The sequence below is a fragment of the Enterococcus sp. AAFC-DPL-5182 genome, assembly GCF_058216605.1.
This window is the reverse complement of the sequence record NZ_CM177101.1, coordinates 2,537,542-2,595,212: the sequence shown is the minus strand read 5'-3', so window position 1 is coordinate 2,595,212 and position 57,671 is coordinate 2,537,542. Positions and strand designations below refer to the sequence as shown.

The 57,671-nt window shown below is 34.9% G+C and carries 55 protein-coding genes (2 of these 55 only partly in view); 49 read left to right on the top strand and 6 right to left on the bottom strand.

Going from position 1 to position 57,671, the window contains the following annotated elements:
- The 24 genes from fdhF to AC4BB7_RS11970 all read left to right on the top strand — a co-directional run.
- Positions 1-670, top strand: the end of a protein-coding gene (gene fdhF / locus AC4BB7_RS12085) for a formate dehydrogenase subunit alpha (RefSeq protein ID WP_490483192.1). The gene continues 2,051 nt to the left of window position 1, outside the view; only the last 670 of its 2,721 coding nucleotides appear in the window; its start codon lies off the left edge, out of view; the stop codon is at positions 668-670.
- A 15-nt stretch (positions 671-685) separates the two neighbouring features.
- Positions 686-1,888 (top strand): molybdopterin molybdotransferase MoeA, encoded by a 1,203-nt coding sequence (locus AC4BB7_RS12080; protein ID WP_490483191.1) that lies wholly within the window; start codon positions 686-688, stop codon positions 1,886-1,888.
- 220 nt (positions 1,889-2,108) lie between these two features.
- Positions 2,109-2,609: a cyclic pyranopterin monophosphate synthase MoaC gene (gene moaC, locus AC4BB7_RS12075; protein WP_086313757.1), complete on the top strand. Its 501-nt coding sequence runs from the start codon at positions 2,109-2,111 to the stop codon at positions 2,607-2,609.
- 24 nt (positions 2,610-2,633) lie between these two features.
- Positions 2,634-3,599, top strand: a complete 966-nt coding sequence (gene moaA / locus AC4BB7_RS12070) for a GTP 3',8-cyclase MoaA (protein ID WP_490483190.1) — start codon at positions 2,634-2,636, stop codon at positions 3,597-3,599.
- 6 nt (positions 3,600-3,605) lie between these two features.
- Positions 3,606-4,040, top strand: coding sequence for an MOSC domain-containing protein (locus AC4BB7_RS12065; RefSeq protein WP_086313755.1), 435 nt, complete (start codon positions 3,606-3,608; stop codon positions 4,038-4,040).
- A complete protein-coding gene (locus AC4BB7_RS12060) occupies positions 4,033-4,506 on the top strand; it encodes a MogA/MoaB family molybdenum cofactor biosynthesis protein (protein WP_086314321.1) in 474 nt (157 codons plus the stop codon). Before AC4BB7_RS12065 ends, AC4BB7_RS12060 begins: the two co-directional genes overlap by 8 nt.
- 15 nt (positions 4,507-4,521) lie before the next feature.
- On the top strand, positions 4,522-5,496 hold the full coding sequence (locus AC4BB7_RS12055; protein WP_490483189.1) for a molybdopterin-binding protein: 975 nt from the start codon (positions 4,522-4,524) through the stop codon (positions 5,494-5,496).
- 21 nt (positions 5,497-5,517) lie between these two features.
- Positions 5,518-6,339: a molybdate ABC transporter substrate-binding protein gene (gene modA / locus AC4BB7_RS12050; protein WP_490485148.1), complete on the top strand. Its 822-nt coding sequence runs from the start codon at positions 5,518-5,520 to the stop codon at positions 6,337-6,339.
- 9 nt (positions 6,340-6,348) lie between these two features.
- Complete coding sequence (gene modB / locus AC4BB7_RS12045) at positions 6,349-7,020, top strand: molybdate ABC transporter permease subunit (RefSeq protein WP_490485147.1); 672 nt, start codon at positions 6,349-6,351, stop codon at positions 7,018-7,020.
- Positions 7,017-8,018, top strand: coding sequence for a sulfate/molybdate ABC transporter ATP-binding protein (locus AC4BB7_RS12040; RefSeq protein WP_490483188.1), 1,002 nt, complete (start codon positions 7,017-7,019; stop codon positions 8,016-8,018). The genes modB and AC4BB7_RS12040 overlap by 4 nt, the downstream gene beginning before the upstream one ends.
- 224 nt (positions 8,019-8,242) lie before the next feature.
- Positions 8,243-9,139 carry an ABC transporter ATP-binding protein gene (locus tag AC4BB7_RS12035; RefSeq protein ID WP_490483187.1) on the top strand — a complete coding sequence of 299 codons (897 nt, stop codon included), beginning with the start codon at positions 8,243-8,245 and terminating at the stop codon, positions 9,137-9,139.
- Positions 9,136-10,284 (top strand): ABC transporter permease, encoded by a 1,149-nt coding sequence (locus AC4BB7_RS12030; RefSeq protein WP_490483186.1) that lies wholly within the window; start codon positions 9,136-9,138, stop codon positions 10,282-10,284. The genes AC4BB7_RS12035 and AC4BB7_RS12030 overlap by 4 nt, the downstream gene beginning before the upstream one ends.
- Positions 10,281-11,405 (top strand): ABC transporter permease, encoded by a 1,125-nt coding sequence (locus AC4BB7_RS12025; protein WP_490483185.1) that lies wholly within the window; start codon positions 10,281-10,283, stop codon positions 11,403-11,405. Before AC4BB7_RS12030 ends, AC4BB7_RS12025 begins: the two co-directional genes overlap by 4 nt.
- 18 nt (positions 11,406-11,423) lie before the next feature.
- Positions 11,424-11,579: a hypothetical protein gene (locus AC4BB7_RS12020; protein WP_490483184.1), complete on the top strand. Its 156-nt coding sequence runs from the start codon at positions 11,424-11,426 to the stop codon at positions 11,577-11,579.
- Between the two features lie 414 nt (positions 11,580-11,993).
- Positions 11,994-13,088, top strand: coding sequence for a tyrosine-type recombinase/integrase (locus tag AC4BB7_RS12015; protein WP_490483183.1), 1,095 nt, complete (start codon positions 11,994-11,996; stop codon positions 13,086-13,088).
- 194 nt (positions 13,089-13,282) lie between these two features.
- Positions 13,283-13,963, top strand: coding sequence for a winged helix-turn-helix domain-containing protein (locus AC4BB7_RS12010; protein ID WP_490483182.1), 681 nt, complete (start codon positions 13,283-13,285; stop codon positions 13,961-13,963).
- A gap of 110 nt (positions 13,964-14,073) precedes the next feature.
- Positions 14,074-16,545: a WxL domain-containing protein gene (locus AC4BB7_RS12005; RefSeq protein ID WP_490483181.1), complete on the top strand. Its 2,472-nt coding sequence runs from the start codon at positions 14,074-14,076 to the stop codon at positions 16,543-16,545.
- Positions 16,546-16,557: 12 nt separating this feature from the next.
- Positions 16,558-16,917 carry an EF2685/EF0750 family sortase-dependent surface protein gene (locus tag AC4BB7_RS12000; RefSeq protein ID WP_490483180.1) on the top strand — a complete coding sequence of 120 codons (360 nt, stop codon included), beginning with the start codon at positions 16,558-16,560 and terminating at the stop codon, positions 16,915-16,917.
- A complete protein-coding gene (locus AC4BB7_RS11995; protein ID WP_490483179.1) occupies positions 16,914-17,723 on the top strand; it encodes a WxL domain-containing protein in 810 nt (269 codons plus the stop codon). The genes AC4BB7_RS12000 and AC4BB7_RS11995 overlap by 4 nt, the downstream gene beginning before the upstream one ends.
- A 31-nt stretch (positions 17,724-17,754) precedes the next feature.
- Positions 17,755-18,558, top strand: coding sequence for a WxL domain-containing protein (locus AC4BB7_RS11990; RefSeq protein ID WP_490483178.1), 804 nt, complete (start codon positions 17,755-17,757; stop codon positions 18,556-18,558).
- A 255-nt stretch (positions 18,559-18,813) separates the two neighbouring features.
- Positions 18,814-19,944 (top strand): WxLIP family cell surface protein, encoded by a 1,131-nt coding sequence (locus AC4BB7_RS11985; RefSeq protein ID WP_490483177.1) that lies wholly within the window; start codon positions 18,814-18,816, stop codon positions 19,942-19,944.
- A gap of 11 nt (positions 19,945-19,955) precedes the next feature.
- Positions 19,956-20,624 carry a hypothetical protein gene (locus AC4BB7_RS11980; protein ID WP_490483176.1) on the top strand — a complete coding sequence of 223 codons (669 nt, stop codon included), beginning with the start codon at positions 19,956-19,958 and terminating at the stop codon, positions 20,622-20,624.
- 12 nt (positions 20,625-20,636) lie between these two features.
- Positions 20,637-21,188 carry a signal peptidase I gene (lepB, locus tag AC4BB7_RS11975; protein WP_490483175.1) on the top strand — a complete coding sequence of 184 codons (552 nt, stop codon included), beginning with the start codon at positions 20,637-20,639 and terminating at the stop codon, positions 21,186-21,188.
- A 93-nt stretch (positions 21,189-21,281) separates the two neighbouring features.
- Entirely contained in the window at positions 21,282-22,151 is an 870-nt protein-coding gene (locus AC4BB7_RS11970) for an AraC family transcriptional regulator (protein WP_490483174.1), read from the top strand.
- 61 nt (positions 22,152-22,212) lie between these two features.
- Here the strand turns inward: AC4BB7_RS11970 and AC4BB7_RS11965 are convergent, their stop codons facing one another.
- From AC4BB7_RS11965 to AC4BB7_RS11955, 3 genes are all read right to left on the bottom strand, one after another.
- The gene (locus AC4BB7_RS11965; protein ID WP_490483173.1) at positions 22,213-23,496 is read right to left on the bottom strand and encodes a hypothetical protein; all 1,284 of its coding nucleotides are present in this window, start codon (positions 23,494-23,496) and stop codon (positions 22,213-22,215) included.
- 220 nt (positions 23,497-23,716) lie between these two features.
- Positions 23,717-25,072, bottom strand: a complete 1,356-nt coding sequence (locus tag AC4BB7_RS11960; protein WP_490483172.1) for a sensor histidine kinase — start codon at positions 25,070-25,072, stop codon at positions 23,717-23,719.
- The gene (locus AC4BB7_RS11955) at positions 25,062-25,835 is read right to left on the bottom strand and encodes a LytR/AlgR family response regulator transcription factor (RefSeq protein ID WP_490483171.1); all 774 of its coding nucleotides are present in this window, start codon (positions 25,833-25,835) and stop codon (positions 25,062-25,064) included. The genes AC4BB7_RS11960 and AC4BB7_RS11955 overlap by 11 nt, the downstream gene beginning before the upstream one ends.
- Before the next feature lie 437 nt (positions 25,836-26,272).
- Between AC4BB7_RS11955 and AC4BB7_RS11950 the strand changes: the two genes are divergently transcribed.
- From AC4BB7_RS11950 to AC4BB7_RS11905, 10 genes are all read left to right on the top strand, one after another.
- Positions 26,273-27,409 (top strand): WxLIP family cell surface protein, encoded by a 1,137-nt coding sequence (locus AC4BB7_RS11950; protein ID WP_490483170.1) that lies wholly within the window; start codon positions 26,273-26,275, stop codon positions 27,407-27,409.
- A gap of 5 nt (positions 27,410-27,414) precedes the next feature.
- The gene (locus AC4BB7_RS11945; RefSeq protein WP_490483169.1) at positions 27,415-27,756 is read left to right on the top strand and encodes an EF2685/EF0750 family sortase-dependent surface protein; all 342 of its coding nucleotides are present in this window, start codon (positions 27,415-27,417) and stop codon (positions 27,754-27,756) included.
- A 352-nt stretch (positions 27,757-28,108) separates the two neighbouring features.
- On the top strand, positions 28,109-28,810 hold the full coding sequence (locus tag AC4BB7_RS11940) for a hypothetical protein (protein WP_490483168.1): 702 nt from the start codon (positions 28,109-28,111) through the stop codon (positions 28,808-28,810).
- Between the two features lie 102 nt (positions 28,811-28,912).
- Positions 28,913-29,578, top strand: a complete 666-nt coding sequence (locus tag AC4BB7_RS11935; protein WP_490483167.1) for a WxL domain-containing protein — start codon at positions 28,913-28,915, stop codon at positions 29,576-29,578.
- A 52-nt stretch (positions 29,579-29,630) separates the two neighbouring features.
- On the top strand, positions 29,631-30,323 hold the full coding sequence (locus AC4BB7_RS11930; protein ID WP_490483166.1) for a WxL domain-containing protein: 693 nt from the start codon (positions 29,631-29,633) through the stop codon (positions 30,321-30,323).
- Positions 30,324-30,337: 14 nt separating this feature from the next.
- Entirely contained in the window at positions 30,338-31,366 is a 1,029-nt protein-coding gene (locus AC4BB7_RS11925; protein WP_490483165.1) for a WxLIP family cell surface protein, read from the top strand.
- 29 nt (positions 31,367-31,395) lie between these two features.
- Entirely contained in the window at positions 31,396-34,218 is a 2,823-nt protein-coding gene (locus tag AC4BB7_RS11920; protein WP_490483164.1) for a hypothetical protein, read from the top strand.
- Positions 34,219-34,221: 3 nt separating this feature from the next.
- Positions 34,222-36,360, top strand: a complete 2,139-nt coding sequence (locus AC4BB7_RS11915) for an RICIN domain-containing protein (RefSeq protein WP_490483163.1) — start codon at positions 34,222-34,224, stop codon at positions 36,358-36,360.
- Positions 36,361-36,399: 39 nt separating this feature from the next.
- The gene (locus AC4BB7_RS11910; RefSeq protein WP_490483162.1) at positions 36,400-37,110 is read left to right on the top strand and encodes a hypothetical protein; all 711 of its coding nucleotides are present in this window, start codon (positions 36,400-36,402) and stop codon (positions 37,108-37,110) included.
- A gap of 271 nt (positions 37,111-37,381) precedes the next feature.
- Positions 37,382-38,074: a winged helix family transcriptional regulator gene (locus AC4BB7_RS11905; RefSeq protein WP_490483161.1), complete on the top strand. Its 693-nt coding sequence runs from the start codon at positions 37,382-37,384 to the stop codon at positions 38,072-38,074.
- 238 nt (positions 38,075-38,312) lie between these two features.
- On the opposite strand, the gene AC4BB7_RS11900 is transcribed toward AC4BB7_RS11905, so the two are convergent.
- From AC4BB7_RS11900 to AC4BB7_RS11890, 3 genes are read right to left on the bottom strand one after another with little or no spacing between them, the layout of a single operon-like run.
- Entirely contained in the window at positions 38,313-39,629 is a 1,317-nt protein-coding gene (locus AC4BB7_RS11900) for a hypothetical protein (RefSeq protein ID WP_490483160.1), read from the bottom strand.
- A 2-nt stretch (positions 39,630-39,631) separates the two neighbouring features.
- Positions 39,632-40,939, bottom strand: a complete 1,308-nt coding sequence (locus AC4BB7_RS11895) for a GHKL domain-containing protein (RefSeq protein ID WP_490483159.1) — start codon at positions 40,937-40,939, stop codon at positions 39,632-39,634.
- Between the two features lie 12 nt (positions 40,940-40,951).
- On the bottom strand, positions 40,952-41,707 hold the full coding sequence (locus AC4BB7_RS11890; protein WP_490483158.1) for a LytR/AlgR family response regulator transcription factor: 756 nt from the start codon (positions 41,705-41,707) through the stop codon (positions 40,952-40,954).
- Positions 41,708-42,003: 296 nt separating this feature from the next.
- Here AC4BB7_RS11890 and AC4BB7_RS11885 point away from each other — a divergent pair, with 296 nt between their 5' ends.
- The 15 genes from AC4BB7_RS11885 to AC4BB7_RS11815 all read left to right on the top strand — a co-directional run.
- Positions 42,004-43,014 carry a WxL domain-containing protein gene (locus AC4BB7_RS11885; protein ID WP_490483157.1) on the top strand — a complete coding sequence of 337 codons (1,011 nt, stop codon included), beginning with the start codon at positions 42,004-42,006 and terminating at the stop codon, positions 43,012-43,014.
- An 18-nt stretch (positions 43,015-43,032) separates the two neighbouring features.
- Positions 43,033-43,710, top strand: coding sequence for a WxL domain-containing protein (locus AC4BB7_RS11880; protein WP_490483156.1), 678 nt, complete (start codon positions 43,033-43,035; stop codon positions 43,708-43,710).
- 25 nt (positions 43,711-43,735) lie between these two features.
- A complete protein-coding gene (locus tag AC4BB7_RS11875; RefSeq protein ID WP_490483155.1) occupies positions 43,736-44,404 on the top strand; it encodes a WxL domain-containing protein in 669 nt (222 codons plus the stop codon).
- Between the two features lie 23 nt (positions 44,405-44,427).
- Positions 44,428-45,108 (top strand): WxL domain-containing protein, encoded by a 681-nt coding sequence (locus tag AC4BB7_RS11870; protein WP_490483154.1) that lies wholly within the window; start codon positions 44,428-44,430, stop codon positions 45,106-45,108.
- Between the two features lie 214 nt (positions 45,109-45,322).
- Positions 45,323-46,435, top strand: coding sequence for a WxLIP family cell surface protein (locus AC4BB7_RS11865; protein WP_490483153.1), 1,113 nt, complete (start codon positions 45,323-45,325; stop codon positions 46,433-46,435).
- Between the two features lie 23 nt (positions 46,436-46,458).
- Positions 46,459-49,290, top strand: coding sequence for a leucine-rich repeat domain-containing protein (locus AC4BB7_RS11860; protein WP_490483152.1), 2,832 nt, complete (start codon positions 46,459-46,461; stop codon positions 49,288-49,290).
- Positions 49,291-49,467: 177 nt separating this feature from the next.
- Positions 49,468-50,169, top strand: coding sequence for a DNA-binding response regulator (locus AC4BB7_RS11855; RefSeq protein WP_490483151.1), 702 nt, complete (start codon positions 49,468-49,470; stop codon positions 50,167-50,169).
- 89 nt (positions 50,170-50,258) lie between these two features.
- On the top strand, positions 50,259-50,528 hold the full coding sequence (rpsN, locus tag AC4BB7_RS11850; protein ID WP_490483150.1) for a 30S ribosomal protein S14: 270 nt from the start codon (positions 50,259-50,261) through the stop codon (positions 50,526-50,528).
- A gap of 34 nt (positions 50,529-50,562) precedes the next feature.
- Positions 50,563-50,703, top strand: a complete 141-nt coding sequence (locus AC4BB7_RS11845) for a putative metal homeostasis protein (protein ID WP_179190492.1) — start codon at positions 50,563-50,565, stop codon at positions 50,701-50,703.
- Between the two features lie 500 nt (positions 50,704-51,203).
- Positions 51,204-52,280: a Gfo/Idh/MocA family protein gene (locus AC4BB7_RS11840; protein ID WP_490483149.1), complete on the top strand. Its 1,077-nt coding sequence runs from the start codon at positions 51,204-51,206 to the stop codon at positions 52,278-52,280.
- Between the two features lie 18 nt (positions 52,281-52,298).
- On the top strand, positions 52,299-53,036 hold the full coding sequence (locus tag AC4BB7_RS11835) for a ThuA domain-containing protein (protein ID WP_490483148.1): 738 nt from the start codon (positions 52,299-52,301) through the stop codon (positions 53,034-53,036).
- Positions 53,033-54,001, top strand: a complete 969-nt coding sequence (locus tag AC4BB7_RS11830) for a sugar phosphate isomerase/epimerase family protein (protein ID WP_490483147.1) — start codon at positions 53,033-53,035, stop codon at positions 53,999-54,001. Before AC4BB7_RS11835 ends, AC4BB7_RS11830 begins: the two co-directional genes overlap by 4 nt.
- 109 nt (positions 54,002-54,110) lie before the next feature.
- The gene (locus tag AC4BB7_RS11825) at positions 54,111-55,145 is read left to right on the top strand and encodes a Gfo/Idh/MocA family protein (RefSeq protein WP_490483146.1); all 1,035 of its coding nucleotides are present in this window, start codon (positions 54,111-54,113) and stop codon (positions 55,143-55,145) included.
- Positions 55,146-55,248: 103 nt separating this feature from the next.
- Entirely contained in the window at positions 55,249-57,084 is a 1,836-nt protein-coding gene (locus tag AC4BB7_RS11820; protein ID WP_490483145.1) for an LTA synthase family protein, read from the top strand.
- 17 nt (positions 57,085-57,101) lie between these two features.
- Positions 57,102-57,671 carry the 5' portion of a tRNA 2-thiocytidine biosynthesis TtcA family protein gene (locus AC4BB7_RS11815; RefSeq protein ID WP_490483144.1) on the top strand. The gene runs 192 nt beyond the window's last position, so only the first 570 of its 762 coding nucleotides appear in the window; the start codon lies at positions 57,102-57,104; the stop codon falls past the right edge of the window.

Genomic DNA, 57,671 nt, shown 5'->3' with positions numbered 1-57,671 from the left:
CCAAAGAGTACGTAAAGCTGTTGAACCAAAAGGAGCTGCAAGAGAAGACTTTGACATTTTCTGTGACGTGATGACTCGTTTAGGTTATCCTTGTCATTATGATTCAGCCAAGGAGATCATGGATGAAATTGCCGCAGTGACACCTACATTTGGTGGAATCAACTATGAGCGTTTAGAAGAAACCGGTGGTCTGCAATGGCCTTGTAGAACCATAGATGATCCTGGTACACCGATTATGCATGTTGGCGAATTCACTCGCGGCAAAGGCTTGTTTATGGCAATTCCGTATAAGAAATCTAGAGAATTACCTGATGAAAGTTATCCGTATTTAATGTCTACAGGGAGAATGCTGTATCACTACAATACGCGAGCAATGACTGGGCGGACAGAGGGAATCAATCAAATTGCCAATCGTTCTTATATTGAAATCAACACGGTAGATGCTGACCGTTTAGGCATTGAAGAAGGGGATAAAGTAAAAGTTAAATCTAGAAGAGGAACAATTGAAACGTATGCTGCTGTAGGCAATCGAGTTTTTCCTCAAGAAGTATTTATGACGTTTCATTTTCCAGATGGGAATGTCAATGAACTGACCAATGCTGAATTTGATGATATTGCGATTATTCCTGAATACAAGGTGTGTGCAGTTGATATTTCACCAATCAAGTAAAAGGGAGTTGAGCCAATGATTGAAGTCGAAGAAGCTAAGGCAAAAATCCAACAAGTATCCACTCAGCAAAAAAAAGTAGAGACTGTTTCTATTTTAGAGGCTTTAGGTCGAGTCTGTGCCGAAGATATTCGAGCAAAAATAGCTGTTCCTCATTTTCCAAGAGCTGGGATGGATGGTTATGCAGTCGTAGCATCGGAAACACAAGGAGCTAGTATGGAGCAACCAGTTTGCTTAACTGTCATTGATTCGATTTTTGCGGGTGATTCAGAACATGATTTTGTAAAAAGGCAAAGGACTGCAGTTAAAATCATGACAGGTGCGCCGATCCCAACTGGCTATGATGCAGTTATCAAACAAGAATGGACAGACTACGGTGATACACAAGTCAAGATCTATCAAACAAGCAAAGCTGGTGATAATTATGGCGCAGTGGGTGAAGATGTTCAGCTTGATCAAAAAGTTATTTCTCAATATCAATTGATCAACAGTCGAGCTGTTGGCATATTAGCTGCACAGGGAATAAAGGAAATTCGTGTTCTAGCTCCAATGAAAATCGGGATTTTAGCTACAGGTAGTGAGTTGGTTTCTTTAGGAACACCACTAACTTCTGGAAAAATTTATGACAGTAATTTGTATACATTAGCGGCTTTTATCCAATCAAGTGGTAGTCAAATTATTTTCAAAGAGCATTGTTCAGATACTATTGCTGAGCTTTCTCGCTTGATCCATGAAAAAATAGAAGAAGTCGATTTGTTGATCACAACAGGCGGTGTATCTGTCGGAGAAAAAGATTATGTTCCCCAAGTGATCCAGCAACTGGGAGGAGAGCAGTTGTTCCACTTTGTGAATATGAAACCAGGAACGCCTGTGATGGCAAGCTTGTATAAGAAACGAGTTATTTTAAGTTTGTCAGGAAATCCGTTTGCTTCGGTGGTCAATCTTCATTTATTTTATTGGTCAACATTGGCTCATTTTATGAAGTGTACAGAGTTAAACTTGGAGAAACGTGAAGTCCAATTGATGGAGGCATTAAAGCCGTCAAGGATTCGTCGTTTTATTCGAGCATATGAAAAAGACGGTGTTGTTTCTTTAGTCTCGAAATTACATTATTCATCTGTTTTTCATAATACACTTGAAACGAACTGCTTGATTGATCAACCTGCTAAAAAGGAATTCAAAAAGGGCGATTACGTGATGGTTTATTATTGGAAATTTTAGAGAAGTACTAGGTATTGTTGTTTACACTAGTTAGTCAGGATTAAAGCTGTGAAACAAAAGGGAATGTCATTTTTGTTTCACAGCTCTTTTAATTTTTTTGTTTCTAAAAAAAATTATTTATATCAGATTGTTTTTTTTTAGCTATAGTGATAAACTTAAGCTAAAGAGAATGTTACGTAGTTAACAATCTGTAAATGAAAGCGTTTTAAGGAGTGTTTAAATGAATAAGCCTTTGCAATTTACTCACATAAACGAACAAGGAAACGCACGTATGGTAGATGTTTCTGAAAAGAAAACGAGTACACGGATAGCGACCGCTTATGGAGAAATCCATATGAACAAAGAAGTGGCTGATAGTATCAAAAATCAAACAATAAAAAAAGGTGAAGTCCTTCAGGTAGCAAGAGTAGCTGGAATCATGGCAGCAAAGAAGACGTTTGAATTGATTCCGCTTTGTCATGTCTTAGCTTTAAGCAAGTGTGAAGTAGTATTCAACTGGAAAACGGATCAAATTTTAACGGTTCACTGTGTAACGAAGACAGTTGCTCAAACAGGGGTGGAAATGGAAGCGCTGATGGGAGCAAATATTGCGTTATTAACGGTTTATGACATGTGTAAAGCTCTTGATCGTGAAATGAAGATCACAAATGTTTGTTTAGTCGAAAAATCCGGTGGAAAAAGTGGACACTTTATTTCTAAAAGCCATGTGACCGATGAATAAAAAGGCAAAAGGAGCACAACTAAAATGAAGGATTCTTTTAATCGTGAAATTGACTATGTTCGATTATCTGTAACGGATCGTTGCGATCTTCGTTGTACTTATTGTATGCCGGCTACAGGTATGTGTTTTCTCAAAAAATCAGAAATGTTAAGCTTTGATGAAATTCTTTTTTTACTCACGAATCTTGCTGATCTAGGAATCAAAAAAGTGAAAATCACCGGTGGCGAACCACTGACTAGACCAGATACCGTTGCGTTGATCAAAGCAATCAAAACAATCAAAGGGATTGAAAAAGTAACTTTAACCACGAATGGTATTCAACTCGCAAGATATGCTAGTGCCTTAAAAGAGGCTAAATTAGATGGAATTAACATCAGTATCGATACGCTTGATCCAGATGAATTTCATGAGATTACCAGAGTAGGTGAGTTGAAAAGGGTGCTGGCGGGTTTGAAAAAAGCAATAGAGGTGGATTTGCCTAATATTAAAGTCAATACTGTTGCTAGAGGAGAACTGACTGATGAAGAAATTTGTGAAATCGCTTCTCTTGCTAAATCTGATGCAATCCATGTTCGTTTTATCGAATTGATGCCGATTGGACTGGGGAAAGGTTGCCCAGGCAAAACGCAAGAAGAGATTATGTCGATATTACAGACAACTTATGGTGAATTGCACCCTTTTGACCAACAATTAGGTAATGGGCCTGCAAGCTATTTTTCTTTAACAGGCTTTAAAGGGAAAATTGGATTTATCAGTGCCTTAGGACATTGCTTTTGCGCAGAGTGTGATCGAATTCGTGTCACCGCTGATGGTTGTTTGAAAACCTGTCTACATATGGATGATGGATGTGAACTGAAAGAAGCCTTACAGACGAAAAACAAAGAATTATTATTCGAACAAGTGCTTTCAGCGATTCAAAAAAAACCTGAGAAACATCATTTTCTTGAGAGTCAAGGCGATTCTCGGTTAATGTCACAAATTGGAGGGTAAAGGATTATGGCAGTCGGAGAAATTATCGGAATCAATATTAGTGAACGACGAGGTACACAGAAAAAAGAGATTCCAGAAGTAGACTTAGTAAAAGGGTTTGGATTAGAAAATGACGCTCATGGCGGCAACTGGCATCGCCAAGTCAGTTTATTGTCCTTTGAGAAAATCACAGAATTTAATGAACGAGGAGCACGTGTTGGTAATGGTGCTTTTGGTGAAAATATTATTGTATCAGGTATTGATTTACGTTTATTACCTGTAGGTAGCCAGATTCGGATCGGTGAAGCAGCTTTAGTGGTGACTCAAATTGGGAAGGAATGCCATAAACATTGTCAGATATACGCGCGTGTAGGTGATTGTATCATGCCTAGAGAAGGCATTTTTGCAGTTGTTGTTGAAGCAGGTCATATTAAAAAAGGAGATAGACTTGAAGTTGTATAAAATAGGGATCATTACACTAAGTGATAAAGGCTATCAAGGTCTTCGGGAAGATGAATCAGGTAAAATCATAAAACAGTTGGTCGCTGATAAATTTGAGGTGGTTAGACAAACTATTTTGCCAGATGAAGCAGCAGATCTAAAAGCTTTATTAATGGAGTGGTGTAATATGTGTGATTTGATTTTAACGACTGGAGGGACCGGATTAGGCGTTCGTGATATTACACCAGAAGCAACCTTAAGTGTAGCAGAAAAAACGATTCCGGGTATTAGTGAAGGAATGCGCATGTCCAGTATTCAAAAAACACCATTTGCTATGCTGAGCCGAGGGGTTGCTGTGCAGCGAGGGAAAACCTTGATTATCAATTTGCCTGGAAACCCTAAAGGTGTAAGTGAAAATTTGACCTATGTATTGCCTATTTTACCTCATGCTTTGGATATTTTAACTGATCGAAAAACAGAGCATTAAGCGGAGGAAACACAAATGAAAGTTGTAAAAACGATTGATGCACAAGGCTTGATTTTATGTCAAGATATTACCAAAATCGTTAGAGGAGAGTATAAGGGGGCTATCTTTTCTAAGGGACATCAAGTGACCTCAGAGGATATTCCTGTATTACTTTCACTAGGAAAAGAACATTTATTTTTAGAATCTGAGGAGTCAAATTTGATCCACGAAAATGAAGCTGCTGATTTTTTATATCAGTTAATCTCAGGGGAATTTATGCAACCGACACCTGTTACAGAAGGCAAAATTGAAGTGGTCGCTGAATTAGATGGATTGTTAAAAGTAAATAAAGAGCTTTTATTTAAGCTGAATTCAATCGACAAAATCGCTATTGCGACGTTGAAAAACAATCAAAAAGTAACTGCTGGCCAAAAACTGGCTGGGACACGGATTATTCCTTTAAAAATTGAGTCAGAGAAATTAATGAATGCAGAACACTTGGTTGGCAAAAAAAAGATTTTATCGTTAATTCCGTTTAAACCTGTAACGGTTGGGATCGTTACAACAGGGAGTGAAGTGTTTAATGGATTGATTGAAGATTCTTTTACACCAGTAGTGAAAGAAAAACTGTCTCATTATCCGAGTGCTACAATCAAATTTCATGAAATTGTAAGTGACGATCCTGCACTGATCACAAAAGCAATTGAAGAAATGATAGATAAAGGAGCGGATGTTATTCTTTGTACAGGTGGCATGAGTGTCGATCCAGATGATCGCACGCCGCTAGCAATCAAGCAAACAGGGGCTGATATTATTTCCCACGGTACACCTGTTTTACCTGGGTCAATGCTATTGATTGCCTACTTAGGTGAAAAAACAATTGTGGGCTTACCTGGGGGAGTTATGTTTTCCAAGCGGACCGTTTTTGATTTACTCCTGCCGAAAATAATCGCTCAAGACAAAATAACCAAAGAAGAAATCGCTCATTTGGGTTACGGTGGCTTTTTATAAAAAAGCATTGTAGGAGGAGAAATAATGAAACAACATCGGAAAGTAAGTGTTCTGGCGTTATTATTACTGGTATTTTTAGTTGTATCGGGTTGTACATCAAATGAGAAAAAAACAACTGTTTCAACTAATTCCAGTAACTCAGCTGAGGAGCATCATTTATTGATCGCAGCTGCAGCAAGTCTTGAGTCGGTCATGGAAAAACAAATTATTCCCGCATTCATTAAAGAAAATCCAGGGACAATAATTGAAGGGAATTACGACAGTTCTGGAAAATTACAGTCACAAATTGAGAAAGGCTTGGAAGCAGATATTTTCTTTTCAGCTGCTACAAAGCAAATGGATGCGTTAGTCTCACAAGAAATGATCGATAAAGATAGCGTCACACCTTTACTACAAAATCAATTAGTGATGATCATACCAAGCTCTTCAGATGCTGATTGGAAGGATTTTAGTGATTTGAAGAAAGCAGAAATGATTGCAGTAGGTGATCCTGCTAGTGTTCCTGCCGGTCAATACGCTGAAAAAGGGTTAAAAGCGTTAGGCGATTGGGAGTATGTCAAGGAGCATGCTAGTTTTGGGACAAATGTAACAGAGGTTTTAAATTGGGTTGCACAAGGTAGTGCGCAAGCTGGTCTAGTTTATACTACAGATGCCGCATCAAATGATAAAGTAAAAGTCGTAGCAGGTTTACCAGAAGATGCCTTAAATGAACCAATTATTTATCCAGTTGGTATAGTTGAAAAGTCAAAAGAAAAAGCAATGGCAGAAAAATTCCTCACCTTTTTGGAAAGTAAAGAAGTGACTAAATACTTTGAAGATATTGGGTTTATTATAAATAAGTAGGTGGGTATGATGGATTTGAGTCCGATCATTATTTCGTTTCAAACAGCAATCATGGCGATAATCTTTACTTTTCTTAGTGGAACGGTAATTGCTTATCTGGTTTTTCGTATCAAGCATCATGGATTGAAAATCTTGTTCAACAGTTTATTCACCTTACCGCTGGTGTTGCCACCAACGGTTTTTGGTTTCTTTTTATTGGATATTTTTGGCGTTCAGCAGCCGATTGGTCGATTTCTATTGGATTTTTTTGCGGTAAAAGTTGTTTTTTCCTGGACTGCTACAGTGATTGCAGCAGTTGCAGTGTCATTTCCTTTGATGTACCGCTCGGCCATTGCGGCTTTTGAACAAATCGATCCTGAAATCATTGCTGCAGCTCAAACATTAGGTTTTTCAGAACGAAAAATATTTTTGAAAATTGCCTTGCCTCTAGCGATCAATGGGCTTTTAGCAGGGGGTGTGTTGGCTTTTGCTCGCGGATTAGGAGAATTTGGTGCTACAACCATGTTAGCAGGAAATATTGCTGGAAAAACACGAACACTTCCTTTAGCAATTTATTCAGCGGTTGCAGCAGGTGATTGGGCTTTGGCGCAAAAATACGTTGCAATCATCGTGATCATTTGTTTGTTGATTCTATGTTTAACGGAGCTGTTTAGCAGAAAAGCTAGGAGGACACAAGCATGAAACTGTTTGTTGATATTCAAAAAAAATTACGAGATCATCTGTTGACTGCAAGCTTTGAAATAGAGGCAACAACACTTGGTATTTTAGGGGCATCCGGTTGTGGGAAAAGCATGCTGCTTAAATGTATTGCTGGTATTGAAACCCCAGATTTAGGCCGTATTCAGCTAGGCGATCGTGTGTTGTTTGATCAGGAAAATAAGATCGATTTACCACCGCAACAACGTAAAGTTGGTTTACTTTTTCAACAATATGCACTATTTCCTCACTTAACAGTCTATAAAAATTTAACGAGTGTGACCAAAGATTCGCAATTGATCGTAGAGCTGTTGCACATGTTTCATTTAGAAAATGTAAAAAACAGTTATCCTAGACAGCTTTCAGGTGGACAAAAGCAAAGAGTAGCTTTAGCGCGTATGTTGGCATCAGAACCTGAGTTGTTATTATTGGACGAACCATTTTCAGCGTTAGATACATCGTTAAAAGAAGAACTTCAGCTTGAATTACAAAGGCATCTGAAGGATTTCAAAGGTAACGTGTTGATCGTTAGTCATAGTTTGGATGAACTTTACCGACTTTGTCCATCACTTGTGGTCATGACTGAAACTGGTTTGATCAAAGGCGAAACAATGGATGTATTTAAACAACCTCGAACGATTGAAGCGGCTCGACTAACTGGCTGTAAAAATATATTCCCTGTTAAACGAATTGACTCTCATACCGTTCAAGTTAGTGGGTGGGAAACGCCATTAACAGTTGCTAAAAAAGTGCCGATAGATTGTCGTTATATTGGTATTCGAGCACATGATCTGCTGCTTGATGAGATTGAAGTCAATCAGGTAGAAGTAAAATATGTCACTAGCCAGCAAACACCGTTTGAACAAAACGCTTGGTTTACTTGTAAAGAAATCGATCTTTGGTGGAAAGGCAGTAAGCAGATTGACGCCAGTAAAGTCAACAGATTTAGTCTTGCACCGGAGGCAATCATGGTTTTAAAATAAGGGAGAAATTGGTTCGGTAAAGATTCAGTTGATTTGCACCCAAATGTTTGCCATTACAGCAGACAATTTGGGTGCTTATTCTATTTGGCCGAAAATAGCCTTCTAACTTTATTCACATATTGTTCATTGAAATGACAAGTCTGTATCTATTGCTTAATGCTAAAATAGTAATTGGAAGATTGTAGAGAGAAAAAGCAATCAAGAATAATAGGAGAAAGATAAAAATGGGGAAGATTTTAGAAATCAAAGGAGTAACCAAATATTTTGGTGAACAGCAAATTTTAGATGAACTTGATTTTTCGTTGGATGAGCCCAAAATCATTGCTTTAGTAGCACCAAATGGCACAGGGAAAACAACGTTATTAAATAGCATTGCAAACATTGATCCAATCAATTCAGGGACGATTCAGATATTTGAACAACCGAATACAGATTATCGCTTATTTTATAAAATGTCTTATTTACAAGATGCTTCTATTTTATATGGAAATTTAACTGGCTGGGATCATTTGGAATTTGTTCGTAAAGAACAAGGAAAATCAAAAGAAGAACTTCAGCAATTAGTCATAAAGCTGGGAATTGCTGATTACTTAAAAAAGAAAGTCAAACATTATTCTTTAGGAATGAAGCAACACATACTGTTAGCGTTATCTTTGATCAACCAACCTGAGTTACTTTTGATGGATGAACCGTTAAATGGCTTAGACCCAGATAGTATTATCAAAGTACGAAATATTATTCGAACATTAGCTAATCAAGGTGTATCGATGATTATTTCTTCTCATAATCTTGAGGAGATTGAAAAAGTGACAGACCATGTGCTCTTTCTCTATAAAGGGAAATTAATTAGCAAAGAAGAGGTTATGATCGATACCATAGAGTATATGATCGTTTTAAAAGATCTCGAAAAAGCACTCTCTTTTTTATCACGAATCGAAGTCGTATGCACCAAACTCTCTGAGTATAAGCTAGTCGGAACATTTTCTAAACAGCAATTTAATGTGTTTCAATCTTTTTGCAAAGAGCAGGAAATAGAATTATTTGATTGTCAGGCGACAAATGGTCAGTTAGAATCTGTGTATTTTAATTTATATGGTAAAAATCAGTGGAGTTCATTATGAATTTTGAATGGAAAAAATGGATCAAAAATCCTAAAAATATTATTTTAATCGGTTTAGCTACACTGTCGATTTTTGTCTCCTTAATGAATCTTTATTATAAGAATCTAGGAGAAGATCAAGCTGTTTTTAACCACTTAAAAGAACTTAATGATGAAATCGATCCACCGCAAGGATACACTGGACCAAAGGAAAATTACAAATTATTACTGCTTTTAGATGAGAACGGGGAGTTTCCTTCTAACAAAGAGCAGGCGCTTCAAAAAATCTTGATCGATATTATTTATTTGTTAGAAGATGAACACACTGCTCAGTTGGAGAAAAAGTGGATTGAAAAAACCAAGATTCAAACGGAGCGCTTAACATTACAGCAGAAATATCTGGATCTTGGTGGAGAACCTTGGCGCAATGAAACCAATATTGCTGAACAGCTGGCTCGTAATCGATGGCTTCTTGATCGAAAAATTCCTATTTCAAACTTAGAGATAGGACAACAAGGTTTTTATTTTGTCTATTATTTGCTGAATCATTGGATGAATTTTTTTATAGTGATCATGATCGGTTTATGCTTTTTTGACTTTTTAACAAGCGAATATGAACGGAAAAATTATTTATTCATGGTAGCACAACCAATCAATACTAAAAGATTTTTCCAGCGCAAATATGTTATGGCAGTCAGTATTTTTGTTGGTGGTTTGTTAGTGTTACTAGCTTTAGGTTTTATCGTAGCAAGTTTGATACATGGAACAGGTTCATTGATGTATCCGATAGCTGTCTATCAAGGAACAACTTTTAAGCTGATCCCGCTGTGGAACTTTTTGATTAAAACGATCAGCTTACAATTACTCTTTATCACATGTGCAATCAGTTTCTTATTATTGTTGTCTAAATGGTTGAAAAATGCTTTAGAAGTACTTGGATTATTTCTGGTTATTCTGTTTATTCCAATCATTTTAGAAAAGCTGATTCCCAAAATACATGCAATCAGTCTTATTCTGCCTTTTTTCTATATGGATACGAATACTAAAATAGTCGAAATAACTGGTAGCTTTTCATCTTCTTACGCTATTCAATTGGTCGTTTTAATCAGCTGGAATCTTATTTTAACTCTGATTTGGCAACTAAATTGGAGGGAGAAAAAAAGATGAATCTAATTTTGTTTGAAGGAAAGAAAACATGGCAAACGCGAAAAACCTATTTATTTTTGCTATTAGGACTTTTGATGATCGTTATTTTATTTGTATTTAATGGCTATCTGGGACAAAAAGAAAACGATGATATAGCTTCAGTGATAGGGAATAAAACAGACGTTATGGGGCAAAGTAGTTATAGTGCTGAAATCGATCAATTTCTGAAAGAGACGAATCAAAATATAGAAGCACAAGAAGATGGCTTTCGTACCGCTGCCGATCAGGGGAAATCATTAGATGGGAAATTAACTCTACCAACGTATCCGTTTTATCGGACGGTGTTAAACGACGAGTTAGTAAAACATAAAATACCTCCTCAATCGATGCGTTACGGAGTAAGAAATACGATTTTTACAGCAATCTTATTGTCTTATTTGGCGAGTGGTTTTGGTATAGTCTGGTTGTTATTGCTGTTTGGTGACAGCTTAACTAAGGAGATCGAAGAGCAAAGTATGTACTTCTATTTTTCTCAACCTGTAAAGAGAGATCACTTCTATTTTACTAAGTACGTTTTGGCATGGCTACAGTCAGTGTTGGTGATGGGGATTGTATTAGTTTTTGGCTTTGTGGTGGCAACTCTGTTCTCAGGCGGAAGTTCGTTTGATTATCCAGTGATTGTTTTTACAGAAAAGTCGATGACAATGATTCCAATCATTCAATACATCGGGCAAGTATTTTTGATGTTTATGTTTGTTTTAGCATTTTGTTTTGCCCTTCACTTTTTGGTCAGTCTTTTGTTGAAGAAAACAAGTTTTAGCTTAGTTGTTACACTGCTAATTTTATTTGAAGGCTATACTTTAAGTACGTTGAACAATGAATTTATGAGAAAAATCGCCCAGTTTAATCCTTTTACATATTTGAACGTGAGTCGATTATTTGTGGGGTACGATTTTCGCTCATTTGAGTTATTTGCAATTGAAAATCAAGAGTATTACGCTAACTGGTGTTTGCCACGAACATTGCATAATGATCAGATCAATAGTGTAAATGGTCTTTTTGTTTTAAGTGTTGGGACTATGATGTTATTATCTCTAGGCTATTTTAGCTTTAAGAAAAATGTTCATCGGTGGAAAATTTAAAAACGGGAGTGAATCGTGTTGAAAGAAGAAAAATTTATTCAATATGTTACTGTAGCACTTAAAAATTTAGGGTACACTAAAGCTAGTATCTTTAATGTTGAAGGAGAAATAAAAAGATTGCTAAAACGCTATTCTACTGAAGAAATCAAGACTAAAATAGAAAAAATGAAATAGTTTTTTTCTATTATATTATGGAAAAAGAAGCTATACAAAACAAGATAAAAATTATAGATAAATAAAATTTTGAAATCTAATTGCTTTTTTTGAAAGATAGTCAGGATGAAAAAAGAAGGAATTTGTTTTAAATAACTAAAAATAGGACAAAAAAACGAATAAAAGCTTCCGATTATCTGTTATAATCGGAAGCTTTATTTGTCATTTTTAGGATAACGAAGCTTTCTAAAACACATACTACTATTTAAATAGTAAGGTGTCAATAGATTTTTTTTGAATAAAAAAAAGATTTTTCATCTTTTTTTAAAATAAACGTGTTTTTGGAGTGGTTTATTTAATAGAATAACAAGTAATAGGGGTTTTTAGCCGTCAGTTTAGCCGTCAAATTATTGAAATAGGAAGGATTGAAATTAAATGACTAGAAGAGGAGAAAATATTTATAAAAGAAAGGATGGACGTTGGGAAGGAAGGTACGCAAAAGGCAGAAAAAAAAATGGCACTATTCATTATGGTTACATTTATGGGCATAAATATAAAGAAGTCAAACAACGCTTAATTCATTTAAAGTCGACACAACAAAATGTTGATGAGCTTTTTATCAAAAAATATGAAGGAACGTTAAGTGAATGGTCGGCTTATTGGCTAAAAGAAATTAAAGCTGATGTTAAGCCTAGTACGTATAGTAGTTATTCTACCAAGATGACACACCATATTTTACCTGTTCTTGGTGATCAACCGATTGATAAGATCAAAAAAAATCAAGTGGAGTTTTGGTTAAACTCATTGCGGGATAAATTGTCAATCAGCTCAATTCACGCAACGTATAGAGTTTTAAGAAGTTGCCTAAACTATGCAGTCAAACGATCTTTGCTTGTGAAAAATCCTTGTACAGAGATTCAGCTGCCTAGACAAAAATCAAGTACAGTACAAAGTTTGACAAAACAAGAACAAAAAAGACTTGAAAAAGAAGCCAAACAACATAAAGCTGGCCTACCGATTTTGATTGCTTTAGAAACGGGAATGAGAATTGGAGAGATTGCTGGCTTAAAATGGCAAGACATCGATTTTTTTGAGCAAGTAATCAGAGTGAAACGAACGTTACAACGAGTGGCTACCGAAGGAGCAAAACAAAAAACAAAGTTAGTTGAGCTTTCGCCAAAAAGCAGTAGTTCTGTTCGCATTATTCCCTTGTCTCAGAACATGTGTTATTTGCTTCAAAAAATACAAACCGAAGCACAAAGTGATTATGTAGTTGGGAAAAGAAAAGCCTTAGAACCTCGAGTGATCAATTATCATTTTAAACAAATCAGTCAAAAAGCCCAGCTTCCGCCTGTTCATTTTCATGCCTTGAGACATACTTTTGCTACTCGCTGCTTAGAAAATGGTGCGACTGTCGCAACAATCAGTGATTTATTAGGGCATAGTTCAATAAAAATGACGTTGGATACATATATTAGTTCTTTTTTGACTGAGAAGAGAAAAGCGATAGATTCTGTCAGCTCGCTCTAACATATCATGCTGCTGATATGTTAGAGCCGTCATCTCGCCGTCAAATGAGATAGACGAAGTGATTGTATCAAGGTTTTAATCGGCATTGTCTTGTTATAACAGATAATAAGATAAAAATGTACAAAAAATATTAATATAAGCTATTGGAATTATCTTTGATAGTATACTGCAAAAACAAAAGGATGTGAAAAGATATGTACGCAATTGGGGTACTTTCAGATAAACAAATGATACGAGAAAAGCAACAAGAACGATTCCTTACTGATTTTGATATTACCGTCCATGATTTAGAAAAGGCAGAACTAACCTCTCTTCAAGGGATCATTCTTCCAAAAAATGAACATGTTCAAATAGAAAAATTATTTCAGTGGTTGATTAAAGTGAGAGAAAGTACATTAAAACCAATTTGGATTTTAGCAAGTGAGCCCTTAGGGACTGAAAAGATCCTCTATTTAAAATTAGGTGTGACAGGTTTTCTATTGGAAACAGATTCCTTTGAAGAAATCGCTTGGACGATAAAAAATGGACTGCTTTCTATGTGTAAAGAAGAGGCTGAAGTAGATAAAAACCGTATTTTTTACCTAGATTCGTCAAGTTTTACCGTTTTGATTGATGGTAAAAAGATAATACTGACAAAATTAGAGTTCATGTTGCTAGATTACTTATATACATCTGTAAATACGGTGCGAACCTATGAGGAAATTGCCAACTATTTATGGGAAAAAAAAGAATCAGCACCGAAATACCGAGTAGCCAATTTAATTTTCCACGTTCGTCAAAAAATAGAAACGATTGACAAAAAATACGCAGATATGATTAAAACAGTTCGATCAAAAGGATATATTTTAACATTTCCAAAAGAGCTTATTGATTAACAAAAATATAAAAAAACATCCAATTCCTTTATCTTCCCCAATAGTTGTTTCATTGAAAGGAGGGATGCAAAAATTTTTGAGTAATTATTAAAATAGAAAGGAGGAAAAAAATGAGAAGAAAAAGAAAGGTTCAAATTGGAATAGCGACGGTGATTACTGGACTTGCTATTGGCCTGTTTTATTTTACTATGAATAGAAATGATAAATTAATGGCAGCCCCGCCAATTGGGTATTCGGATTTTATCACAACTCCTGGTGTGAATACAATTGATATCAATGCTACGTCAAAAGTTGAGATTTCAGGAGATTATTCATTAAAATTTCGGATATCAGATAAAATCATCTATGAACCTGTAGGTGCATCAAAAGTTGAAGATATCATAAGCAAAGACACATTTCCAACTTCTTCGGATAAACATAACTTCAGAGGAAAAAGTCAGGTTATTAGTTTTAACCCTAAAGACGAAGCCCTATACCCAGAGCGCGCTGTTTGGGTTAGAAGAGCGGGTATCTATAAAGGTAGAGATATTGATATCAAGATGGTTATTGATAAATTGAATTTTCAATATGTCTCTGGTTATCCAGGTGGCGGCTATCCAGATGCAAACTTTTTTGCTTTAGATTCTAGTGAACGTAAGCTATACAATAGCTATTTAACTGCCAGCGGTTCCCCAATCCTTTGGGAAAAAGCTTTCTTAATGATGGGTGGGAAAAGTGGTTCCGCTAATATGAACGATCAACAGTCAAGTAATCTTTCAGAATATTATAGTAAGGATGATACAATTTCCTATCATTATGAATTTTATGATTCTGAAACAAAGCTACCATTGACAGTTAAAGGAATTTGGAATTACAACAATATTAACATGGCAAAACGGATCAAGACAGACTTTGATGGTGACTTTAGTAGAATTTTTGTTTCGACAGATGCTGACGAAAATCTGGGCTATCAACTGGGACCATCACCTATTGAAACGATCAATATTTCAGGGGCTGCGAATATTCTTGATAAAAGTTATACCAGATTAGATAAGATGTTTCAAGGGACAACGTATACGACTGCATTTTCAGCTAATAGAAGTACACCAATGCTAGTAATGTATGAAACTGAATCACTAGCTCGAATTGCCCCTGCAAAACCAGTCGTCATCGGCAATACGAATAGTCAAACGCACAAAGACCCTGATTATCTAAATCTAAACTACACCATCATTCAAGATGTGGCGGATAATCGACTTGTCAATCGTAATAATAAATTTGTGATCGAAACAACTGTTCCAGATTATTATGATATTGACTTAACAAAAATAAAAGTTAGTTCATACGGAAATACAGATGATTTGACTAATTTATTTACAATTTCGGTTGATTCAGATAATTCAAGTAAGTTACTGCTAACTGCTAAAGATCCAACCACAGATGAATTCAATGGGAAGGTCTTCGATATCAAAGTTTCAGCAAAACCAAACAGCACATTCAAATTTGATAAAGCTGCCTATAATTACCAAACGGGTGGTAAAGACGATGGCAATATGTTGTTTGAACAAGGCTTATCTACCAAAATTCACTATGAGGTCAATGACAGTGTGACCGGTGTGGTCGTCCACAACAAAGATATCGCGTCAGAAATTACAGAGGATTCATTAGCAAAAGTACTGTATGAAGGGATTCCAGATGGAGATCCCAAAAAGGACCTGACATTCCCGAAAGACACCGATTTTTCAACGATAAACCAGCAAACAACCTATCTTGATAATCTTCGTGTAGATACAGAGAATGCGATAGATGAACCAGTCACTGTGACTTATAAAGATGGTAAGCTTCCTGATTCATCTATTCTTGGATCCCAAAAGGTAATGCTAATTTTAACAACAGCCAAAGGCGTTAGTGTTGAAAAAGAAGTGACTATTATTATCACTGATATCAGTGCAACCTTGACTGTTAAATTTATCGGAGAAATAAACAATGAATTGCATGTACCGATTACATTAGAGGGAAATACACTAGATAAAGTTGACCTGACAATCGATAAATCGGTTCAAACGATTGTTTCTGATTTAGTGGCGAAAGGTTATACAAAATTGTCTTGGGATAATGCTGAACCCGAAAATGCAACGCCCTATGCAGCAGGAACTGTTACCTATAAATTTCAAGGAAATTTAGCATTAGATTCGGTTCCAGCAACTTTGAATTTTGGCAAACTAACCTATGACGCTAAAACAAAACGCGTAGAAAATCCTGTTTTCAAAGAAAAACTGGTCGTTTCAGATACACGAGCAAATCCAACTCAAGGCTGGCATTTGACCGCAACGCTGACCAGTCCGATGACAAATAATAAGGGTGAAGAATTAGTCAATGCTCTTCGATATGTAGAACAAGGAAAAGAAACGATTCTCGACACAAATGCGCAAGTTGTCTATGCCAATAACGAAGGGAAAGATGGTAAATTTACGGTTAGTGATTCATGGGGGACAGCCCAAGGAACAGATGGCATAAAGCTTCAAATGAATTCTTCTGATACTGTGTACACTGGAGATTATATTGGAACGATTACTTGGAAGATTATGGCTGGCCAACCATAGAAGGGGGAAAATATGAAAAATACACAACGTTTGATTTTGACCCTCTTTCTAACTGTATTAGTTAGCATATTTGGCATGGTCTCACCTGTTCAAGCTTCAGAAGGAGGCGGAGACGGGCAAGTTATTAGAGGTGGCAAGATTATATTTTATGATGAAACGCAAGAAACAAAACCAAGTTCTTCTACAGAGCTAAGCACATCTGAAATCAGTAAACCTTCATCATCTGACGCTCAAAATGTCGAAAAACCGACAGGACGCTTTCCCAAAACAGGGGAACTTATCCAACAGTACGGTTGGGTAGGCGGAGTAATTCTGCTTCTTCTTTTATGTCTGCTGTTTTTGCGAAACAGTAAAAAGGGGGAAGAGAAATGAGACGAATAACAAAGTCTTTTTGGATAGGTGCTGTAGCAATTGTTGTAAGTGTAGGTGGATTTGCTCAACACTATTATGCCGAGTCACAAGAGACATTGAATGGTTTTGGTAGTGTAGGAGTTGTCGGTAGTGATCGTTCTGACATCATAGATCCAGAAAATCCGGGAAATCAAACAGATCCTGGAGAAAGTCCGCATACAACGGGCCCGCTTAGAATCGACTATGTATCAGCACTAAATTTCAACAAAGCACTAATCCAAAAAAAAAATCGTAAATATGAAGCATTAGCGCAACAATTTTACGATGAAACGACCCCTAGAGGCAGTTATGTTCAAATCACTGATCAAAGAGGAGCGGCTACTGGTTGGACACTACAGGTCAAGCAGCGCACGCAGTTTAGCAATCCTGTGATTCAAAATAAAGAAGAACAGTCGTTAGTCGGTGCATATCTTTCTTTAGACAAAGGCTGGGCTAACTCTAGCAGTACGAGTATGCCACCAGCAGTGACGCGAGAAACGATTGGCTTAAATGCTATTGATACAGCTTATGAAGTTGCAACAGCGGCTCCTAACACAGGACGAGGCGTATGGACAATCGAGTTTGGGGCTTCTGAGACGAATAGCAGTAATCAACCAGCTACACTAAAACCACTTGTGGACAAAAATGGCAAAGCAATTATGGATGAGGAGTACCAAAAACCTGCTTATACGAATTCAGCCATCACTTTAACTGTACCGGAGTCGACAAAAATCTATCCAGTACAATATCAAACGGAGATAACTTGGATATTAGCCGAGTTGCCTTAATAAATAGCAAAAAAAGAAAGGGAGTAAACAAATGAAAGTAAGAAGTTTATGTACAGTATCATTAGTAGCAGTCATTTTAGGAACATCATTAGCAGGAGGAACACAAGCGTCCGCAGCTCCAAAAGAGTTACCATCAACAGGAACAGTAGAAGTAATTGAAGGTGGCGATCCAGGCACCGGTAAAACGCCTGACCCAGAAAAACCAGGTGAAAAATTACCAGATCATCCTGATATCGAAGATAACAAAGATGGCGGAGCTTTAATGATCGACCAAGTTTCTAATTTAAACTTTGGTACAATCAAAACATCAAGTAAAGATGTTGAGGCCTTCGCGGCACCAATTGATTTAACGAAAGCAACACCAGCAGGAGTAGGTACGCGTGGCGCAATCGTCGGTTGGACAGATATTCGTGCAAATGGTGTTTATGGTTATACTGTAACAGCTGAATTAACACAGCAGTTTACCGGTACCGCAGCAAATGGAAGTACGACTTTAGATTCTTCTACAATCGACTATTTAAACGGAATGGCTGTACCAGATAACGAAAATAAAAATCTTGTCCCATCAGATACAAAAACAGGTTTTGAATTAGCATTTGGCGGTGGTTCTAAAACAGTTGTAACAGCTGATAAAACTGCAAAAGAAGGGAAAGGAACATATGTAATGGAGTTTGGTCAAAGTAAAGATTATACACCAGGCGCAGGTGCTCCTGCTGGGAACCCAGGAACAGACGGAAGTTCTGTGAAATTGACTGTTCCTTCAGCAACCGCTTCAAACATGAGTATCGACACATATACAGCAAAAGTAACTTGGAAAATTGTTGCCGCAGAATAATTGTGTGTTGTAAAAGTAGAGAGCTGGACAAAACGAAAAATCAGTTTTGTCCAGCTCTCTAAATCCAAATAAACGGCGGGAAAAAAGTAATGTTTTCTTAAATAAGCTGAAATTGCTGGAAACACGGCAAGGTACGAGCTGATTTAGAACAGTACCTATTTGATCATAAAAATGTGAAGGAGATCGGGTAGGTACCATGTTCGATTCAATGTTGAACGTTCATATACATACTGAAACAATTTTATGAGGTGAATTATGAAAAAAAGAAAATGGTTCTTATTTTTAGGAACACTAAGCTTGATAGTTATGATATTTTTGGGAAATACTCAGCAAGTAAATGCAAATGAAAAAGATCCAGGAGGTGCAACCGGTTTTACATACAAAGTTTCTTTCCCTGAAAATCAAATGGAAGAAAATATTGGATTTTACAAATTGAAAATGTCGCCTAATGATCATCAACTAATTAAAATTGCTTTATCTAATCCTGGAAAAGAAAAATTAACAGTTGATGTCGGTTTGAATGGCGCAAAAACCAATCAAAATGGTGTGATCGAATATGGCGACTCTGCCATTGAAAATGATGACTCATTGAAATTTGATTTTAAAGAGATTGTAACTGGACCGAAAACAGTTGAGCTAAACCCAGGAGAAACAAAGGATCTTGAACTGACGATCCAAATGCCAGAGACGGCGTATGAGGGAATCATTGCAGGTGGTATACAGCTGATGCGGGCAAATCAAGGCGAAGAATCAGATCAAAAAGGCGGTTCACAAATCATCAATCAATATGCTTATGTCATTGGCTTATTATTACAAGAAAATGAGCAACTTCCATTACCTAATTTAGAATTAAATAGTGTGAAAGCCAATCAAGATAACGCACGTAACGCTATTTTTGTCAATTTTTCAAATGTAGAAGCAGCGTATTTAAACAATATGACCATAGAAGTGCAAGTAACGGAAAAAAACAAAGAAACGATTCTTTATGAACGAAAACAAACGGCGATGCGCATGGCACCAAACACATTTATCAATTTTCCAGTTAGCATGAATGGCGAAAAAATGGTTGCGGGTAAATATAAAGCAAAGATTCTAGTAACATCTGATGATAAAAAATGGAGTTGGGATCAAGAATTTACAATAGATCGAAAAGAAGCAGATAAATTTAATGAACGAGATGTCGGTTTAGTTCAAGAGAAAGGAATCGACTGGCAGCTGATTGCCTTAATTGTAGGTGGTTTGCTAGTAGGGATTGCATTAATTTTTATTATCCTCGTTAGAATACGCAAACGAAAAATAGAAAAAAATTCAATTAATCCATCAAAAAAAAGACCAAATGGAAAGAAATTGTCAAATAAATCCAAGAATAAACGAAAAGACCGTTAGGAGCTGATAAAATGACTATTTTAAATCAGCTATTTATTGGAGGAATATCTGTTGTAATCGTCTTATTATTCTTAGCTTGTTATTTTTTGTTTCAGTTGATCAGAACTCAAAAAAAGCTGACAAAACTGCCAAAAAGAAAAAGTAAAAATAGAAAGAAAAATAAGCGTATTGCTCAAAAACGTCTTTATCTAAAAAAGTTTAGAAAAAAACAACTTATTTCCTTAAGCATCTCTTTAATTATAGCGATGTTATTGTTTGGTGGTGCCAGTTATCTCTCCTATTATCAATCAATGAATCTTACATCAGATGATTCTGATACACTTGTTAAATGCTATTATTTAATCAGAGATTTTGAAAAGGAATTGGCTACAGCCAAAGAAGGTGAAGAAGACGAAGCAAAAATTCAGCAAAACATCCGCTATTTGGCTACTTCTATGACTAGCCAAGGAACAAAAAAAGCTAGTAAAATCAATACAGAAGAAGGGCAACTGATATTGAATCGCTATTATAATATTGTCAAACAACTAGGGATGAATGCCAGCACACAAACCAATAATTTTTATGGAAATACCCAATTAGTAGATGCTTTTTTAGAAGATATAAAAAAAAGTGAAGCCTATGAAAAAGCTGCTTTTAGTTATTATAAAGTTAATGAGTCTGCATTAAGCAAAGAGGAATAAGTAGGGATTCATATGAAAAAAAATAAAAAAACAATAAGTTTTCCTTACATCAAAGATTTTTTTATTGCCTGTTTTTGTATGTTTTCTCTACTGTTAATTGTCAGTCTGATTCAGTTTAAAGGCACAAGAGTTCAAGGGTATGCGATGATGCCTACGTTGCATAACGGAGATTTAGTAGTGGCTAAAAAAATAAAACAACCTAAACGTTTTGATTTAATCGTTTTTAAAATAGGTGAAAAACAGCAAATTCGCCGAGTTATAGGCTTAGCTGATGAAACGATCCAATATGATAATGACATTCTATTGGTCAATGGAGAGCCAGTCGATGAAAAGTTTATTGTCGATGAAATCAATGAAAGTCAGTACAATGGGAAAAACTATACAGAAAATTTTTTTAACAGCGAACTGAAGGGAGCAAAAATTCCCGCAGGTTATTGTCTCGTTTTGGGTGATAATCGCCCTTATGCGACAGACAGTCGTCATTATGGTTTGATTGCGACACGCAATATTATTGGTGTGATCAAGCTAAGACTGCTTCCTGTGAATGATCTGACCAGTTTCTAAATCAGTTAAAAATACTACGATACACTGCAATTTTTATTGTAAAAATAGAAAAATTTGGTAAAGTGAAAGTAGTAAGTTTAACTGGAGGCTACTATGAGTGTGTATTTGGAACGACCAGAATTTGAAGAAAACCTGCTTTTTAGAGCATTTATCAATGATGGGATGACCATCGTTTACCCACATTGGCATAAAGAAGTTGAAATGATCTATTCAATACGGGGAACAGTCAACATTGGTGTGGGTGATGAGATCGTCCATGTAGCCGAAGGGGAAATTTATTTTTTTGCCAGTGGTGAACCCCATTATTTTTTAGCATCTCCTGATAGTGAGCGAATCGTTTATCAGTTTGACTTAAGTCTATTTGATGAGAAAAGCTTAAAATCGGTGAAAGATTATTCATTGATTGAATTATTTGAAACAGGAGAAAAACACAGTTCAAAGTGGTCAAAATCATTAGCGATGGACATGAAGAAGCTGTTACAGAAATTATTTGAAGAATATGAAAATCAAAATATAGGGAAAAATTATGCGCTTTTTAGCTTACTATTTGAACTGGTCACAACCTTTTATAGAAGACTCCCGCAAACGCAAAAGGAAGTCAAAAAAGGAGCGAAAGCTTCTACAATAAAGTATAAGGAAAACTTAGAACAGCTCGATCGCATCTTTGCCTATGTTGAAAATCATTACGAAGAATCGATCACATTGGAAGAAATCGCAAAGTACAGTGGGTTTAGTACTTACTATTTTACTCGTTTTTTCAAAGCCAATACGGGTACGACTTTTATGAGTTTTTTGACGGAATATCGAGTCAATCAAGCAAAATTTATCCTAGCGAATGAAAAAGTTCCAATGATCGAAGTGGCTGAAAAATCGGGCTTTGCTAGTGTAAAAACGTTTCATCATGTGTTTAAAGAGCAAGTGGGGATTTCACCTCTGAAGTATCGAAATAAAATTATAGAATAAAAACAACCGATAGACGGATTATTTAGTCTATCGGTTGTTTACTTTTTGATGATCTATTGAGTTATAGGGTAAGTAATGCTAAAAAATGATTCTCACTAGATTGAAGGGAAAAATCGGTTTCGTTATACTGGTGGACAATTTTTACCACCGTATTAAGACCGTTTTCCTTATAGTATTTTTGGGGAATTTTTAATGGTTCAGTTATTTTTTTTAACTTGTTTTCAGGCTGAATTGCATTAGTTAATTCAATATAAAGCACATTGCCTTCTTTTTTTATGATCATATATAAATTTTTTTCTTTACTGTTCGTGGTTTCTTTTACAGCGAATTCAGATAAGGCTGATAGACAGTGTAAAAAATCGATCAAGCGAATTGAAATGTTCGTTTCTTGGATCTTATCAGGTATGGAAAGGTGAAATTGAATATGTTCTTTTTCACATAGTTCAATTAGATAAATCAACAAACCTTGAACAGATGGGATATCGATATTACTAAGCTCATCATAAAAATTTTCTTCTAACAAATCTTTCGAATAATCAGTGATGGAAGCAATATAGTTAAGTGCTTGTTGATTTTCACCCTGCTCAATATAATCCATCAAACTTAATAAGATATTACGATAATCATGTCTAAATTCATCTGAAATAGTAATTTTTTCCAATTCCTGATTATACTGTTCGAATAAAACTTCTTTTTTTAATTGTTCTTGATAATACGTGCTATATAGATAAGCAGTCGTATAAACAATTAGATTTAAAGTGAGTAATAAAAATGTCAGGTAAAAAAAAGATTCTACAAAAAAATGAGTAACGGCAATTTGTTTAAGTAAAGCAAAAATAGCCAGAAAGAATAATGCAATCATTGATTGTATCTTGTAGCTTTTGCGAATATGCAAAATAGAATCAGAAATCATATATTTTTTATCGACCTTTTTAACCACTAAGATTAATGAAAAAAGACATACTTGTTGAGCAAGCAGTGAAAAAGGAACCAAAAACTGTCGTTGAACTGCATCGATATAATGTAATTGAAACATAATATCCAACAAGTTATAGGTAAACAGCCAAGAAATAATGACTAATGAATTAATCAAAAAAGGAGTGAGGGCCATCAAGATCCAACTGCCTGTAAGTTGTACAATAAAAATTGCTGAGGTGGCAAAAAAAGTGAACAGTAGTAAAAATACATACGGCGTTCTAATAAAATAACTAATAATGATGACTAAAATCAATAGACAAGATAATAGAATCGATTGTTTTTTATCAATATATTTTTTATTTAGAAGAGCCCAAACAATTTGAAGATAATTTATAGCATATAATTCTGTTGCTAAGTAAGTTTCCATAAATTTGTATGCTCCTTTTAGTAGAAAAAACATAGCTTTGTATTATCATATCAAAAAGTATTAAAAGGCACAATTTATAGCTAGTATAATGAAAAAATATTCTTTTTTTGTAATTTTAGATGATAAAGATAAGAAAAAAAGAGAGTGTAACATAACTCTTCGAGCCATATCACACTCTCTTGTAATCCGGATAAACGATAGCATCAAAAACAATCCCTTCTTATTTTCCAGAGCTCAGCACTTTTGCTTCATCTTCTTTTTTTAGTAAAGAATTATTGTTTTTTAGTTTGGGAACTGAAAAACTGGCGATAAAATAGTTGTCTTTTTTAGCTACTTGATAACTGGCTTTTTTGTATTTATCAATCAATTTTGCCAGAATAAATAATCCTTTTCCCTGATGATTTTCTTTGGTTGAAAAATTATTTTGTAAAAGCGACTGAAAAGAGATATTACTATCATTTTTATACGTATTTTTAACTGTTAACTTTACAAACTGCGAATCACCAGTAATAGTGATCTCAATTAGTTGCAAATCGGATTCTTGAACTGCTTCATACGCATTATCTAATAGAATAGAGAAGCAACGAATAAAATCAACGATGTTCATATCAATATCTGTAAGCTTTTCAGTTATTTGAATTTTTGGCTGGATATTTATTTCTGAACATCTTTTAAGAAAGCTGGTCAAAAGACCTTGAATCGGAGGATTATGAATCACAGCGATTGTTTTATACAGATTAGGTGTAAGCAGTGAGTTTGAATAATCAATGATCGAATGAAGCAAACCAAGAGCTTGTTTTGTATCGTTTGTCTCTAGATACGAAGTCAGTCCAATCAAAAGCTGTTTATAATCATGACGAAACTCATTGGAACGTTCGATTTTTTCTCGCTCTTGTTCATATTTTTCTTTAAGGATACTGATATATTGTTGTTCATTTTGCCGCTTAACGACAAGCAAAATATTCCAGCTAAGAAAAGCTGTAAAGCAAATAATCATAAAGGTACTATAAAAAAAAGAAGCTGAGAATCCTTCTAAAACACTAAGCTGCTGTAATCCAATCGTAAAAAATAAGAAAAATAGAAGTAAAACAGATACAAATCGATATTTCTTAGGTAAAAGATGAAGAGTGGTTGTTACACCAAATCGCTTATTTAAATAGTTAGCAAAAATCACAAGTAAATAAAAAACGAATTGCTGCAAAAAAATAACAAATTTTAAGTATGTCGAGTGCGTTTCAGCTGTTATCCAATGTTTGATAAATAAAATATCCCAAAAATCTAATGTCAAAAGCCAAGAGAGCAGCACGATTGCATTTTCAAAGCTTAAAAATAGAGCTGGTGTCAACCAATTTTGGACTCTTTTTACAGGGAATGAAAATTGCAAAAGAAAAAAAGGAATCAACAGCAAAATCACAAAATGATCATCGGTCAATGTACCTACAACAAACTGGATAATCAAAATAATGCTTAATATCATTGTTTCTCGAAAAGACAATATCTTTTTATAGGCGAATAGCCAAAGAAGTTGTAGTAAATTTAGTGATAGTAAAGAAATGAAGAAAGGTCTATCCAACATATTGATACTCCTGCAACCCTTTTTTGACTTTATCAATGATCCTAGTTCCTACAAATAGATCTTTGTCACCAGTGAAAGTAATTGTACCGTTTTTGCGATTGATTGACGAAATATTTTCAAGATTGATCACATAAGATTGAAGAGATGTAAATAGGTAGGGTTGTTTTAAGTTCGTTTTGATTTTACCAATTTTACCTTCAATGATTAATTCTTCTGAAAGAGTTTTGATTAAGACTCGTTTTTTTAACCCCTTTAATGATTCAATATATAAAATATCCTTACAATTCAGATAAATTGCTTCGTATCCATTCATAAAGGTCGTTATATCTTGATCTTGCCTCCAGGCCGCTTTAGTAAGACTCTCAATTTTCATCAGTACATTTTCAATTGTCGTTTTCAGTTCAGTTGAATCAACTGGATTTTTTACAAGATATCCAAGTGGAAAAATCTCACTATTGATAATGGAAATCGCCTTATCTTCAAAACTAGTTAGAAAAATAATCGAACATTTTGAATTGATTTCTCTAATTTTATTGGCTAAATCAATCCCCGAATACTGCATTTTTAAATCAATATCTAAAAAGAAAACATCATTATCAGAGATATCCAATGTTGGAATATCCTCCATAAAAAGCAAGTGATTGTCTAAAGGAGATATTTTGTAATGAAAAGAATTGGAGTGGTAGTTTTCAAGATAATGAATAATTCTTTTTCTATAAAGATTATCATCTTCAACTACATAAATCGTTGTATTTACAGTCATTATTTCCCCTCCTAAGAAAAATAAATATTTTAAAAAAATAATTTTAATATATTTTAGAATAGAATGATAGAAAAAGAAAGGTTTAAATAGATTAAAAACGAAAAAGGCTGTATATGTAACAAGACAGCGCTTACTTGATATTTTTAATTTGAAGAAAAATAAAATTTCCAAATAAAAAAATTAAATGTAATTTGTTAGCGCTTACTTGTTGTTTTATTTGTTATTAGGTAATTGTACTATGAATGAGTTCATTGATAAACAAATATGAACGCCTTATACAAAAAATGTATGAGCTGTTCGTTTAGTTAGTTGATTTCATTAAGGTAAATCTCAAAAAAACTTATTTTGAAGATTATTTCTAGCTGTGATCGACAAACTCTATTTTAGATGTAACGAAACGAACTTAAAGAGTTTTTATACATAGAAAGGAAGTTAAAATGATTACGCAAATAAAAAAAATCACGAACTATTGTCGATATGTCATACTGGCGAGTGTCTTACTGCTTGTTTTCCCAAACCATTCATTAGCTGCTGGGAAAGAACCTGACCCATTAGGATTCGTCGTTCAAGCAATTAGGCCAGATACACAACTTGAAATAAACAAATCCTATTTCTTTATCGAAACGAAACCAGATGAATCCCAAGTGTTGAAAGTAAAAGTCAAATCAACGCAAAATGAGCCAACTAAAATAAAAGTTTTTGTTTCAAATGGTACAACAGGTTCAACTGGGAAAATTGAGTATGATGAGCCGACCAAAGAACTAGATGCAAGTTTAAAAGATCCTTTAACGGAAATTGTTCAAATAAGTGAACCCGAAATAGAGTTAGCAAGTTTTGAGGAAAAAATAGTTGAACTAGTAGTGACACCTCCCAAAAAAAGTTATGAAGGAGTTAAGCTAGGTGCTGTTGTCTTTGAAACGGTTGAAGATCAAGAGAAAACTAAAAAACAAACGATTTCTAATAAATATCAATACAAAATCGGCTTGGTCACGACTGAAACAGGAGAAGAATACAAAAACGCTAAAAATCTAGAACTAACCTCAGCCAAATTAGGATTACATTTAGGGCGTAAACAAGTAGCAGCTGTCATACATAATCCTGAACCAAAAATTGCTGAAAATCTAAAAATTGAAGCAACTGTTACTAAAAAAGATTCAAAAAACATTCTGAAAAAACAAACAGTAGAAAATGCTCGAATGGCCCCTAACAGTACCTATGAATTTTCAGTAGATTGGGGAGTAGACGCCATTGAATCTGGTGACTATACATTAAAAGTTCATGCACAAAATGATGAAGAAGATTGGAAATGGGAAAAAGACTTTAGCGTTTCAGGTGAAACCGCAAAGAAAATGAATGAAGAAACTGTGTTTAAATTAGAATCACCTGATTGGTTACCATATGTTGTTATGCTTGCTATTGGATCACTTATAGCAGTCATAGTAGTTTTATCTGTTAGAAATAAACGTTGGAAAAAAATGATTCGCGAACGAATGAGAAAAAGAAAAGCGAAACAAGCAAAAAGAAAGAAGGCTGAACAAACAAAGAATAAAAAGAACAAACGAATGAGGGAGTGAAATAAATGAATTGGGACCTAAAAAAAATCTCAATGAAACGATTACTACTAATAATACTCGTTTTCGGTTTCACTTCTGTTTTTACACCAATCGCATCTGCTAATCAACTAGGTGAAGGAGATGTGGGTATAACATTTAAAAAAACAGAAGATGACGTACCACCGCCACCGCCACATGATAATACACCTACAGCGGATGATGATCAACCAATCAATAAACGTGTTCGTTTACCAAATACTGGAGAAGTAGTGAAACAACTGACCTTCTTGGTTAGTGGCATGATCCTAATCGTAATCAGTTTTGCGATCGTTTTAGATAAACAAATTAAGGCTAGCAGTGATTTATGAACTTGAAAGAAAAAACATTATTTTAAAAATGAATGAAAGGAGAATGTTTTATGAGAGTCTATCTTTGGCTGTATATATTAGGAGCCTGCGGCACAATTTCTTTAGGAATGTTCCTCTTCTCCTTGAATCGAGACAGTATTTTATTAAAAAAATTAAAACTAAAAAAAACAAAAATATTGGTGAACTGGCTGTTACTAGCCGTCTCAATCATCTGTTTTCTTTTGATGATTTATGCCTTTATATATATACAAAAGCAAATCAATATTTTCAATCAAAGTTAAATAGATGTCAGTAGCTTCAACAGCTTACTACGACAACTTCCTTGCAGGTAGAATATGTTAGGAGAAATTAAATGAATAAAAAAGTATTAGGTACATTAATTTTAGGTTTATCTGTTGGGGCAGTATTGTTGCCAACAGCTGCCAAAGCAGCAGAAAGAGAAACAGATACAGGAGTAGGAATTGGATTTAGCACGGATGATCCAAGTACAATTGTTCCTGGACCGTACGATGAAGCATTAAGTTTGATGGCTAAACCTACAGCCTTTAAATTTGGTACAGAAAACGAAGCAAGCGCACTAAGTTCAGTATACTATCAACAACTGACTGAAAAACAATACATCGCAGTATATGAAGATCGTGAGGCAGATCAGCAAACAAATTGGGAATTGTCCGCTAAAATGTCAGATCTTGTTAGCACAACAGATGCATCGAAAAAGTTACTTTCAACACTGACTTTGAACTCAGCAAATATTTCTACGTTTGATTTAGATAGTCAAAGAGATAAAGAGACTGGTAAATTGCCAAGTACTATTGCTACACTACCAGATTTAACAAAATATGCTGAAGATAAAGTAACTGGTTTTACTAAGGTATCTCTTGAAGCTGGTGCTTCAGGTAGCCAAAATATCATGGTTGGGAAAAAACCTGGATCTAAAGGATTTGCTGCCGAAATTAGAAATGTTCAGTTAGCTGTTACTTCTAAACAAAAGGAAAAAATAGCTGGTCAACAATTTACAGGTACAGTTAGCTGGTCTTTAGCAGACGTAGAGTAATTAGAACATATAATACAATAAAAAAACACAATAAATAATATTTAAGCTTGAAGGAAGTTGTCGTAGTAAGCTGTTGAATAAAATGTAATGGAGGAATTTTATATGAAAAAAAAAATAATATCTAGTTTAATAGTATCACTATCGTTTGGTACCGCACTTTTACCAGTTACAGGAAAGGCAGATGAGTTAAAGTCTGATGTAACAGTCTCTATTGATGCCGGAACAGGAGCAGGACCCGCTGAAGAAGAAATATCAGACAAAACACCTCGTGATGGAGAATTTATCATCAAAGCAGTCTCAGACTTTAATTATCCTTCTGTTCCTTTAGGAGAAACAAGAGCTGCAACCATTGCCAAAGATAAAGCATATGGAATTGAAGTCGTTGATGTAACGGGAAACGGCACTGGTTGGAACGTCAAAGTAGCGATGGATTCATTCAAAGTGAAAGGCGGAGTAAATGATGGAGAAGACTTAAAAGGTTGGGAATTAACAATTCCAACAGCTGAAGTTACCTCAAAAAGTGCATCTATCCGTCCTGAAAACACACCAGTTGGAAAAGAAGCAAAGATATCAGGTACTCTATCAAGCGTAGTGTTCAAAGCAGATGAAGGCAAAGGAATGGGCCGTTATACAAATATTTTTGAACGATATGCTGATAAGCAAGAACCAACAAGAACAACAGGTGTTCAATTATCAATTCCTAATACGGCACGTAAAGCAAGCTATATCGGGAAATTGAACTGGACATTAACAAATACACCAAATTAAAGCGAAGATAAGGATTTTTTGTTGGTAAATCAAAAATGGAGGATAGATAATAGTGAAATCAAAATATTTAAAAGTTGCTTTAGTGGGTTTAGCTGTATCACCAGTTTTTATAGCAGAAACTTGTTTAGCAAAAACCAGCGACGCTTTAAAATCAGATATTGATGCAGTCATTATCGAAGGGAAAGAGAGTCCCGTTCCTCCATCGTTTGGTCAAGATCCAGAAGATCCAACCAACAACGGTACGAACAGTTCTGGCTTGTTAAAAATTGATCGAGTTCCAAATTTTAGCTTTGGAAAAGTCGTTAGAAGTGGTTTGTATCAAGAAGAATATGCAATCAATTCTAATCCATATATTCAAGTGTCAGATTTAAGAGGCAACTTGGGTGGATGGTCACTTTACGCGAAGATTTCTAACTTTGTTTCCGAACCCACATCAAAAGATCAAAAAAGATACTTATTGAGTGGCGCAAATTTAACAATACAAAAAGGAGATATTCAGGAACACAACTCTGAGTATGCAGCTCCTCCCAAAAGCCACACTGTTTCATTGAACAAAGATTTACAAAAAGTGATGTCAGCAGATGAAAATGCGGGTCAAGGGGTTTGGGCAACAAGATGGAAAAGTGAAAAAGGGGTAAATAAAAAGATTAAACTGGACATCTTGCCTAATACTGCTAAGGCAGGAAGAGAGTACACTGCGACAATTTCTTGGAAATTAGCAGATGTTCCAAGTGCAGAAAATTAGATGGAGAGTAATAAATGACATTTTTTAAAACAATAAAGTATTGCCTGACGATAGTTTTTATGGTGACACTCGTAAGTATTTGTGATCGCGCATATGCAGATGGAATGGGCTATTCAGTTCAAGCGATCATTCCAGAAAACCAAATCGATCAATCGAAAACATACTTTGACTTGAAAATGAATCCTGGACAAACCCAGAATATAGAGTTAGAAATAAAAAGTTCTAGTGAAGAGACATTAAACTTAGCTGTAGTACCATACATAGGCACAACCAATCAAAATGGAGAATTAGAATATAGTGTGGAACCTGAAAAAAATGACTCAACGCTAGTTTATCCAATTACTAGGCTCATCTCAGGGCAGCAAAAAGTGACACTAAAACCTAAAGAAACCAAAAGAGTGACCTTTACTTTAAAAATGCCCAAAAAATCATTTGAAGGAAAAATAGTTGGAGGATTTAACGTTTACGATGAGGCAAACGATACAACAAATGAGTCAAAATCAAAGCAAAATGATGTTCAAATAAAGAATGTTTTTTCTGTTGTGATTGGGATCCAATTACGGGAAAATTTGGATAAAATCAAACCAGAACTCAAACTAAATACAGTTAAAGCAAGTTTATTCAATTACCGAACCGCAATTACTGCAAATATTCAGAACATCAAATCTGATTTTGTTAAGGATTTAGCGGTCACAGCAAAAATCAGAAAGAATGGTTCAAGTAAAGTCCTCTACGAAGCAGAAAAAACGGAAATGGCAATGGCTCCTAATTCCAACTTCAATTTTCCAATTTCATTAGAAAACCAAGAATTAGCCGCAGGAAGCTATGATTTAGAAATTGCGGCACATTCAAATGAAGATGAATGGACGTTTACTAAAAAATTTACAATCTCTGATGAAGAAGCTGCTCGTTTGAATGAAGAAGCTGTTGAACTTGAACATGAAACGAGTAATAAATTGATATGGATCATCAGCCTAACAATAGGCATAATTTCTATTCTTTTATTAGTAATTTTCTTCTTATTGTGGCGTCGTAGAAAGTAAGAGTAATCAAAATTGGTGGTGAATAAATAATGCAAGGGAAAAAAAGATGTTGGGTTTTATATGTTGCTTTATTTACGGCAAGTTTATTAATTTTACCGAAAATAAGTTATGCGGACATTAATGTGACTGGATGGAGCCAGTTTGGATATTTATCAAATGAATATATTCTAAATAATCAGGGAATTGCTTCTAATCTGACGACAGGAGAACAAATTGATCTTACATCGAATGTTGTTAATTTAAACTATTTTGGGAAAAATATAGAAGACGATGCTAGAATTCAAAATTCTGTACCGAAGTTAGACCAATATATTCCTTTTTCTAAAGGTCAAGAGTTACGGCTTAAAAATATAGGTATCTATAAAGGAAAAGCTTTGGAAATTAGAATTAAGTCCTTAGATACCTTGTCTGTAATGATATCCTCTAGGGAAAAGAGTAGTATGTTATTGGATTTTCAGAACTCGAGTTCTTCAAAAGTGAAAGATACACCCGAAATAAGTTATTTTTTGGTAGATCAGGAATCAGGACAAGTAATAAATGATAACATTAACGCCATGATGCCTATCAGGACAACCTCAGGATGGAGGAACTATATAAAAGCTATGGTTATCCCAAAAAATATTGCGTTAATCGTTTCAGATAAAGGCCAAGAAAAAAAATTACTTAGATCTAAATATAACGGTGATTATAGCAGCATTGCTATAGGAGGAGCGACGGTTAATGCTCAAGTATTTGATATGAGCATGCTACATCGTCTGAATAAAGAGATAGCGTTAGGCTCGTATGTGGATGAAGGATTTTTTAGTACCAGTTTTAGTTTATTTGATTCTGAGGCTAAAATAATCAGCCCTCAAGATTATAATAAAGTGTCAGTTAGATCAACTGACACTGGAGCGGGTAATTCAAGTTATATAATTGAGCAAGAACTTCCTGAACAAGAAGTTACAGCCTATTATCCTGAAAAACTTGAACTAGATTATTCTAAAGAAGCAACCGATTTAAAATTGTCAAAACCAACAGTTTATTTTGGCAATGAGGCAATTCCAGAGACTGAGTACAATTATATTAATAATAAAGTGACGTTTCCAAAGATCTTTTTACAAAAATACGCAGGAAAAAATATCCAAATAAAATTCAAAAGTGCAATCGATTATTCAACGAAACAGATGTTATCGTATTACGACAAAACCAAGCAGAAATTCAATTTTCCGCTAACACTGAAAAGTACCAGCACAAAAAACGCTGTTAGTAAAACAGAAATGGAAGTGACCAATGATGGAATAGTTACATTTCCTTTAGTATTAACCGCACAAGGGGTTGCTAATAAAACGGTAGCGGTTAAAAGTTCTACTGATAATTATAATGTAGCTGAGTTTATCAAGAATTTGTCTAGTAATTTTCCAAATGACACAGTTATTCCAACGTTTAAAAATAAAGTCGAGTTTAAAACCGTAGGGAATGTGAATATCCCTATTATGTTGAAAAGTGGACTATTAGGAATAGAAAAAGAGATCATAGTTCAAGCCAATATTTCACAACCTGTTACCGGATCATTTTTTGAAAACCAAGCATGGCTTATTGAAGAAATAAACAGACAACTTTCTCCTAAAAAAATAGACGAAGATTTGTATATGTCCGATTTACTAAAAATAACGTCAATTTCAAATCGAACTACAGCAAGTTTTAAAGGACAATATATCCCCAAAACGATTGCTGCATTAGAAAATTTAGAAATATTGGAATTAAAAGATAAGCAACTTAGTGGTTCTTTACCAGATGAGTTAGGTGATATGACCAAGCTAACAAAGTTATCAATATTTGGTAATAGTTTTTCTGGAGGAATTCCTAAAACGTTATCTAAGCTAAAAAATTTAACTTTCTTAGCTTTAGATGATAACAAGCTAACTGGCACTGTTCCTTCTGGACTAGAAGAATTACCTGAATTAAAACAAGTTTACCTTAATAAAAATGCCTTAGTAGGGAACCTACCGAACTTTAGTTTAGGGCCTTTTTCCAATTTTAATATAAGTGAAACGCAGTTGACCTATAATGATGAAGTTCCACCAAAATTTATCACTAAATCAACACAGTATCAAGACACATTTGTAACTGGCGCTAAAAACCTATCACTAGCAGGTGCTGAGGTTATATGGTTATCTCGCTTTAGACCAACAGTAAAACCATTTGATCCAACTAATGAAGGGTACCTTAATCTTCATGCGCAAAAAGCAGATGGAACAAAAGTAAATCTATATTCAGGACATACTTTCAAAATCTTTCTACTACAACCGAATAAAGAGGCAGATATCTTGGCGTATGATGGTCCAGCTGATCCAAATGTTCAAATAGGGTTTGACCATAGAGACAGTTATAGGGTCGTAATGGATAATGCTGATAAAAATCCAAATAATATTTTTGAGTTTCAGCCCCAACTGCGTACGGCTATGCTGACTGAAGTGCCAAAAATGATGACGTTGGATTTAAAAATCGGTGATTTGAGTTATCAACCTGTGAAAATTTCAAATGGTGAGAGCTTAAGCATTTTTGATAATCGTCTAAACAATCAATGGCAATTAAAAATCAAGACTGATGCAATAATGAGTAAAACAAGAAGATTGATCGGCGATTTTTATTACAAAGGACCTGATGGTATACCTGAAAGAGTAGGGGGGAATGGATCTTTCAATTTAATCGAAAGTGGAAGGAGTAATCCGGATTTAGGAATTATCGATTTAGCTAAAGAGTGGGATGATAATCGAGGATTGTTTTATAAACAATACAGCACTGCTAATTATAAAGATGACTATGCTAGCAAAGTTGAGTGGCAATTCGTGGATGCTCCAGCAGGATGACAGATGAATGCTATGTGGGAATTAAAGAGAGGGGAACGACCTTATTTGATAAAAAATAAAGTGACTAATATCATATTTTTGTTCATCCTATATTTAGTTGTATGGGGAAGTCCATTAGTTGCCCATTCAGAACGAACGTTGAATGACAATATGTATGTTTCTTTCTCAACTTTAGATGAGGGGTATGTTTTAGATGTCTCAGGTTCTACAGGTAAATTAATTACTTATCCATATCATGGACTAGGAAACCAGTTACTTTCCTTTAAATACAGACCGGAAAAAGATGGATATATTATCCAATTATCTAAAGATGAACAAAGAATTTTAACACTTGGTTCAAATAATCAAGTAAGTAGTATAACGGTTGAAAAAGTAATTAATAGCTTGAGTATCCTAGAAGATGAAGTGATATGGGATATAAAAAAAGTTTCTGGAAATATTTATTCAATCGCTAATAGAAAAAATGGTCTATATATTACAGTTGATAATGTAACATCTATGCTTCCCATTTCCATGAAAGCTAATAATAATAGCAACTCACAGAAGTTTAAACTTGAAACAATGCAAGGCGTTTATACGATTGAAAACCGCTGGTATACTGATATGGTCTGGGATATTGAGGGTGGTGTGTACAAGGATAGGGACATTATAGGTTATCCTTATGGGGGAGTGGGCAAAAAAAATCAAGAGTGGTTTTTACTATACAAGCCGAATGATAATCAGTATGTTCTATCAAATTCTGGAGATAAACGATTGATTGTCGATCAAAAAAATGCCACAAGCTCACCAAGTACTATGTTAAATAACCTTGGTTTTAATGAAAAGTATGCGAATAAAAATTTATTATCACTTTCGAAAATAACTAGCTTGAATGGCAATATGGTTGTGACAATTAAAAATTGGGCTTCTGGTCTATATTATGAACTTACAGATGTTAAAACGTATGACACAATTGGTCGGGTAATAAAATTAGCAGAAAATAGTGAGAGTACAAAACAGCAGTGGATTCTAAAAAAGAAAAAAGAGTTAGCAATTCCTACTATAGATAATATCAAAGTAATGGGGACTGTTTCAGGAGAAAGTACTACGTTTTATGCAGGAGAAAAATTAACGGTTAATGGAAGATACACGGATTCAGAATTTAAACAATTTGATTTATATGCCAAATTTGACACAGATGCAGCAAAGCTTATTGAGCAAAATATCCCTATAAAGAATGGGACACAAAACTTTTCAGCGCAAGTAGATACTTCCGATTATAGAGATGGAGAACACTTTGTGGAGTTTTCTGCAAGAGGGGATGGAATGTTTCAATCCAATAGAGTGGCCTTAAAATATCAGATCGTATATCCTACTCCTGTTGGAAAACCTAAACCTCAAGTCATAGAGCAATACACGGATATCAATTCGTTAAATGCTGGTGATTTTGTAACGGATCTAAAAGATGAAATTGGCAGTAACATTGAAATTACTGGATTGGCGTTAGATACGAGCCTTAAAGGGGATCAGATTGCAGTTGTTTCAATTAAAAATAAGTATAAAACAGTGAAAATCGATGTCCCTGTAACTATTTTGCCAAATCCGATCATTACGTCAGATTATTTTGAAAATCAAGCCTGGCTGATTGATGAAATAAATCGCCAGTTCTCAACGAAAGGCAAGAAAATAGATGAAAATCTTTATATGCTAGATCTATTAGATATTACGTCAATTGTTAATCGAGCAGGAGCCGATTTTCCTAACCAACATATCCCAAAGAATATAGAGGCTCTTCAAAATTTACAAGTAATAGATTTAAAAGACAAACACCTTAGCGGCAGTCTGCCAGATGAGTTAGGGAATTTAACCAACTTGAAGAAACTATCGATATTCGGGAATAGTTTTACAGGAGAAATTCCAAAAACAATATCTAAATTAGAAAATCTTGAATTTCTGGCTTTAGATGATAATAAACTGACAGGAACAGTTCCTCCAGGACTTGAAAAATTAACGAAACTAAAACAAGTATATATTAATAAAAATGCTCTTGTTGGGATTCTACCTACATTTAATTTAGGACCATTTTATAATTTTAGCATACGAGACACTCAGTTAACGTATAATGAAAAAAATAGTCCAAGTTTCATTAGTAATGAAACCTAGTATCAACAAACATTTGCTGTAGGGAAGAATAGCCTAGCTTTGACAGGGGTTAAGAGTTTTCTAATTTCAGATGATGGAGCAATCATAAAACCATTCGATCCGATTGACGGAGGCTATCTTAACCTTCGGGCTCAAAAAAAGGATATGACAGATGTTGAACTGTATTCAGGACACACATTCAAAATTATCAATAAAGAGAATAATCAAGTACTGTATGATGGGCAAGCAATTAAAAATACGGAAATTAAAATTGACTCTGATACAATCTATCAAGTGGTGATGGATAATGCTGAGAAAAATCCAAACAATATTACCGAATTTGAAGCAAAGCTTCGCGAATATACGTTAAGTGAAGTGCCTAAAACATTATCGCTAGATTTAACATTAGGTGATTTTAGGCATCAACCAGTGAAAATTTCAAGTAAAGATAGCTTAAGTGTATTTGATAATCGCTTGAATAGTCAATGGCAATTAAAAATTAAGCCAAGTGAACTAAAAAGCCAAACGCGAACGATGACAGGAAGTTACTTTTATAAATCAAATGATGGTGTACCGGTTGAAATTCTAACTGGAGGTTCGTTTACAACGATTGAAAGTGGAGCAAGTAAACCAAATACAGGAACAATAGACATATCAAAAGAGTGGAATGACAAAAGTGGTTTATTTTACAAACAGTCAACAAATGGTAACTATAAAGATACCTATACTGGAAAAATTGAATGGCAATTAGTAGATGCTCCAGCAGGATGACAAATGTGAAAGAGGTTGTCGAAAATAAATAGGAAGAGCTTAGAGAAAGATTTTCTCTGAGCTTTTCTAATATGATGTATATTATTAATAAAATTCCTCTAAAAATACATAATTGTTATTTGGTAGCGCATTCAAGTTGTTTTTTTTATCTTAAAATAAGTGTAATATACATATAATGAAATAAAAATGATTTAAAAAACATAATTACTTTTTTTTGTTTTAGAATTTTTAAACTAAAAATATAAGTTTAGTAGAAAAGGGAGGACGAATCATGTATACGATTGGATACTTAATAGAGAAGAAACAAGAAGAAAATACACATTTAAATTTTTTAGCAGATAAAGGGTGGAATTTGTCGAAAATTAACTTAATGGAACAATCCAACTTTCCAGAAAAGTTAGATGCTATCATTATTTTGGGAGAGACAATGTCGGAGACGTGTTGTTACTTGATGGAATTAAAAAAATATGTAAAAGTCCCAATTTACTTGTTATCTGTAGTGGATGAATCTCGTTCCAATATAGTTTATCTACAGTTAGGTGCAGAAGCATGTTTTTCTATGAAAATGGAAGTTGAGGAATTTTATTACACATTATCGAATTTACTTTCTCATTACTCAACTAAACAGAGTCATTTTTTAGAGAATACATCAACTTCATCTCCAAGAAAAGAAATAGAGCTAATCCCAAGAAATTTAAGTGTTCTAATTGATGGAAAACAAGAAGTTTCTTTAACTAAAAAAGAATATAATGCATTGGAATTGCTATATAATAGTCCAGGTCGAACCATTTCTTATGAAGAGCTTAAAGAAAAACTATGGGATTCTGAAATAGAGGGTGAAAATAAAAATTATCGAGTGGCAAACCTAATGTTTCATTTACGCAATAAAATAGAAGTTAGCACAACCAATCCACGGTTTATTAAAACAGTTCGTTCTAAAGGATATATGTTAAATTTGAAATAAAACAGAAAAAGATCAGAAGAGAAAATCATCATGAAATGATTTATTCTTCTGATCTTTTTTATTCATCATCAAACAGGGAGATAAAGGCAGAGAGCGTTAAAGGTCATCAATAATTTCAGCTTATTTACGGGTGTTTCAGATCTTAGTGTTTCAGCATAAAAACTAAGCAGGAGAGAAGTGTCGTTTCTATTACTATTATTTATAGGTTCATGGAGTTATTTCTTAGACTTGTTTGCTTTTATATTTCTGGAACTATAGAAACATACTTTAACTGAAGGGAGAGTATAAGCGATAAATTTTGTTGATTGGAATAAAAAGCAAAGAAAGTATTTCTATAGTTTTTCAGTATTGTCGGTATATTAGTTAATTCAGTTGCTTTTAACATTTTTTTATCTGTACTCAAATATTCTGGCTGCCTAATTTCTGATAATTGCTGTTTAGGAAGATTACTTATTTCAATCAACAAGTCTTGAGGCGTTTTTTTCAAAGTTAAATAAATGGTCTCATCTGAAGAAAGCCTTTGCCTATTTACGATGAAATCTAAAAGAGCCGATAAACATCTAATAAAATCAATTAATCGAATCGAAATATCAGCATCGTGGATTTTTTGAGGAATAGAGATGATTAGATGAATTCCTTTTTCTTCACATTGCTCAATAAATCGTAAAAGCAACCCTTGGATCGGTGGGCTCGCCAAGCGATTCAATTGATCATAACTATCCTCTTCTAATAAATTTTTTGAATAATCTGTTATAGATAAAATAAAAGCAGAAGCTTCCTCTAATCGATCCTCTTCAATATAGCCCATTAAACTCACCAAAATACTGCGATAATCATGTCTAAATTCATCTGCTAAAGTAATTTTATCTAAATCTTTATTATACTGTTGAGACAAAATCAGTTTTCGAAGTTGCTCTTGGTAGTATCGACTATATACATAAACAGTAAAATGAAACACACTATTAAGTCCGAGTAAAATTACTGTTAAATATAAAAATGAACTATAAGAAATGTTATAAACGGCAAATTGACGTAGAAAATATAAAAAAATTAACAGAATAGTAAGCAAAAGTACCGTTACTTTATAATTTTTTTGAACGTGAGCGATAGAATCAAAAAGATTGAATTTTTGATCAAACCATTTGACCCACAAGATAAAAATAAACAGTAAAAATTGTTGTCCTACCAATAAAAAAGGAAGGAGCTGCTGGTGTAGCTCAACGGAAACTAGTCCAATTCTTAATAAGTAGACGGGTAAATCATAAAGAAATAGCCAAGATATAATAATCAAGGAACTCTCTAAATAAAGAAATAAGGCCATCAACAACCAACTTTTTAAATGGAGAATAATAAAAATCGGCTGTAAAACAACAAAAAGAAATAAAAGAAATGCAATAAAAGGTGTTTGAAACAAGAAAATAAATAGGCAATGAAAAATAAGAATCAACGAAAGAATGATTGTTTGATTTGTCGTAGTATATTTTTTATTACCTAAAAACCAAATAAGTTGGAGATAGTTTAGCGACAATAAAACAGCAAAAAAAGGAAAGCTCATAATTATCTCCTCTCATCGGTATTTTTCAGTAGTGTAAAATTAGCAATAAATTGGTTCTCTTTTTGTGTGATCGTATAATCACATTCTGGATATTGATCTAAAATCGTCATAAAAATATAAAGCCCTTTTCCTTGGTGACCTTCTTTGGTAGAAAAATTATTCTGCAGCAAAGTTTGAAAGGAAACTTTTTTTTCTTCATTGTAGGTGTTACGAACTTCTATCGCTAAAAACTCTTGTGTTCCTTCAATGAAAACACCAATAAAAGGAAATTCAGTCTGTTCCGTTGCCTCATACGCATTATTCAATAAAATCGAAAAACATCGAATAAAATCTACGATATTCATAGTTAAATCTGTTAGATTATCTGTAACTTGTAGGTCAATGTCAATAGTAGCTGTTAGACATTTCGTCAGAAAGCTAGTTAGTAATCCTCGAATAGGCGGATTGCTGATACTGGAAATTTTTTTATATAGGTTCGGTGTCAGCAGAGGATCTGAATAATCGATAATGTTATTAAGCAAGGCAACTGCTTTTTCTTTTTCTTTTTGTTCTAAATAGCTGTTTAAACTAAGGAGTAAGTTTTGATAATCTTGACGAAATTCATTAGAGAGAGTCACTTTTTCTTTTTCTTGTCTGTAGGTTTCTGAAAGCAATTCGATATACTGTTTTTCATTGTTGTATTTGGTTGCAAGTAATACATTAAGCGTGACGATCACTGTACAACCAATCACAATACCAGAACTATATAAAACGGAAACTGGGTCACCATTTAGGACACTAAATTGTTTGAGGCTAGTAGGTAGGAATAAAAGTAGGAGCATTACTATAGACAATAATTTATATTTTTTTGGCAGTAAGGAGATCGAATTGGATAATGCAAAACGCCGATTTAAATAACGAACTAAAATAATTAAGAAAAATAAGAGAAGTTGCTGCAAAATAATAAATAAATATAAATATTTAGCATAAGTTTGATCAGAAATTTCCTGATTAATATGTAAAATATCCCAAGTGTCCAAAGTAGGAATCCAAGACAAAAGAATCAAGGAATTTTCAATGCTGATCAATAATGATGGGATAAACCAGTTATTCAGTTTTCTTGCGACAAACATAAATTGTATGGCTAGAAAAAATAATTGGGAAAAAGCAATATAAGAATTACTGATAAAAATTGCTAATATAAACTGAATAAATACAAAGCCACTCAAAATGAGACTTTCACGTAATGTGAGTAGTTTTTTATAAGTAATCAGCCAAATCATTTGTAAAAAATTTACTGCTATTATGGAAGTAACGAAAGACTTATCCATACTTAAGCCCCCCTATAATACTTTTTTCAATTTATCAATGATTTTGATACCCACCAATAGTTCATCTCCATTAGAAAAGCCAACCATCCCTTTTGCTCTATCAAGAACGGCAATAGCGGTCAAATTAATGATATAGGATTGTAATGATGTAAATAAGTAAGGCTGATGATCCAACATTTTTTTTATTTTGCCGATTTGTCCATTAATAATGATATCTTCATGAAATGTTTTAATTAAAATTTTTCCACGCAATCCTTTTATTGATTCTATGTATAGAATATCTTTTCCATTAACATATATTTTTTTAGCCCCTGTTTTTATCCGAACGATATTCGGATCTTCTCTCCAACTATTATTTAAATTGTACTCAACTTTATCCAATAGTTCATAGAGTGATTGACTTAATTTTTTAGACGAAACAGTTTTTTTAATAAGATAGCCGATGGGTAAAATATTGCTGTTGATAATAGGAATTGCTTGATCTTCTAAACTTGTTAGAAAAATAATCGAACAGTTACGATTATGTTTGCGTACTTCTAAAGCTAAATCAATTCCTGTAAACGTAGTTTTTAAATCGATATCAAAAATAAAAACATCTGTGTCAGCAATAGAAATTGTTTGAAGTTCCTCCATAAAGAATAGATGGTTATCAATGGAAGAAATGTTGAATCGAACAAAATTTGAATGATAATTTTTTAAAGCATGAATAATTCTCTTCCTATATTCGTGGTCATCTTCTACTACATAAACCTTTGATATAAATGTCATTGAAGGCTCCTTTCTTGTATTCCATGAAAAAAACAAAGTTTAAGTAAATTATTTTAGTATATTTTAGATTATTTTTGCAATAAAAGGAAGTAATTGTTAAATAAAAGGTATAAAAGTGTTCGAAAGGAACGAAAAAACGCTTTCAAAATGTTTTATGAGATAAAAATTAACTGTATTATTTAAAGTGTACTACAGCAACAGCTCTGATACAAAAAATAACTAAGAACATTTTTTCGTAAAGGAGTACAGCAAAGTTGAAAGATTTAGCTGCAAATAAAGAGTAAAGGAGGATTTCTATGAGACAGAATCGATTACTTGTTTTATTTATAGTAGCTGTTTATTTTATTTTAACGCCGCTCATCGGAAATGCTGAAGAAGAAAAAGCTGCAAGTAAGGCAAGTAGTCAAGCTAGTATCACTTTTGTTCATGACAACACACCTAAAAAGACCAAAGAGCCAACCAAAAAACAAGGGGGAATCTTAGGGGATTTAGGTTATGGACAAGGAAAAAGATTACCGAACACCGGTGAGATAACAAAAATAGTTGGAATAACTGTTGGTTTACTCCTCATTGGTTTGTTCACTGTTATCAGTATTTACTATTATTTTATAGGGGGAAGAAAAATGAAATTATGGAAATCAATCTTATTATCAGCAATCGTATTAGGAGCAGTCTCAGCACCAAATACGACATTCGCCAATGAGTCAGAAGGTGATGGCAAAGGAAATGCAAAATCAGTAGGTTCAGTTACCTTAGAACCAGGAGACGAAAATGAAAAACCAACAGATCCTGAAGAGCCAGAGGATGAAACCGGTGGGGGAACTGGCAATCCAGGAAACTTAGCGATTTCTTACGTATCACCGTTAGATTTTGGATCAGTGAATTTGACAGGGAAAGACCAAGAAGTTCTAGCAAAAAATGAATCACCAAATATTCAAATCAGGGATTCACGGGGAACGGCAAAAGGTTGGACCGTTCAAGTAGCTATTTCTAATTTTATGAAAGTTAAAGAAGATGGCAAATTAGACGACAAAACAATCATCAGAGGTGCATCTTTATATTTACCAAAAGGAACGGTGAAGCCAGCAAACGGTGGAACAGGAGCCAATGCGCCAACTGCTAGAGAATTAACGCTTAATAATAAGCCGCAAACAGTATTTGAAGCAGCAGATAAAACTGGTGCAGGAAACTGGATGAATAATTTCGGTAAAGATGCAGTAAGCCTGATGATTCCACAAGATGTATTGATCGGTGACTATCAAGCAGAACTAACGTGGACAATGTCTGACACACCAGGGAAAAAATAAAAGGAGCGAATGATCAAAATGAAAAAGACAATTTTACTAAGTAGTACCTTGCTATTAACAGCACTTTTAGCAGCAGGAGCCAATGAAGCAAATGCAGAAACAACGACACCATTCAATACAGATGCAACGTTTGAATTTACAACAGAAGATCCAGAAAATCCTGATCCGAATGATCCGGTGGATGAAGAGAAACCTGTTGAACCAGAAACAGGTCAAAAAGGTTTGTTAACAATTGATGCTGTCTCGAACTTTGAGTTTAAATCAGCAAAAATCAGTGGTGGTGAAACAAAAACAACGGCAGAAGTTTCGGATGGACAAACACTAGGAATTCAAGTGACAGATAAACGAGGAACAGGTGCTGGATGGAATGTTCAAGCAAAGGTTGATGACTTTAAAGATAAAAAAGAAGCAGCAAAAATCTTAAAAGGTGCAACAATCAAAGTACCAGCAGGAACCTTTAAAACAACAGCCAATGGAGATACAACGAATCCACCGAAAGCTGCAAATGCAGCAGGAACGATCATCGGAAAAGCCGCAACACCAATCTTGCGTGCAGAAAAAAATCAAGGAAAAGGATCATGGATCAATGATTGGGCGGATCAAGTTGAATTAACGATTCCTGGTGGAAACTTATTGGGAGATTACCAAGCTACTGTGACATGGACTTTGATCAACACACCGACTGGTAATAACTAAATTTTAGAAAGGAAGGGAGAGCAAGATGAAAACAACAACGATACTATTCGGACTAAGTGCAACGGCTATCATACTATTAGCTGGACAAAATGCCTATGCAGATATAGCAACTGAAAAAAAAACAACGGCAACTGTTGACGTATTAAAATCAGGTGGAATCGGTGAGGGAGAAGCCCCAGAGGAGCCAATTGGGCCAGGTACTGGAACGGGCGATTTTACAATTAACGCGGTGTCAAATTTTGAATTTGGAAAAATCAAAATGGGGGCAACGGGAATTGCAACTGTAAAAGACAAGGAAAAGCTAGGGATCGAAGTAATTGATGAACGAGGAACAGGTGCTGGTTGGAACGTTCAAGTGTCAATGACCAATTTTTCATCAATAGTCCAAGGAAACAAAGATGAAATCGTGAAAGGCTGGAAATTGTCCATTCCACAAGGAGAAATTAAGAGTAAGGCAGGAGATATGCAAAACCCTCCAGTTTCAAGGAGCGTGGAAATTAGTTCAGCAAGTACAAATGCTACTATTTTGACCGCTGATAAAGATAAAGGGATGGGAAGGTATACAAGCATTTTTATGGACGATAAAACCAACGAGGTCGAAAAATCAGTTCACTTAACTATCCCAGCTTATGCCAAAATCGGTCAATACAAAGCTGAATTAACTTGGTCATTGATCAATGGACCAGTAAAATAACTCACTAAAAGGGGAGATACACTATGAAAAAGAACATCACACTACTTGCAAGTTTAGCTATGACAATCTATGTTGGCAACTATTTTAGTATGAACGCCCACGCCGAAAAATCAGATGCAGATTCACAAGTCAACATCCAAATGCTCGTGGGAGACGAAAATGAAGAAAGACCACCAGTAGGACCAACAGATCCTGGTGATGAGGGAAATGATGGAACCGGAAATAAAGGACTTTTAACGATTGACCGTGTTCCTAATTTAAAATTTGGCGAAGTCAATATCAGTGGATCAGACCAAGTAGAATCTGCGATCAATGAAACACCCTATGTGCAAGTAACGGACGTTAGGGGAACTTCTGTAGGTTGGTCATTATATGTCAAAGCAGATGAATTTTCTAGTGACAAACAAGAAAAACTAAAAGGTGCAACACTATCCTTAAAAAATAGTACAGTTGCTTCATCAAGTTCAGGAAAAGCAATCATGCCACCAAAAGGAAATGACCTCGTTTTATCACCAAAAGCCCAAAAAATCATGACAGCTGCTAAAGGTTCTGGTGAGGGAACTTGGTTACAAGCGTGGAATAAGAATGGCTCTGACGAAAAAAATACCAATGTTCAATTATCTATCTTAGCAGGTACGGCTAAAGCGAATACAGAATATAAAACAACCATCTACTGGGAATTACAAGATGCACCAGGTAAATAAAAACAACAAATGAGAGTAAGGCAAATGTAATTGTATACCAAGAAAATAAGGCATTGTTTTGATAAAAATTCAATTCTTATTTTCTTGTGTATCACTCAAATAAACATGGATAGTCCATTTATTCCCCATAGACGTTAAAACATCTGTTTTAAAAAGTTGGGAGACTGAAAGGTTTACGTTGTCCCAATCTCATTATTATTGGAGGAAATAAACGATGCGAAACGTCAAAAATAGCTTATACAGTTTATTTTTACTTATATTATTAATGACCTACCCAGTTCAAGTACATGGGGCGGATATGGAATATTCAGTTAGTGCCAATATTCCAGAAAATCAAGTGGATAAATCTCAAACTTACTTTGATCTCAGAATGAAACCTGAGCAAAAACAGGATTTGACCTTGAATGTTTCAAACTCAGGAGACAAAGAAATCACGCTAAATATCATTCCAAATATTGCGACAACCAATCAAAATGGCGTAGTCGATTTTAGTGAAAAAGATAGAGAAATTGATTCTAGTTTGACACATCCGATTACAAAACTGATATCAGGTGAACAGAAAGTCACATTAGCACCGAAAGAGAAAAAAACAGTAACCTTCAACTTACAAATGCCAAAAGAAAAATTATCTGGAAAAATCGTCGGAGGTTTTTATGTATACAAAGACGAGGCAGATGAAGAGAGTAAAAGTTCAGAAGGCGGCGTCCAAATCACCAACAAATACGCAATGGTTGTTGGTCTACAATTGACTGAAGATGATGAGCCTGTAAAGGCAGAACTAACATTAAACGCCATTCAACCTGATTTGATTAATTACAGAACAGCCGTCACAGCAAATCTTCAAAATACTAAGCCAACGTTTGTCAATGATTTAAAAGTTGTAGCAAAAGTAAGTAAAAAAGATTCAGTCGAAGTGATCCATCAAACCACAAAGGAAGAAATGGCAATGGCGCCTAATTCCAATTTTGATTTTCCAATTAGCTGGGATAATCAAGAGTTACTTCCAGGAAAATATACGCTAGATCTAGTTGCAACAACAAAAGACGACGAATGGGCTTTCAAACGAGAGTTTGAAATTACATCCAAAGAAGCTAAAAAATTAACAGAGGAAGCCATTGAAGTTGAAAAAGCACCAAATTATTGGGCAATCGGCGGTATCATTGCTGGCAGTATTTTGGCTGTTGCGATCATGATTATTTTCATTGTACTACTATATAAAAAACGCAAGAAAAAGCAGGAATTAGAAAGAAAACGTCAAGCAAAAAAACGCAAACAGCAACGAAAAAAACGTGCTGAAAAAACAAAACGTGAAAACAAGACAGATTAAAAATAAAAGAAAGGAGGAAAACGATGAATAAAAAAAAGATTTCACTAGCAATCGTTATTTTTTGTTTCTCCTTCGTAAGTTTCTTTTTATGGGATATTCAACAAGCTGAAGCAGATTCTCCGTGGGATTACTTTACTGAGCTAAATGCACAAGGGGAGCCAAGATACGGCAGAGGGACTATTTTTGAACCAGATAAACCAATGATTCGACCTGAATACCAAGGTGCTAACTGGCAAGATCTGTTAACAGATATCACAAACGCATCGGGACAACCTATTTTTAAAGAGTTTGGGCAGCAGTTATTATACAAAGTTGGTGATGTTGTTTATTATAACAATGTTGGTAGTTACAATAATCGCAAACTATCTTTGAAAATTACTTATGTTTCAGGTGGAAATGGTGGGTTAGGTGATTGGAAATATGTCATGAAGCTCAATGAAGATGGTTCTTTAAGTCAAACGATAACTGGTCAAGACACAGATAGGGATGGCGTGATGTCCTATCAACTAGTGTATATGGATAATAAAGAATTCGTGAAAGATATATACATGGAGTTTCCTCAAGTACTCAAGATTAAACAATCACCAAGAGATGCGGAAAAACCCTCAGTGAATACAATCAGCATAAAAGGCTTGAAAAAAGCTTATTTAGCTGTCCCGCATATAGGGTATCAAACTGAGAAAGTTAGCTTTTACGAAGGTAAAACAAAAATGTTGCAGATGCAGTTGTCATCTATGTTTGATATTCAAATACCTCAAAATTACGTTATTGTTTCTGATAATAATGAGCCAATTATAATGGGTGCCTACAGTGCGTATAATTATGCATCAGAATTCCGAATATTTTCAAGTTCAATTGAAGCACCAGGAATGCCAAATTATTCAGCGCCAGTGGTCAAGGGTCAAGAGATAACAAAAGGATTGGCCCCTGTTTATCAAATAACTCAACCTGTGACGTCAACATATAGTCAATATTATCCAGATAAGCTATCCGTCATTCTTGAGGATAAAGAAGGTCTTTTTCCTACGAGTAACCTACCAAACATCAAAGTCTTTGATCGAAACGGAGACTCCATCACAGACAAAGTGACGATTCAACGGCTTACGACTAAGAAAATAGCGGTCGAACTCCCAGCTCGATTGCTTGAAGCACTCAAAAGTAATTCTGTTACAATTGAAATCAATTATAATGATTTACCTCTTTCAAAAATTATGAACTATTATGATGAAAAGAGTGGCACATTTAATATTCCTTTGTCTGCTTACAATGTCAGAAAAAAAGGAACGCAAGAACTACAATCCAACACAGACACAGGAAATGCTAAGCTTATCCCAAGTATTACAGCCACACCTGTTGAGCAAACCGTGTGGATCAATAGCTCCACAACGGATTTAGATCCTACTAAATTATTGGAGAATATAAAAAGTTCTCTTCCCAATGATACTGTAAAATTTGTTGGTTTCTCAGAAGAAAAAATCTTTGATCAGGTAAAACTAGATTCTGTTAGAATAAAACTTCAAAGTCAACAATTGAGTAAATTGACTAAAATAGTAGAAGTTCCAATCACTGTTATTGATTATATCGTTACTAAAGAGTTTTTTGAAAATCAGTCTTGGATTATCAATAACATTAACAGTCAACTAAGTCCTAAACAGATTGGAAAAGATGTCTACGTATCTGATTTGGCTCAAATCAAACAAATCAATACAGATACCACAAGACCCTTTCCAGGGCAATATATTCCTAAAAATATCAAGTATTTTAAAAATTTAGAACTCTTATATTTAAGAAATACAAAAATGTCTGGAACCTTACCAAAAGAGTTGGGACAATTAGAAAAAATGAAAAATCTAAGAATCTTTGACAACACGATGACTGGGGAAATACCTAAAGAATTAGGAAATTTAAAAGAGTTGGAGTATTTGATCTTAGATCAAAATGGTTTAACAGGTACGGTGCCAAATGAATTAGCTGATTTACCTAAGCTTCATACACTTTATTTGAATAAAAATAACTTAGTTGGACAGTTGCCAACCTTTAGTGATGGTTTCAGAATCTTGATGGTAACTGATAATCAGGTTACTTATAACTCAGCTGCTGTCCCAAGTTTTTTAACAAGTGCGGGTAAAAATAGTTATGCCCAAACGTTCATTGGAAACATGCGTTTAACGGGTAAAGAACAAGTTACAGTGACTGATCCAGCAACGACAATGATTAAGCCCTTTGATTCAACTGACGCTGGTTATTTTGATTTAACAGCTAAGGCTCAAAATGAGATTCCTCTTTATGCTGAACATGAGTTTAAAATTATCGATGAAACAACAAAAGAAAGCTTATATGAAGGAAAAGCAGATAAAAATACTGTGATTCCTTATAAAAGAGGAATGACCTACAACGTTATCATGGATCAAGCGGACCAAAATCCGAAGAATCAATGGATCGTCAAAACGAAAATACCTGAACTAAAATTAGACAGTGTCCCTTCAGAGATGGCCTTTTCCATTCCTTTGGGTAAAGACTTGAAAAAACCAGTCCAATTAACTGGAAAAGTCTCTGTTTTCGATAATCGTGATAAAGGCAATTGGCAATTAAGCATGACGCCAAGCACGCTAAAATCTGATACTAAAGATCTTAAAGGGAGTTACAGTTACATTGATTCCAAAGGAGAGCATTGGATCGTTTCTGACCAAAAAGTAACGATTGAAAAAGGACAAAGTGATGCTGAGAATGAAGTAATTCCAATTTCAGATCAATGGACGGATAAAAAAGGGCTACAATTTACAATGAATGGGTCTAATTTTATTGGGAAGTACCAAGGAACAGTGATATGGACATTGGAAGATGTGCCAAATTAAGCATCACAGTTAGGTCTTTAAGAATTAGATGACTATGAAAAGTTTCACTTGGCTAAAGGAAGATGTTCTTGGTTTTGATTAGCCAAGAGCATCTTTCAGAATACATATATGTAAATGTCAGCCAGAGCCCAAGACATAAGAAGTTAGACAAGAAAATAAAGAAATGGAGGAATATGTATGTATACGATCGGCTTTTTGACTGTACAAACCATGAAAAAATCAGCTCATGTTGAGTTTTTGACAAATAAAGGTTGGGACATTGTACCAGTGACTGAACAGGAATTTTCTATAGATGCTGATAAGATTGACGCATTGGTGATTCAAGAAGAAGCAATGCCTGTTACGTGCCGGTGGTTAATGGAAATCACGCGTCAAGTAACCGAGGTACCAATTTATTTATTGTCTACTAGTGGAGGGAAACATTCCAATATTGTCTACTTACAGCTAGGGGTAGAAGCTTGTTTTCCAATTGAAATAGATCAAGAAGAATTTTATTATACGATAACTAATTTGTTGGCGCGTCGTTATAAAATGGGGAAACATATAAAGGAAGGAAATAGAAACACGTACTCATTGAAATCAGCAGGGTTAGAAATAGTTCCTAGCAATCTAAGTGTTGTAATCGATGGAGAAGAAGAAATCATTTTGACTAGAAAAGAGTTTCAAGCAATGGAGCTTTTATACAATAATCCACGTCGTGCGATACCGTATGAAGAATTTAAAGAGAAAATGTGGGATACCAAACAAAATGAACCAGAAAAAAATTATCGTATTGCCAATGTCGTTTTCCATTTACGAAATAAAATAGAACAAAACCCAATGAACCCAAGGTTTATTAAAACAGTCCGTTCAAAAGGATACATGTTGGACATGAAATAAAAAAGAGTCCTTGCATTTTATCTTATTTGATGTTATTCTTATCACTCTTAAAAAGTAATCATTACGATTTAGAAAGGGTGAAAGAAAAAATGGCTAAAAAATCAAAAATTGCCAAAGCAAAACAGCAACAAGCATTGATTGAAAAATATGCTGAACAACGCATTGTGTTAAAAGCGAACAAAGACTATGAAGCGTTAGCAAAATTACCAAAAGATTCCAATCCAAATCGCTTAAAAAACCGCGATTTGATCGATGGACGACCAAGAGCTTATATGCGTAAATTTGGCATGTCACGGATCAATTTTAGAACATTAGCACATCAAGGACAAATTCCAGGTATTCATAAAGCAAGCTGGTAAAGAAATCGAAAAATAGATGCAAAGAGGTGATTGGATGGAGAAACAAGATCTTTCAAGTGCACGCAGACGATTGAAGTGCAAAAATAGAAAAACAAGAAAACGAGCATTGAAAATTATTCAGCAGTATAAACGGGAACAAAGGCATCGAGTGATGGCTTCTGGTAGTGTTGGCTGAGTATTTCACGAATCGGATAAACAAATGAAGTTCTTCCTTTTTATTATAGAAGGGAAGGGCTTTTTTGTTTTTAGTGGAGTTATTAAGATTGCATTTTATACGATTGTTTTGGCTAGTCCGCTTTTATTAGTGTGATTCATAATTAAGAGAACTTTTCTACAATTTTTAGTAATGTGAGGGAAATTATCCGTTTTGTGATTCACAAGTAATGAAACTTCGCTCCCTTTGGTCGCCAAGTACAGTTCATCATCTTCTCTGGCAAAGCCAGTCGAGGTGTTTCACAAGTAATGAGACAACGCTCCTTTTAGTCGCCTTGTACTGTTCAACATCTATTCTGTCTACTTTGTAGCCAATCATAGTGTTTCACAGCAATATCCAGGAACTTTCCAACCGAAATCTAGGAAGAAAGCTCTTTCAAATTTTTGTATAGTAATAGTGTAGACGTGGAACCGTTTTATTTTTCCACAAAATAATATAAGTAGATTACTGGAGGTTTTTGAATGACGTTGAAAGTCGGAATTATCGGTTGTGGTGGGATTGCTAATGGCAAACATTTACCCGCGCTTGCACAAGTGAAAGAAGTGGAGCTAGTTGCTTTTTGCGATTTGATTAGTGAACGAGCAGAAGAAGCCAAAATGCATTATGGAACGTTGACCGCTAAAACATTTACAAATTATCAAGAGATGCTTGAAGAAATGGATTTAGATGTGGTTCATGTTTGTACACCAAATAGTACACACGCAGAATTATCAATTGCTGCAATGGAAGCTGATTGTCATGTGATGTGTGAAAAACCAATGGCAAAAACAGCTGCTGAGGCGCGTAGTATGATCGAAGCAGCCAATAAGACGGGAAAAAAATTGACGATCGGGTATCAAAATCGTTTTCGAAAAGATTCGACGTACTTGCATGAAATTTGTGATGAAGGCGAATTAGGCGAGATTTACTTTGCCAAAGCACATGCCATTCGTCGTCGTGCAGTGCCAACTTGGGGCGTTTTTCTTGATGAAGCAGCGCAAGGCGGCGGACCGTTGATTGATATTGGGACGCATGCGTTGGATCTGACGTTGTGGATGATGAATAATTACAAGCCTAAATTTGTTGTAGGGAAAGCGTACCATAAATTAGCTGAGACAGAAAATGCTGCGAATGCGTGGGGTTCTTGGGATCCTAAAAAGTTCACTGTTGAAGATTCAGCTTTCGGTTTTATCATGATGGAAAATGGTGCAACGATCTTTTTGGAATCTAGTTGGGCATTGAATAGTTTAGATGTAAAAGAAGCTAAGACCACTTTACATGGCACTAAAGGTGGTGCAGATATGAACAATGGTTTAACGATCAACGGAGAAGACCACAGCACACTTTTTGAGAAGAAGATTGAATTAGAACCTGGTGGTGTTGATTTTTACGATGGTGCAGGAGACAAACCAGAAGTTTTAGAAGCACAATCTTGGATCGATGCGATCTTAAATGATACAGAACCTGTCGTTAAACCAGAACAAGCTTTAGTTGTGACCGAAATTCTTGAAGCAATCTACAAAGCATCCGAGACAAATCAGCCTGTATTTTTCAATTAAAGAAAGGATGGAAAAATAATGATCCAAGTTACCGTGTGGAATGAATTCCGTCATGAGAAAACAGATGAAGCTGTAAAAAAAGTTTACCCAGCTGGCATTCATCAACAGATAGCTAATTTTTTAAAAGAAGATGATTTTTCTGTTCGAACGGCTACTTTAGACGAACCAGAACATGGTCTAGCAGAAGAAGTTCTAGCGAATACCGATGTTTTGATTTGGTGGGGACATGTGGCTCATCAAGAAGTTTCAGATGAAATCGTTCAACGGGTCTATCAATGTGTTCTTGAAGGAATGGGTTTAGTTGTGCTTCATTCAGGACATATGTCAAAAATTTTTATGAAACTAATGGGCACATCCTGTGACTTAAAATGGCGGGAAGCGCAAGAACATTGTCGCATCTGGACAGTAGCGCCAAGTCATCCAATCGTAGAAGGTATTGGTGAGTATATCGAACTTGAAAAAGAAGAAATGTACGGTGAACATTTTGATATCCCGACACCGGATGACTTGATTTTTATCAGTTGGTATCCTGGTGGCGAAGTTTTCCGAAGTGGCTGTACGTATCATCGCGGGAATGGAAAGATCTTTTATTTCCAACCAGGGCATGAAACTTATCCATCTTACTATAATAAAGAAGTGCAAAAAGTAATCAAAAATGGTGTCCGTTGGTGTCAGCCAACTCAAAATGTTTATCCCAATTACGGTCACCATGAACCATTAGAACCCATTACGAACAAGAAAGGAACGGAACAATGAAACTAGGTGTATTTACTCCCTTATTTAATAATTTAAGCTTTGAAGAAATGATCAATACAGTCGCAAAATCAGGATTAGAAGCTGTTGAAATCGGAACAGGCGGCTCACCTGGAAATGCTCATTTAGATATTGATAAATTATTAGCGAGTTCGGAGGCTAGAAAAGAGTATTTAGCAAAACTTGCTGACAAAGGCTTAACGATCAGTGCTTTGAGTTGTCATAATAATCCAATCTCGCCACTGAAAGAAACAGCACAAGAAGCAGATGAATTAGTACAAAAAACAATCAAACTTGCTTCATTAATGAATGTATCAGTTGTTAACGGTTTTTCTGGTGTCTCAGGAGGAAATTCGACGGATACCCAAGTCAATTGGCCTGTTTTACCTTGGCCGACGGAGTACGATGATAATTACAATTATCAATGGGAGAAAAAGTTGATTCCTTATTGGAAAAATATCAATACGATCGCAGAATCTGCTGGTGTGAAAATTGGGATTGAATTGCATGGTGGTTTCTTATGTCACACACCTTATACAATGCTAAAATTGCGTGAAGCAACGGGCAAAGCAATCGGCTGTAATTTAGATCCAAGTCATTTATGGTGGCAAGGAATCGATCCAGTCGCAGCTGTGAAAATTTTAGGTGAAGCAGATGCAATTCATCATTTTCATGCGAAAGATACGTATTTAGATCAAGACAATATCAATATGCATGGACTAACGGATATGCAGCCATATGGTAACGTTAAAACTCGTGCATGGACTTTCCGCTCAGTAGGTTGCGGCCATGATTTAAACGTCTGGTCGGATATTATCAGTGCGTTGAGAATTTACGGTTATGACTATGTTTTAAGTATTGAACATGAAGACCCGATCATGTCCACAGAAGAAGGCTTGAATAGAGCGATTACTAATTTGAAAAGTATTATGATCAAAGAACAACCTGCCCAAATGTGGTGGGTATAATTAAGGAAACAACGTTCCATATAGTCGCCTTGTACTGTTCAACATCTGTTCGCTATCTCTTTCGCTGACCAAAAATCAATCATCTTCATTAATAGAAAGGACGCAAAAAATGACAGCAATCAACTTCGCCGTAATCGGCTATGGTGGTATGGGTTCCTACCATATCCACAACATCATACCTAATGAAAACGAACGAATTCACGTCGTAGGAACTTACGATATTTCTGGTGAACGTCAAAAAATCTCCAGTCAACATAATCATAAAATTTATGACTCGTTAGAAGAAGTACTAACAGATGAAACAATCGAAGCCGTACTGATTGCGACACCCAATGATTCTCACAAAGACTTAGCGATTCAAGCACTAAAATCAGGAAAACATGTCGTCTGCGAAAAACCAGTTACGATGAATGTAGCAGAATTAGATGAAATCCTAAACGTTGCCAAAAAAACAGGCCAAACCTTTATGGTCCATCAAAATCGTCGTTGGGACCCAGATTTTCTAATCACGCGGGAGTTATACAAAAATCAACAAATCGGAGAATTATTCCAAATCGAAACCCGAGTTCAAGGGGCTAACGGTATTCCTGGAGATTGGCGTCATGAATTAAAACATGGTGGTGGAATGCTTTTAGACTGGGGAGTTCACTTATTAGACCAGCTATTATTTCTAGTCGATAGCCGCATCGAAAAAGTATCTGCCGATTTAAGCTATATTCTTGGCGATGAAGTCGACGATGGTTTTATCACCTATATTATTTTTGAAAATGGCATCCGAGCAATCGTCGAAGTGGGCACAACCAATTACACTAAACTACCACGCTGGTATCTAAAAGGAACCCAAGGCACGGTAATCATTCACGATTGGGATTTAACGGGTGAAATGGTGGTCGAATCAGGGAAACAAGATATTCAAGCACCAAAACCAATTCAAGCAGGTGTGGGCTTAACGAAAACGATGGCACCGCCATCAGAAGAGGCAACAGAAACAAAAGCTTTACCACAAGCAACTGCTGAATACGATACATTCTATAAAAACTTTTACAATGTTGTAAGAGAAAAGGCCGAACCTGTAGTTAAAAATGAAGAAGTTCGGCAAGTAATGGTGCTGATTGAAGAAATTTTTAAAACTGCGAAAAGATAGATAAGTCTAAGGTAAAGTTTCCTAGAAGAGGGAGCTTTACTTTTTTTTCGTCTAAGCATAAAATATTAAAGGACGCTTTACGAAAGAGAAAAGGGAGAATGGTGTGAAGAAAAAATTACAAATACTCAATAAAAAACCAGTTAAGTATTCGCTGATCGTGATAGGATTACTGTTACTGGCTTTAATTAGCAACTTATATTTACAATGGTGCCAAAATGAATTGTCATTGGATTTAGTGTTTAAATTTGCCTTTTCATGGCATACAGAAAAATTTATTCTAGGCAGTCTAGTCCTACTGATATTTTTATTATTTTTATGCAGTTTAGCGGGTTCGCTGCTTCTTGGAAGTGCGCTTTATGCCATTACGATCGGTATTTTAGGTTTTGCTGATTATCAAAAAATGTTTTACCGAACAGAACCGATCTATCCAGATGATCTAAAAATGATCACTGAATTTGGCTTATTAAGAGAAATGATCGGAACGATTCCCTTCATTATTATTTTATTGATTGCAGGGATTGGTTTGTTCTTTTTCGCAAGAGCCATTTACAAAAGTCGCTTGCTGTCAAAAAAAATACAGATCATTCGCATTTCAGGTTTAATGATCACAATGGCATTATTGGTGTATGTCAGTGATTTCAACAACCCAAATAATCTATTAAGAAAAGCCTATAACGAAACTGCTTTGTGGATTCCGTATAGTCAAAAAATGAATTATTATAATACCGGTTTTATGGGTGGTTTTTTATATAACTTAAAAGTGGACGCAATGGACAAACCAGAAAACTACTCACAAAAGACCATCGAAGGCATTACATCAAAATACACAAAAACAGCTCAAGAGACAAAAAGTTCATTGGAAGAACAACCAAATATTATCTTTGTGATGAGCGAGAGTTTTTCAAATCCGCAACATTTAAATGGTGTAACCGCCAATAAAGATCCATTAAAAGCGTATTACGATATTGCCAAAACAACCTATAGTGGTCAAATGCTCTCGCAAAATTACGGTGGAGGAACTGCAAATATTGAATTTGAGGCTTTAACCAGTTTTTCTATGGAATTGTTCAATCCTCAACTGACGACGCCTTATACAATGTTGATCCCGAAAATGAAAGAAATTCCATCGATCGTTTCACTTTTAAATCAGCAAGACTATCGAACAACAGCCATTCATCCGTACAATACATCAATGTATAAGCGCAAAGATGTGTACCAAACAATGGGATTTAATCAATTTATTAGTGAAGAGACGATGAATTACACAGAAACACTTGAAAATAATCCTTATATATCTGATGAATCGGCCTATAAAGAAGTATTGGACTTATTAAAAGAAGAGCAAAATCCGCAATTTGTTCATTTAGTGACAATGCAAACCCATATGCCATACAGCGATAAATATAAGACCTCAGATTATTCTTCACAAAGTTTAGGAAATAAAAAGGCAATCGACAGCTACATGCAAGATGTTGCTTATAGTAGTGAAGCATTGAAGCAATTTACAAGGGAATTGAAAGAACTGAAAAGACGAACTTTAGTTGTTTTTTGGGGCGATCATTTGCCTAGTATCTACTCAGATGAAATCAAGGCGGACAACGATGAAGTGAACATGCATCAAACAGAATTTTTAATGTATGATAATCAAGGAAAACTTAGCGAAAAAAATACCCATGACGCTGTTACCAGTCCCTTTTACTTTGCTCCTTCACTATTTGAACAAAGCGGCATGGAAATGACTGGTTTTTACCAACTACTATCGGAATTAGAAAAACAAGTACCCGCTTTTGAGAAAAGTTTCTATTATAAAGATAAAAAATGGAGTAAGACACTTGCCCTTAATAAAGAACAAGAAGAGTTGTATGAAGACTATCGTTTGATTCAATATGATGTTGTTTCTGGAGAGCGTTATAGTTTAAAAAATGATTTTTTTAAATAAAAAGAGGAGTACACGTGATGAGTTTTAAAAAGAAAGACAATCAGATTTACTATAATCCCATTCGGCGAGCTGTCATACAACATCAAATGATCCAACCGGGAGATAAAGTAGCGATTGGCATGAGTGGTGGAAAAGACAGTACTAGTCTATTGTATTTTTTAGATATGATCAGTAAGCAAAAACGCCTAGGCTTTGAATTTGAAATCGTGCCAATCACTTTAGCGATGGGGTTTGATATGGACATCAGTCCTTTGCAGGAATTTGTGGAAGGATTAGGCTATGAACTAGATGTTGTGCCAACAAATATTGCTCAAGTTGTATTTGACATTCGAGAAGAACGCTCGCCTTGTTCCCTTTGTGCCAAATTGCGTCGAGGCATTTTGTATAAGCGTGCCAAAGAAATCGGCTGTAATAAAGTAGCTTTGGGTCATCATCTGGATGATGCAATTGAAACTTACTTTATGAATTTTCTATTTCACGGTCAAATGGCTAGTTTTGACCCGATCAGCTATTTATCAAAAACAGATATTACGCTGATCCGTCCATTGCTTTATGTTGAAGAGAAACAGATTATTCAGTTTGTTCAA

What these genes read in the sequence shown, in the direction of transcription:
- AC4BB7_RS11935 (WP_490483167.1), top strand. Translation starts at nt 28,913, where the DNA reads ATGAAAAAAAAAATAATATCTAGTTTAATAGTATCACTATCGTTTGGT.
- AC4BB7_RS11985 (WP_490483177.1), top strand. Translation starts at nt 18,814, where the DNA reads ATGAAAAAAAGAAAATGGTTCTTATTTTTAGGAACACTAAGCTTGATA.
- AC4BB7_RS12030 (WP_490483186.1), top strand. Translation starts at nt 9,136, where the DNA reads ATGAATTTTGAATGGAAAAAATGGATCAAAAATCCTAAAAATATTATT.
- AC4BB7_RS11895 (WP_490483159.1), bottom strand. Translation starts at nt 40,939, where the DNA reads ATGGATAAGTCTTTCGTTACTTCCATAATAGCAGTAAATTTTTTACAA.
- AC4BB7_RS11970 (WP_490483174.1), top strand. Translation starts at nt 21,282, where the DNA reads ATGAGTGTGTATTTGGAACGACCAGAATTTGAAGAAAACCTGCTTTTT.
- modB (WP_490485147.1), top strand. Translation starts at nt 6,349, where the DNA reads ATGGATTTGAGTCCGATCATTATTTCGTTTCAAACAGCAATCATGGCG.
- AC4BB7_RS11855 (WP_490483151.1), top strand. Translation starts at nt 49,468, where the DNA reads ATGTATACGATCGGCTTTTTGACTGTACAAACCATGAAAAAATCAGCT.
- AC4BB7_RS11875 (WP_490483155.1), top strand. Translation starts at nt 43,736, where the DNA reads ATGAAAACAACAACGATACTATTCGGACTAAGTGCAACGGCTATCATA.
- lepB (WP_490483175.1), top strand. Translation starts at nt 20,637, where the DNA reads ATGAAAAAAAATAAAAAAACAATAAGTTTTCCTTACATCAAAGATTTT.
- AC4BB7_RS12000 (WP_490483180.1), top strand. Translation starts at nt 16,558, where the DNA reads ATGAAAAATACACAACGTTTGATTTTGACCCTCTTTCTAACTGTATTA.
- AC4BB7_RS11865 (WP_490483153.1), top strand. Translation starts at nt 45,323, where the DNA reads ATGCGAAACGTCAAAAATAGCTTATACAGTTTATTTTTACTTATATTA.
- AC4BB7_RS11965 (WP_490483173.1), bottom strand. Translation starts at nt 23,496, where the DNA reads ATGGAAACTTACTTAGCAACAGAATTATATGCTATAAATTATCTTCAA.
- AC4BB7_RS12040 (WP_490483188.1), top strand. Translation starts at nt 7,017, where the DNA reads ATGAAACTGTTTGTTGATATTCAAAAAAAATTACGAGATCATCTGTTG.
- AC4BB7_RS12015 (WP_490483183.1), top strand. Translation starts at nt 11,994, where the DNA reads ATGACTAGAAGAGGAGAAAATATTTATAAAAGAAAGGATGGACGTTGG.
- AC4BB7_RS11940 (WP_490483168.1), top strand. Translation starts at nt 28,109, where the DNA reads ATGAATAAAAAAGTATTAGGTACATTAATTTTAGGTTTATCTGTTGGG.
- rpsN (WP_490483150.1), top strand. Translation starts at nt 50,259, where the DNA reads ATGGCTAAAAAATCAAAAATTGCCAAAGCAAAACAGCAACAAGCATTG.
- AC4BB7_RS12055 (WP_490483189.1), top strand. Translation starts at nt 4,522, where the DNA reads ATGAAAGTTGTAAAAACGATTGATGCACAAGGCTTGATTTTATGTCAA.
- AC4BB7_RS11955 (WP_490483171.1), bottom strand. Translation starts at nt 25,835, where the DNA reads ATGACTGTAAATACAACGATTTATGTAGTTGAAGATGATAATCTTTAT.
- AC4BB7_RS11825 (WP_490483146.1), top strand. Translation starts at nt 54,111, where the DNA reads ATGACAGCAATCAACTTCGCCGTAATCGGCTATGGTGGTATGGGTTCC.
- AC4BB7_RS11860 (WP_490483152.1), top strand. Translation starts at nt 46,459, where the DNA reads ATGAATAAAAAAAAGATTTCACTAGCAATCGTTATTTTTTGTTTCTCC.
- moaC (WP_086313757.1), top strand. Translation starts at nt 2,109, where the DNA reads ATGAATAAGCCTTTGCAATTTACTCACATAAACGAACAAGGAAACGCA.
- AC4BB7_RS12010 (WP_490483182.1), top strand. Translation starts at nt 13,283, where the DNA reads ATGTACGCAATTGGGGTACTTTCAGATAAACAAATGATACGAGAAAAG.
- AC4BB7_RS11915 (WP_490483163.1), top strand. Translation starts at nt 34,222, where the DNA reads ATGAATGCTATGTGGGAATTAAAGAGAGGGGAACGACCTTATTTGATA.
- AC4BB7_RS12065 (WP_086313755.1), top strand. Translation starts at nt 3,606, where the DNA reads ATGGCAGTCGGAGAAATTATCGGAATCAATATTAGTGAACGACGAGGT.
- AC4BB7_RS11945 (WP_490483169.1), top strand. Translation starts at nt 27,415, where the DNA reads ATGAATTGGGACCTAAAAAAAATCTCAATGAAACGATTACTACTAATA.
- AC4BB7_RS11900 (WP_490483160.1), bottom strand. Translation starts at nt 39,629, where the DNA reads ATGAGCTTTCCTTTTTTTGCTGTTTTATTGTCGCTAAACTATCTCCAA.
- moaA (WP_490483190.1), top strand. Translation starts at nt 2,634, where the DNA reads ATGAAGGATTCTTTTAATCGTGAAATTGACTATGTTCGATTATCTGTA.
- AC4BB7_RS12035 (WP_490483187.1), top strand. Translation starts at nt 8,243, where the DNA reads ATGGGGAAGATTTTAGAAATCAAAGGAGTAACCAAATATTTTGGTGAA.
- AC4BB7_RS11925 (WP_490483165.1), top strand. Translation starts at nt 30,338, where the DNA reads ATGACATTTTTTAAAACAATAAAGTATTGCCTGACGATAGTTTTTATG.
- AC4BB7_RS11905 (WP_490483161.1), top strand. Translation starts at nt 37,382, where the DNA reads ATGTATACGATTGGATACTTAATAGAGAAGAAACAAGAAGAAAATACA.
- AC4BB7_RS11830 (WP_490483147.1), top strand. Translation starts at nt 53,033, where the DNA reads ATGAAACTAGGTGTATTTACTCCCTTATTTAATAATTTAAGCTTTGAA.
- AC4BB7_RS12080 (WP_490483191.1), top strand. Translation starts at nt 686, where the DNA reads ATGATTGAAGTCGAAGAAGCTAAGGCAAAAATCCAACAAGTATCCACT.
- AC4BB7_RS11990 (WP_490483178.1), top strand. Translation starts at nt 17,755, where the DNA reads ATGAAAGTAAGAAGTTTATGTACAGTATCATTAGTAGCAGTCATTTTA.
- AC4BB7_RS11890 (WP_490483158.1), bottom strand. Translation starts at nt 41,707, where the DNA reads ATGACATTTATATCAAAGGTTTATGTAGTAGAAGATGACCACGAATAT.
- AC4BB7_RS11960 (WP_490483172.1), bottom strand. Translation starts at nt 25,072, where the DNA reads ATGTTGGATAGACCTTTCTTCATTTCTTTACTATCACTAAATTTACTA.
- AC4BB7_RS11845 (WP_179190492.1), top strand. Translation starts at nt 50,563, where the DNA reads ATGGAGAAACAAGATCTTTCAAGTGCACGCAGACGATTGAAGTGCAAA.
- AC4BB7_RS11870 (WP_490483154.1), top strand. Translation starts at nt 44,428, where the DNA reads ATGAAAAAGAACATCACACTACTTGCAAGTTTAGCTATGACAATCTAT.
- AC4BB7_RS11880 (WP_490483156.1), top strand. Translation starts at nt 43,033, where the DNA reads ATGAAAAAGACAATTTTACTAAGTAGTACCTTGCTATTAACAGCACTT.
- AC4BB7_RS11995 (WP_490483179.1), top strand. Translation starts at nt 16,914, where the DNA reads ATGAGACGAATAACAAAGTCTTTTTGGATAGGTGCTGTAGCAATTGTT.
- AC4BB7_RS11920 (WP_490483164.1), top strand. Translation starts at nt 31,396, where the DNA reads ATGCAAGGGAAAAAAAGATGTTGGGTTTTATATGTTGCTTTATTTACG.
- AC4BB7_RS12005 (WP_490483181.1), top strand. Translation starts at nt 14,074, where the DNA reads ATGAGAAGAAAAAGAAAGGTTCAAATTGGAATAGCGACGGTGATTACT.
- AC4BB7_RS11885 (WP_490483157.1), top strand. Translation starts at nt 42,004, where the DNA reads ATGAGACAGAATCGATTACTTGTTTTATTTATAGTAGCTGTTTATTTT.
- AC4BB7_RS11980 (WP_490483176.1), top strand. Translation starts at nt 19,956, where the DNA reads ATGACTATTTTAAATCAGCTATTTATTGGAGGAATATCTGTTGTAATC.
- AC4BB7_RS11835 (WP_490483148.1), top strand. Translation starts at nt 52,299, where the DNA reads ATGATCCAAGTTACCGTGTGGAATGAATTCCGTCATGAGAAAACAGAT.
- AC4BB7_RS11840 (WP_490483149.1), top strand. Translation starts at nt 51,204, where the DNA reads ATGACGTTGAAAGTCGGAATTATCGGTTGTGGTGGGATTGCTAATGGC.
- AC4BB7_RS11950 (WP_490483170.1), top strand. Translation starts at nt 26,273, where the DNA reads ATGATTACGCAAATAAAAAAAATCACGAACTATTGTCGATATGTCATA.
- AC4BB7_RS12025 (WP_490483185.1), top strand. Translation starts at nt 10,281, where the DNA reads ATGAATCTAATTTTGTTTGAAGGAAAGAAAACATGGCAAACGCGAAAA.